At 70.0% G+C, this 57,671-nt stretch carries 49 protein-coding genes (1 of these 49 running past the window's edge); 20 read left to right on the forward strand and 29 right to left on the reverse strand.

Going from position 1 to position 57,671, the window contains the following annotated elements; genetic code table 11:
* Nucleotides 1-689: 689 nt before the first annotated feature.
* The 5 genes from tyrS to IEX49_RS07445 all read right to left on the reverse strand — a co-directional run bounded on the left by tyrS (nt 690) and on the right by IEX49_RS07445 (nt 7,966).
* Entirely contained in the window at nt 690-2,036 is a 1,347-nt protein-coding gene (tyrS, locus tag IEX49_RS07425; protein ID WP_229672383.1) for a tyrosine--tRNA ligase, read from the reverse strand.
* A gap of 83 nt (nt 2,037-2,119) precedes the next feature.
* Complete coding sequence (locus IEX49_RS07430) at nt 2,120-4,360, reverse strand: HelD family protein (RefSeq protein WP_188805831.1); 2,241 nt, start codon at nt 4,358-4,360, stop codon at nt 2,120-2,122.
* Between the two features lie 136 nt (nt 4,361-4,496).
* A complete protein-coding gene (locus IEX49_RS07435; protein ID WP_188805832.1) occupies nt 4,497-5,222 on the reverse strand; it encodes a DNA-3-methyladenine glycosylase in 726 nt (241 codons plus the stop codon).
* Nucleotides 5,222-6,625: an argininosuccinate lyase gene (gene argH / locus IEX49_RS07440; protein WP_188805833.1), complete on the reverse strand. Its 1,404-nt coding sequence runs from the start codon at nt 6,623-6,625 to the stop codon at nt 5,222-5,224. The genes IEX49_RS07435 and argH overlap by 1 nt, the downstream gene beginning before the upstream one ends.
* 93 nt (nt 6,626-6,718) lie before the next feature.
* Complete coding sequence (locus tag IEX49_RS07445) at nt 6,719-7,966, reverse strand: argininosuccinate synthase (protein ID WP_188805556.1); 1,248 nt, start codon at nt 7,964-7,966, stop codon at nt 6,719-6,721.
* Nucleotides 7,967-8,179: 213 nt separating this feature from the next.
* Between IEX49_RS07445 and IEX49_RS07450 the strand changes: the two genes are divergently transcribed.
* The 3 genes from IEX49_RS07450 to IEX49_RS07460 all read left to right on the forward strand — a co-directional run bounded on the left by IEX49_RS07450 (nt 8,180) and on the right by IEX49_RS07460 (nt 10,587).
* A complete protein-coding gene (locus IEX49_RS07450) occupies nt 8,180-8,638 on the forward strand; it encodes an ankyrin repeat domain-containing protein (protein ID WP_188805557.1) in 459 nt (152 codons plus the stop codon).
* Between the two features lie 242 nt (nt 8,639-8,880).
* Entirely contained in the window at nt 8,881-9,597 is a 717-nt protein-coding gene (gene rpf / locus IEX49_RS07455; RefSeq protein ID WP_188805558.1) for a resuscitation-promoting factor Rpf, read from the forward strand.
* A 225-nt stretch (nt 9,598-9,822) separates the two neighbouring features.
* Nucleotides 9,823-10,587, forward strand: coding sequence for a hypothetical protein (locus IEX49_RS07460; RefSeq protein ID WP_188805559.1), 765 nt, complete (start codon nt 9,823-9,825; stop codon nt 10,585-10,587).
* A gap of 30 nt (nt 10,588-10,617) precedes the next feature.
* On the opposite strand, the gene argR is transcribed toward IEX49_RS07460, so the two are convergent.
* Genes argR through argC form a run of 6 tightly spaced genes read right to left on the reverse strand, consistent with a single transcriptional unit; the run spans nt 10,618 to nt 16,688 of the window.
* A complete protein-coding gene (gene argR / locus IEX49_RS07465) occupies nt 10,618-11,115 on the reverse strand; it encodes an arginine repressor (RefSeq protein ID WP_188805560.1) in 498 nt (165 codons plus the stop codon).
* Nucleotides 11,112-12,149, reverse strand: a complete 1,038-nt coding sequence (gene argF / locus IEX49_RS07470; RefSeq protein ID WP_229672387.1) for an ornithine carbamoyltransferase — start codon at nt 12,147-12,149, stop codon at nt 11,112-11,114. Before argF ends, argR begins: the two co-directional genes overlap by 4 nt.
* On the reverse strand, nt 12,146-13,489 hold the full coding sequence (locus IEX49_RS07475; protein WP_229672464.1) for an acetylornithine transaminase: 1,344 nt from the start codon (nt 13,487-13,489) through the stop codon (nt 12,146-12,148). The genes argF and IEX49_RS07475 overlap by 4 nt, the downstream gene beginning before the upstream one ends.
* Nucleotides 13,490-13,498: 9 nt before the next feature.
* A complete protein-coding gene (gene argB / locus IEX49_RS07480; RefSeq protein ID WP_373286698.1) occupies nt 13,499-14,482 on the reverse strand; it encodes an acetylglutamate kinase in 984 nt (327 codons plus the stop codon).
* 8 nt (nt 14,483-14,490) lie between these two features.
* On the reverse strand, nt 14,491-15,651 hold the full coding sequence (gene argJ / locus IEX49_RS07485; protein ID WP_188805563.1) for a bifunctional glutamate N-acetyltransferase/amino-acid acetyltransferase ArgJ: 1,161 nt from the start codon (nt 15,649-15,651) through the stop codon (nt 14,491-14,493).
* Nucleotides 15,648-16,688 (reverse strand): N-acetyl-gamma-glutamyl-phosphate reductase, encoded by a 1,041-nt coding sequence (gene argC / locus IEX49_RS07490; RefSeq protein WP_188805564.1) that lies wholly within the window; start codon nt 16,686-16,688, stop codon nt 15,648-15,650. The genes argJ and argC overlap by 4 nt, the downstream gene beginning before the upstream one ends.
* Nucleotides 16,689-16,797: 109 nt before the next feature.
* Between argC and IEX49_RS07495 the strand changes: the two genes are divergently transcribed.
* From IEX49_RS07495 to IEX49_RS07505, 3 genes are all read left to right on the forward strand, one after another.
* Nucleotides 16,798-17,793, forward strand: a complete 996-nt coding sequence (locus IEX49_RS07495) for a quinone oxidoreductase family protein (RefSeq protein WP_188805565.1) — start codon at nt 16,798-16,800, stop codon at nt 17,791-17,793.
* Nucleotides 17,794-17,969: 176 nt separating this feature from the next.
* Complete coding sequence (locus tag IEX49_RS07500) at nt 17,970-22,118, forward strand: Pls/PosA family non-ribosomal peptide synthetase (RefSeq protein ID WP_188805566.1); 4,149 nt, start codon at nt 17,970-17,972, stop codon at nt 22,116-22,118.
* Entirely contained in the window at nt 22,115-23,677 is a 1,563-nt protein-coding gene (locus IEX49_RS07505) for a M1 family metallopeptidase (RefSeq protein WP_188805567.1), read from the forward strand. Before IEX49_RS07500 ends, IEX49_RS07505 begins: the two co-directional genes overlap by 4 nt.
* Here the strand turns inward: IEX49_RS07505 and IEX49_RS07510 are convergent.
* The 3 genes from IEX49_RS07510 to pheS all read right to left on the reverse strand — a co-directional run bounded on the left by IEX49_RS07510 (nt 23,669) and on the right by pheS (nt 28,169).
* The gene (locus IEX49_RS07510) at nt 23,669-24,391 is read right to left on the reverse strand and encodes a 4'-phosphopantetheinyl transferase family protein (RefSeq protein ID WP_188805568.1); all 723 of its coding nucleotides are present in this window, start codon (nt 24,389-24,391) and stop codon (nt 23,669-23,671) included. The two genes, IEX49_RS07505 and IEX49_RS07510, sit on opposite strands and share 9 nt — an antisense overlap.
* Nucleotides 24,392-24,452: 61 nt before the next feature.
* Nucleotides 24,453-27,092: a phenylalanine--tRNA ligase subunit beta gene (gene pheT, locus IEX49_RS07515; RefSeq protein ID WP_188805569.1), complete on the reverse strand. Its 2,640-nt coding sequence runs from the start codon at nt 27,090-27,092 to the stop codon at nt 24,453-24,455.
* Between the two features lie 6 nt (nt 27,093-27,098).
* Complete coding sequence (pheS, locus tag IEX49_RS07520; protein ID WP_188805570.1) at nt 27,099-28,169, reverse strand: phenylalanine--tRNA ligase subunit alpha; 1,071 nt, start codon at nt 28,167-28,169, stop codon at nt 27,099-27,101.
* Between the two features lie 173 nt (nt 28,170-28,342).
* On the opposite strand from pheS, the gene IEX49_RS07525 reads away from it, so the two are divergent.
* A complete protein-coding gene (locus tag IEX49_RS07525) occupies nt 28,343-28,759 on the forward strand; it encodes a hypothetical protein (RefSeq protein WP_188805571.1) in 417 nt (138 codons plus the stop codon).
* Between the two features lie 42 nt (nt 28,760-28,801).
* On the opposite strand, the gene IEX49_RS07530 is transcribed toward IEX49_RS07525, so the two are convergent.
* The 3 genes from IEX49_RS07530 to IEX49_RS07540 all read right to left on the reverse strand — a co-directional run bounded on the left by IEX49_RS07530 (nt 28,802) and on the right by IEX49_RS07540 (nt 32,779).
* Complete coding sequence (locus IEX49_RS07530; protein WP_188805572.1) at nt 28,802-29,791, reverse strand: LLM class flavin-dependent oxidoreductase; 990 nt, start codon at nt 29,789-29,791, stop codon at nt 28,802-28,804.
* A gap of 68 nt (nt 29,792-29,859) precedes the next feature.
* A complete protein-coding gene (locus IEX49_RS07535; RefSeq protein ID WP_188805573.1) occupies nt 29,860-31,761 on the reverse strand; it encodes a siderophore-interacting protein in 1,902 nt (633 codons plus the stop codon).
* Nucleotide 31,762: 1 nt separating this feature from the next.
* Complete coding sequence (locus IEX49_RS07540) at nt 31,763-32,779, reverse strand: ABC transporter substrate-binding protein (protein WP_188805574.1); 1,017 nt, start codon at nt 32,777-32,779, stop codon at nt 31,763-31,765.
* A gap of 210 nt (nt 32,780-32,989) precedes the next feature.
* Between IEX49_RS07540 and IEX49_RS07545 the strand changes: the two genes are divergently transcribed.
* The 5 genes from IEX49_RS07545 (at nt 32,990) to IEX49_RS07560 (ending at nt 37,952) form a co-directional block, all read left to right on the forward strand.
* Entirely contained in the window at nt 32,990-33,745 is a 756-nt protein-coding gene (locus IEX49_RS07545; protein ID WP_188805575.1) for a helix-turn-helix domain-containing protein, read from the forward strand.
* Complete coding sequence (locus IEX49_RS16805; protein ID WP_229672389.1) at nt 33,742-34,737, forward strand: iron chelate uptake ABC transporter family permease subunit; 996 nt, start codon at nt 33,742-33,744, stop codon at nt 34,735-34,737. Before IEX49_RS07545 ends, IEX49_RS16805 begins: the two co-directional genes overlap by 4 nt.
* Nucleotides 34,734-35,807: a FecCD family ABC transporter permease gene (locus tag IEX49_RS07550; RefSeq protein ID WP_229672391.1), complete on the forward strand. Its 1,074-nt coding sequence runs from the start codon at nt 34,734-34,736 to the stop codon at nt 35,805-35,807. The genes IEX49_RS16805 and IEX49_RS07550 overlap by 4 nt, the downstream gene beginning before the upstream one ends.
* The gene (locus IEX49_RS07555; protein WP_188805577.1) at nt 35,804-36,595 is read left to right on the forward strand and encodes an ABC transporter ATP-binding protein; all 792 of its coding nucleotides are present in this window, start codon (nt 35,804-35,806) and stop codon (nt 36,593-36,595) included. The genes IEX49_RS07550 and IEX49_RS07555 overlap by 4 nt, the downstream gene beginning before the upstream one ends.
* Before the next feature lie 193 nt (nt 36,596-36,788).
* Nucleotides 36,789-37,952, forward strand: coding sequence for an MFS transporter (locus IEX49_RS07560; protein ID WP_308421928.1), 1,164 nt, complete (start codon nt 36,789-36,791; stop codon nt 37,950-37,952).
* Here the strand turns inward: IEX49_RS07560 and pcp are convergent.
* Entirely contained in the window at nt 37,949-38,692 is a 744-nt protein-coding gene (pcp, locus tag IEX49_RS07565) for a pyroglutamyl-peptidase I (protein WP_188805578.1), read from the reverse strand. The genes IEX49_RS07560 and pcp overlap by 4 nt on opposite strands.
* A gap of 56 nt (nt 38,693-38,748) precedes the next feature.
* Here pcp and IEX49_RS07570 point away from each other — a divergent pair, with 56 nt between their 5' ends.
* Entirely contained in the window at nt 38,749-39,867 is a 1,119-nt protein-coding gene (locus IEX49_RS07570; RefSeq protein ID WP_188805579.1) for an Rv2578c family radical SAM protein, read from the forward strand.
* Nucleotides 39,868-39,871: 4 nt separating this feature from the next.
* Here IEX49_RS07570 and IEX49_RS07575 read toward each other — a convergent pair whose 3' ends face one another.
* Complete coding sequence (locus tag IEX49_RS07575) at nt 39,872-40,381, reverse strand: (deoxy)nucleoside triphosphate pyrophosphohydrolase (RefSeq protein ID WP_373286705.1); 510 nt, start codon at nt 40,379-40,381, stop codon at nt 39,872-39,874.
* A gap of 114 nt (nt 40,382-40,495) precedes the next feature.
* Here IEX49_RS07575 and IEX49_RS07580 point away from each other — a divergent pair, with 114 nt between their 5' ends.
* Nucleotides 40,496-41,746 (forward strand): MFS transporter, encoded by a 1,251-nt coding sequence (locus IEX49_RS07580; protein WP_188805581.1) that lies wholly within the window; start codon nt 40,496-40,498, stop codon nt 41,744-41,746.
* Between the two features lie 133 nt (nt 41,747-41,879).
* Nucleotides 41,880-42,155, forward strand: coding sequence for a GlsB/YeaQ/YmgE family stress response membrane protein (locus IEX49_RS07585; protein WP_188805582.1), 276 nt, complete (start codon nt 41,880-41,882; stop codon nt 42,153-42,155).
* A 118-nt stretch (nt 42,156-42,273) separates the two neighbouring features.
* On the opposite strand, the gene IEX49_RS07590 is transcribed toward IEX49_RS07585, so the two are convergent.
* From IEX49_RS07590 to infC, 4 genes are all read right to left on the reverse strand, one after another.
* Complete coding sequence (locus IEX49_RS07590) at nt 42,274-43,230, reverse strand: TrmH family RNA methyltransferase (RefSeq protein WP_188805583.1); 957 nt, start codon at nt 43,228-43,230, stop codon at nt 42,274-42,276.
* Nucleotides 43,231-43,286: 56 nt separating this feature from the next.
* Nucleotides 43,287-43,673: a 50S ribosomal protein L20 gene (rplT, locus tag IEX49_RS07595; protein WP_115931568.1), complete on the reverse strand. Its 387-nt coding sequence runs from the start codon at nt 43,671-43,673 to the stop codon at nt 43,287-43,289.
* Between the two features lie 88 nt (nt 43,674-43,761).
* Entirely contained in the window at nt 43,762-43,956 is a 195-nt protein-coding gene (gene rpmI / locus IEX49_RS07600; RefSeq protein ID WP_188805584.1) for a 50S ribosomal protein L35, read from the reverse strand.
* Nucleotides 43,957-44,082: 126 nt separating this feature from the next.
* Complete coding sequence (gene infC / locus IEX49_RS07605) at nt 44,083-45,096, reverse strand: translation initiation factor IF-3 (protein ID WP_229672393.1); 1,014 nt, start codon at nt 45,094-45,096, stop codon at nt 44,083-44,085.
* Between the two features lie 122 nt (nt 45,097-45,218).
* Here infC and IEX49_RS07610 point away from each other — a divergent pair, with 122 nt between their 5' ends.
* The gene (locus IEX49_RS07610) at nt 45,219-45,380 is read left to right on the forward strand and encodes a hypothetical protein (protein ID WP_188805585.1); all 162 of its coding nucleotides are present in this window, start codon (nt 45,219-45,221) and stop codon (nt 45,378-45,380) included.
* Between the two features lie 76 nt (nt 45,381-45,456).
* On the forward strand, nt 45,457-45,828 hold the full coding sequence (locus IEX49_RS07615) for a DUF1844 domain-containing protein (protein ID WP_159551538.1): 372 nt from the start codon (nt 45,457-45,459) through the stop codon (nt 45,826-45,828).
* A gap of 104 nt (nt 45,829-45,932) precedes the next feature.
* Here IEX49_RS07615 and IEX49_RS07620 read toward each other — a convergent pair whose 3' ends face one another.
* Entirely contained in the window at nt 45,933-46,364 is a 432-nt protein-coding gene (locus tag IEX49_RS07620) for a hypothetical protein (protein ID WP_188805586.1), read from the reverse strand.
* Between the two features lie 328 nt (nt 46,365-46,692).
* Here IEX49_RS07620 and IEX49_RS07625 point away from each other — a divergent pair, with 328 nt between their 5' ends.
* Nucleotides 46,693-46,941 (forward strand): WhiB family transcriptional regulator, encoded by a 249-nt coding sequence (locus IEX49_RS07625; protein WP_010144519.1) that lies wholly within the window; start codon nt 46,693-46,695, stop codon nt 46,939-46,941.
* A gap of 140 nt (nt 46,942-47,081) precedes the next feature.
* Here IEX49_RS07625 and IEX49_RS07630 read toward each other — a convergent pair whose 3' ends face one another.
* The 4 genes from IEX49_RS07630 to IEX49_RS07645 all read right to left on the reverse strand — a co-directional run bounded on the left by IEX49_RS07630 (nt 47,082) and on the right by IEX49_RS07645 (nt 56,026).
* Complete coding sequence (locus IEX49_RS07630; protein ID WP_188805587.1) at nt 47,082-48,686, reverse strand: sensor histidine kinase; 1,605 nt, start codon at nt 48,684-48,686, stop codon at nt 47,082-47,084.
* A gap of 9 nt (nt 48,687-48,695) precedes the next feature.
* Nucleotides 48,696-53,609, reverse strand: coding sequence for an NAD-glutamate dehydrogenase (locus tag IEX49_RS07635; protein ID WP_188805588.1), 4,914 nt, complete (start codon nt 53,607-53,609; stop codon nt 48,696-48,698).
* Between the two features lie 159 nt (nt 53,610-53,768).
* A complete protein-coding gene (locus IEX49_RS07640) occupies nt 53,769-55,379 on the reverse strand; it encodes a CpaE/TadZ family protein (RefSeq protein ID WP_229672395.1) in 1,611 nt (536 codons plus the stop codon).
* Nucleotides 55,380-55,387: 8 nt separating this feature from the next.
* The gene (locus IEX49_RS07645; protein WP_188805589.1) at nt 55,388-56,026 is read right to left on the reverse strand and encodes a flagellar biosynthesis protein FlgA; all 639 of its coding nucleotides are present in this window, start codon (nt 56,024-56,026) and stop codon (nt 55,388-55,390) included.
* 204 nt (nt 56,027-56,230) lie between these two features.
* Between IEX49_RS07645 and IEX49_RS07650 the strand changes: the two genes are divergently transcribed.
* On the forward strand, nt 56,231-56,461 hold the full coding sequence (locus tag IEX49_RS07650) for a helix-turn-helix domain-containing protein (protein WP_159551548.1): 231 nt from the start codon (nt 56,231-56,233) through the stop codon (nt 56,459-56,461).
* Here IEX49_RS07650 and IEX49_RS07655 read toward each other — a convergent pair.
* Entirely contained in the window at nt 56,443-57,006 is a 564-nt protein-coding gene (locus IEX49_RS07655) for a hypothetical protein (RefSeq protein ID WP_188805590.1), read from the reverse strand. The genes IEX49_RS07650 and IEX49_RS07655 overlap by 19 nt on opposite strands.
* Nucleotides 57,007-57,240: 234 nt before the next feature.
* On the opposite strand from IEX49_RS07655, the gene IEX49_RS07660 reads away from it, so the two are divergent.
* On the forward strand, nt 57,241-57,671 hold the 5' portion of the coding sequence (locus IEX49_RS07660) for a LysM peptidoglycan-binding domain-containing protein (RefSeq protein ID WP_188805591.1). It continues 349 nt past the right edge of the window; only the first 431 of its 780 coding nucleotides appear in the window; its start codon is at nt 57,241-57,243; its stop codon lies beyond the right edge, outside the window.

Genomic DNA, 57,671 nt, shown 5'->3' on the forward strand with positions numbered 1-57,671 from the left:
CATGGCAAAAAGTCACTGCAAACACACGGGGTGTGTCCCAGCAACCAATCAACCAATTCAAAAAATTGGCATCAACAAACTTGGCACACTATTGAGTTCTCAAACAACAGGTACGTAATAAATACTGACCAGATAAACCCAATTCTTTGGGCCGCTTTCCGGCTTTCCTCATCCGCGGTTCTCAACCTTATCCCTTCGATTTCATCCCGTCAAATCGGCGTTTCCGGCGATTTCTTCGAACCAAATCTCAGTTCTTCGGTTATATCCATCCAGGTGATCCATGACGGCCGCTCAGGGGCTCAATCACTTCTTCCTGCATGGCCCGTACTTCGTGCGGGACCTCGACGTTACACCTTGAAGGGCGCAGTAGTCTAGGCCTGCATTTCAGTTCGGGGTGGCCACCTGTTTTCCCGCTTTCGCGGCTGGCGACTTGAAGAACTATACACACGGAATCGCGTGGCCGCAAAATCCACCCCAGACGGCGCTCCACGGCCTCGGATGCCCGTGATTACGGGGTTTTTCCAAACCCGTGACTCGAAGTTCCATGGAGTTGTGAGGCAGGTCTCCCCCGGTGTCCCGGGCTGTGCCGAGACGGGACTGGCCGCTCCCCCGGTGAGGGAGCGGCCAGTCGGTGATGCACCATGCTGCGGGCCGGGAGCTGGCCCGTCGCGCGTCCGAGGCGCGGGTGGTCAGGCGGTCAGGTCCACCAGAGCCATGTTCTTCTTGCCGCGGCGCACCAGGAGGTACTTCCCGTGCAGGGCATCGTCCGTGCCAAAGGTGGCCTCCAGATCGGTGACCTTGACGTTGTTCACCGCGGCACCGCCGTCGTTGACCGTGCGACGTGCCTCCGAGTTGGAGGCGGACAAGCCGGTGGAGGTCAGCAGGTCCACGATGCCGACGGGGCCGTGCGTTCCCAGGCCCGCGGCCGCCGTCGGCAGCTCGGCGGTGGCCGCCGCGAGGGTGGGCTCGTCCACCGAGGCCAGATCCCCCTGGCCGAAGATCGCGGCCGAGGCGTCGATGACCTTGCGGGTGGCGTCCTCCCCGTGCACGAGGGAGGTGACCTCCCAGGCGAGAGTCTTCTGCGCCTCCCGCCGGAAGGGCTCCTCACGCACCTTGGCCTCGAGCGTCCCGATCTGCTCGCGGGTGAGGAAGGTGAAGACCTTCAGGCGGTCGATCACGTCCGCGTCTGCGGTGTTCAGCCAGAACTGGTAGAAGGTGTACGGCGAGCACATCCGGGCGTCCAGCCAGATGGCGTTGCCCTCCGACTTGCCGAACTTGGTCCCATCCGAATTGGTGATCAGCGGAGTGCCGATGGCGTGGGCTGCAACGCCCTCGACCTTGCGGATCAGGTCCGTCCCCGAGGTCAGGTTGCCCCACTGGTCCGAGCCACCCGTCTGCAGCAGGCAGCCGTAGTCGCGGTACAGGTTCAGGAAGTCCATCCCCTGCAGTACCTGGTAGGAGAATTCCGTGTAGGAGATCCCCTCGTCCGAGTTCAGGCGTTTGGCCACGGTCTCCTTCTTGACCATGGTGCCCACCCGGAAGTGCTTGCCCACGTCCCGCAGGAAGTCCAGGGCGCTCATCTGACCGGTCCAGTCCAGGTTGTTGACCATGCGCGCAGCGTTGTCCCCCTCGAAGGACAGGAAACGCTCGATCTGTCCGCGCAGGTACCCCACCCATTCGGTGACGGTGTCCCGGTCGTTCAGCACACGTTCGGCCGTCTGCCGCGGGTCGCCGATCAGGCCGGTGGAGCCGCCCACCAGTCCGAGGGGCTTGTGGCCGGCCAGCTGGAGCCGGCGCAGCAGCAGGATCTGCACCAGGTTACCCAGGTGCAGGGACGGGGCCGTCGGGTCGAAACCGCAGTAGTAGGTGACCGGCTCGCCGTCGAGCAACTCCTCCAGGGCCGCCTCGTCCGTGGAGACGTGGACGAGACCGCGCCACTGCAGTTCCTGCCAGAGGGTGGGGAAGGACGGGTCATTGGTCTGTCCGGCCAGGGCCGGGTTCACGGTGGGGGCACCGGTGGTGGACGTGCTGGTCACGGGGAGGGCCTCTCGGGGAGTGTCGATGCGTCAGGGTGAGCGGGTGCGTCGGTGGCGGTGGGGGCCCGACGCCGGCCCGGCGGCTAGTCCAGCCCGGCCGGCAGTTCGCCGGAGGCCAGGATCCGCAGGGTCTGGGTGGACCGGGTCATGGCCACATAGAGGTCGCCGACGATGCCGCCGGCCTCGGCCACGATCTGGGCCGGCTCGAGCAGCACGACCGCGTCGAATTCCAGGCCCTTGGCCTCGCCGGGGGTGGTGGCCACGATGTCCTGGCCCAGCCCCCCGCCGCCGGAGCCGACGCGATCGCCGTACTTGGCCCGCAGCAGGGTGGCGACCTGACCCTCGAGGGAGACCGGTGCGATCACGGCGAGCAGGCCGCCGTCGATCCGTTCCAGGTCTTCGGCGATGCCGGACAGCAGCGCGTCCTGACGGTCCTCCGGGGCCACCCGGGTGACTGCCGGTTCCCAGTCACCCTCTCGCACGGCCTGCGGGTTGGACACCGGCAGGCCGGCCTCCTGGGCCACGCGTGCGGCCAGCCGGGTGATCTTGGCCGGGGTGCGGTAGTTCACCGTCAGCTCCTCCAGGTGCCAGCGGTCCTGGACGAACGGCTCGAGGGCTTCGGCCCAGGAGGTCACGTTGGCCGCCGAGGAGGCCTGGGCGATGTCCCCGACGATGGTGAACGACTTCAGCGGACAGCGGCGCATGAGCAACCGCCACTGCATGGGCGAGAGTTCCTGTGACTCGTCGACCACCACGTGTCCGTAGGTCCAGGTCCGGTCCGTGGCGGCCCGCTCGGCGGCGGAGACATAGTGGTCCCCGGCCTGGTTGGCATCAGCGAGGCCTTCGGCGGAGACCACGCCATCCACCCCGAAGTCCTCGAGCATGGCGTGGACGTTCTCCAGGGTGGCCTCGGCGTTGGCCACGTCCCGTTGACGGTCGGCCTGCTGAGTGGCCTCGAGACGGCCGGCGCTGGCGTCCCACTCCCCCAGCAACTCGGCGGCCTCGTCCAGCAGCGGGACATCCGCCTCGGTCCAGGGCGCGTCGGCCGCACGCAGCAGGCGGCGGCGTTGCTTCGCCTTGAGGAACGGGGCGGCCATCTCCAGGTGTCCTGGTTTGGAGAACAGGTCAGAGAGGAGCTTCTCCGGAGTCAGCGGCATCCAGCACAGGTTCAGGGCGATGCGCACGTCCCGCGAGGTGCGGACGTCCTCGGAGAGGTAGGCGCGGTCGATGTTGTTGCCGGCTCCGGAGGACTTCTCCAGCTTGTCCTTCAGCTGGTCGGCCAGCTCGCGCACCATGATCTTGACGAACGTGGTGCGGGCCTCGTTGTGCGGCTTGCCCGTGGCCCGGGCTCGGTCGCGGGCCCGGCGGACCTGCTTCGGGCGGATGGTCAGGGTGGTCCCGCCGACGTCCACCCGGCGCGGCCCATCCGGCAGGCGCTGGCGGTTGGCCACGGCGTTGGCCACCACGTCGGCCATGAACAGCCGGCCCTTCACCTTCGCGACGCGCCGGTCCGTCTCGGGGACGGCCTTGATGCCGGGCATCAGCCGTCCGAGGGAGGACATGACCACACCGGTCTCACCGAGGGAGGGCAGCACACGGTCGATGTAGCGCATGAACGACTGCGACGGCCCCACGAGCAGCACGCCCGCCGTCTTCAGCCGTTCGCGGTGGGTGTAGAGCAGGTAGGCGGCGCGGTGCAGGGCCACGGCCGTCTTGCCGGTGCCGGGACCGCCCTGGACCACCAGCACTCCCTTGAGGGGTGAGCGGATGATGGCATCCTGTTCGGCCTGGATGGTGGCGACGATGTCACCCATCTGGCCGGTACGCCGAGCCGTGACGGCCGCCAGGAGGGCTCCTGCGCCGTGGTGGGTCGATTCATCGTCCAGCAGCGTGGCGTCCAGGACGTCGTCCTCGAGATCGGCCACGGTGCGACCGCGCAGCATCAGGTGGCGGCGGCGGCGCACCCCCAGCCGTTGATGGGCAGTGGCCTGGTAGAAGGCGCCGGCCTCCGGGGCCCGCCAGTCGACCATGAGCCTGACCTGGTCCTCGTCCGTCAGACCGATGCGCCCGATGTAGCGTTCGTCGCCTTCGTCCATGTCCAGCCGGCCGAACACCAGCCGGTCGTCGACGGCGTAGAGCTGGGCGAGGCGGTCCTCGTAGAGGGTGGCGAACGCATCACGCTCGGAGACGTTCTGCACCGAGCCCTGCGGGCCGTCCTTGCGGACTCGGGCCAGCTGACGTTCCTTCTCGGCACGCAGTTCGTCCAGGCGCTCATAGAGCCCGGCGACGTATTCGCGCTCATGCTCCAGTTCGGTCTGGTGGATCGGAACCACATCAGTCATGCCTTGCACACCTTAGGGCTATCGATGGCGCCCGAAGGGTCCGACGAATCCGCCAGAACCCCTGGGCACCTCGGAACGAGTGACCATCCATGGTACAGCCGTTGGGGTGAACACCATATTAATCCCGCGTCTCGTCCCGGCTCTCCCGACGGCGCCGGGGCTTGGCCGCCCGGTAGGGCGACACCGAAGGCTCGTCCGGCAGCCAGAAGCGCCACGGGTAGTCCGGTCCCCCACCCTCGCCGGAGACCCCGGTGCGTGGGCCGCTCATGGTCCCGGGCCGGCGTCGGGACCGCAGGCCGGACAACCAGATTCCGTCCGGCGCCGGCTGTTCCGAGGCCGGGTCCAGCACCTGACCGGGTGCCGGGCCGAGGAGCAGGGCTGAGCCGTCGTCGCCGGCCCCGATGCCCAGCGCCTGCGCCAGGCGGGCCGGGCCCGAGGCCAGCTGACGGACCTGCCTGGACGGATGGGGACGGCCAGCAGAGCCGGCCACGGCACCGGCACCACGGCGCGCGAGGGCGGTGTCCATCCCCGCGACCACCTCGCCGGCGCGCAGCAGCACGCCCGAGCTGGTTCCCTCCGGACCGCAGACGATGTTCACGCACCAGTGCATCCCGTAGGTGAAGTACACGTAGATGTGACCGACCGGCCCGAACATGGTGGCAGTGCGCGCGGTGCGCCCCCGGAAGCCGTGCGAGCCGGGGTCGCGGGATCCCTCGTAGGCCTCGACCTCCGTCAGGCGCACGCTGACCGCCGCTCCCTGACGGGCGACGGTCAGCGTGGAGCCCAACAGCAGTGGTGCCGCGTGCAGGCTCCCACGTTCCAGGGGCTCCAGGCCTCTCGGGATCACGGCAGGACCGAGGAGTCCCCGAAGGCGCGCAGCGGTTCCAGCCGGGACCGGAGCTCGGACAACTGCGCCGCGACGGCCACCGGGGCGGTGCCGCCCTGCGCGCTGCGGGAGTTGAGTGAACCCTCGGTGGACAGGACCGTGCGGACCTCCGGCGTCAGGGCCGGGGAGATGGCGGCATAGTCCTCGTCCGTGAGGTCCCACAGCTCCCCGCCCCGGGACTCGGCCAGCTTGACTGCCTCGCCGGACAGCTCGTGGGCCTCACGGAACGGCACGCCCTGGCGGACCAGCCATTCCGCGATGTCCGTGGCCAGGGCGAATCCCTGGGGCGCCAGCGCTGCCATCTTCTCCGTGTTGAAGGTCAGCGTCGCGATCATCCCGGAGACCGCGGGCAGCAACAGCTCCAGGGTGTCCGCGGCATCGAAGACCGGCTCCTTGTCCTCCTGCAGGTCACGGTTGTACGCCAGCGGCAGCCCCTTGAGGGTCGCCAGCAGACCGGTCAGGTTGCCGATCAGACGCCCTGACTTGCCGCGCGCCAGTTCGGCGACATCCGGGTTCTTCTTCTGCGGCATGATCGAGGAGCCCGTGGAGTAGGCATCGTCCAGAGTGACGAAACCGGCCTCCTTGGTGGCCCAGAAGATGATCTCCTCACTGATGCGGGACAGGTCCACGCCGACCATGGCACTCACCCAGGCGAACTCCGCGAAGACGTCCCGGGCGGCAGTGCCGTCGATCGAGTTCCAGGCCGCGGAGTCGAATCCGAGCTCGGTGGCGACCGCGTTCGGGTCGAGTCCGAGCGAAGACCCGGCCAGGGCGCCCGAACCGTAGGGCGACACCGCGGCACGGCGGTCCCAGTCCACGAAGCGCTCCACGTCCCGGGCCATCGACCAGGCATGGGCCAGGAGGTGATGGCTCAGCAGCACCGGTTGCGCATGCTGCAGGTGCGTCCGGCCGGGCATCGGCGCGTACGGGTGTGCCTCGGCCTGGGCCACCAGGGCGTCGATCGTCTCCACCAGGCGAGCGGCGATCACCCGGGCGTGGTCGCGCAGGAACATCCGGCCCAGCGTGGCGATCTGGTCGTTGCGGGACCGGCCGGCGCGGAGCTTGCCGCCCAACTCCGGTCCGGCCCGCTCGATGAGTCCACGCTCCAGGGAGCCGTGGACGTCCTCATCCGCCTCCGAGGCAACATAGGCGCCCGAGACCACATCGTCCTCCAGGCGGTCGAGGGCGGCCAGCATGCCGGTGAGTTCGACGTCGTCGAGCAGGCCGGCATCGTGCAGCACCCGGGCGTGGGCCCGGGACCCGGCGATGTCATACCGGGCCAGCCGCCAGTCGAAGTCGGTGGACTTACTCAACGCCGCCAGGGCATCGGCGGGGCCGCCGGCGAACCGGCCGCCCCACAGAGAGCCCTCGTTGGTGCCGTGGCGTTCCGCCGGCCCGGGCCGGCCTGCGGCCTCGGGATCCGCGTGCTTCTCCGACGCGTTCTCGGACACGGCTCAGCTCTCGTTCGAGAGCTGAGCGACGTCGGCCAGCGAGTCCACGTCACCGGCCACGCGCTCGTCACGTTCGGTGGCCACCTTCGAGGACAGGCCGAAGATGTCGATGAAGCCCCGGGCCGAGGACTGGTCGAAGGCATCGCCCTCGTCATAGGTGGCCAGGCTGAAGTCGTACAGGCCCGTGTCGGAGCGGCGTCCCTGCACGGTGGCGCGGCCGCCGTGCATCTCCATGCGGATGTCGCCGGAGACGTACTTCTGGGTCTCGTCCACGAAGGTGTCCAGGTTCTTCTTCAGCGGGGAGAACCACTGGCCGTCATAGACGATCTCGGTCCAGCGCTGGTCCACGGTCTTCTTGAAGCGGGCCTGCTCGCGTTCGAGGGTCACGTTCTCCAGCTCCCGGTGGGCGGTCATGAGCGCCATCGCGCCCGGGGCCTCGTAGATCTCGCGGGACTTGATGCCGACCAGGCGGTCCTCGACGATGTCGATGCGGCCAATGCCCTGGGCGCCGGCCCGGCGGTTCATCTCCTCGATGATCTGCAATGCGGAGAGCGAGCGGCCGTCCAGGGCGGTGGGCACGCCCTGGTCGAAGGTCACGGTGACGACATCCGGGGCCGGCGGGAAGGCCGGGTCATCCGAGTAGTCGTAGACGTCCTTGGTCGGACCGTTCCAGATGTCCTCGAGGAAACCGGTCTCCACGGCGCGGCCCCACACGTTCTGGTCGATCGAGAAGGGGTTCTTCTTCGTGGTGACGATCGGCAGCTCATGGCGCTCGGCATACTCGATGGCCTTGTCCCGGGTCAGGGCGAGGTCCCGGACGGGCGCGATGCACTTCAGGTCCGGGCCCAGGGTCTGGATGCCGACCTCGAAGCGCACCTGGTCATTGCCCTTGCCGGTGCAGCCGTGGGCCACGGTGGAGGCCCCGAACTGGCGGGCGGCCGCGACCAGGTGGCGGACGATGACCGGCCGGGAGATGGCCGAGACGAGGGGGTAGGCGTCCATGTACAGGCCGTTGGCCTTGAGCGTGGGCATGCAGTACTGCTCGGCGAACTCGTCCCGGGCATCCGCGACATAGGCTTCGACGGCACCGCAGTCCAGGGCACGCTGGCGGATGGTCTCCAGGTCCTCGCCGCCCTGGCCCACGTCCACGGCCACGGCGATCACCTCGGCACCCGTGGCCTCGCTGATCCATCCGATGGCCACTGACGTATCCAGTCCGCCCGAATAGGCCAAGACGATGCGCTCTGTCATTGCGTACTCCTTCTGTTGCCTGCGATAGTGCCGGCGTTGCCGCCTGCGATGGTGCCTGCCACGGGGCCGCGTACGGAACGGCCGGCCTGCTCTATGCAAGAGTCTACATATTTATGCAACGCATGCCGAACCACCGGTCAGCGCCGCGCGGACCGCCGCGTGCACCCCTCTACGTGTCCCCACGACACCGTGCCCTCACCGTAATCTGGTGCCATGACGAGCGATACCCCACACGCGAACCAGTCCGAAGACCAGCCGACAGCGAACGGCACCCCGGAGCTGACCGACGAGGAGCTGGAGTTCCTGAACTCCCTCTTCGATCTGGCCCGCGCCGGGGACGGCGACCGACTGCTACCCGTCCTCGACCAGGGCGTCCCCGTCGACCTGGCCAATCACAAGGGCGACACCCTGTTGATCCTCGCGACCTACAACAACCATCCGGCGCTGGTGACGGCTCTGATCGGGCGCGGCGCCGACGTGCACCGCCTCAATGGCCGGGGGCAATCCGCCCTGTCCTGTGCCGTCTTCGTCCAGAACGAGGAGTCGGTGCGGGCGCTCCTGGCCGCGGGCGCGGATCCGGACGAGGGCCCCGTGAGCGCCCGCGCGGCCGTCGACATGTTCGGGCTAGATTCGATGCGGGCACTTCTGGACGATCCCGAGCTCCGCACATGAGGGCAGGATGAGAATCCACCCCGAGCACCGCGGATAATTTGACGTTATCGTTCTGATGCATTTCACTGGACCTAGTCCTGCCTCGTGATCTTTTCGTGATCTGGCAGGAAGCCTGCGGGGTTCCCCCACCTGCACCGTCCCTTGGGAACCCCGTGCCGTGAAATCCATCGCGGACGGCGGACGGTGCTGCATGGACGGTCGGGGACGACCTGAGCAGTGGTGGGCCGACACCCCAAGAAACCATGCAGAAGACTTCCACTGCCTCCCAGTCCACCCGCCGCACCATCATCCGCCGCTCAGCCGCTGGCCTCGCCGGCGTCGCCGTGGCCGGTGCCGGCCTGACCGCCCTCTCCGCTCCCGCCACCGCCGCCCCGGCCTCCAGCTGGGACGCCCTGGCCCAGTGCGAGTCCGGCGGCAACTGGTCCATCAACACCGGCAACGGCTACTACGGTGGCCTGCAGTTCTCCCCGAGCTCGTGGAGCGCCGCCGGTGGCTCCGGCATGCCGCACCAGGCCTCCAAGGCCGAGCAGATCCGCGTGGCCGAGAACCTGCTCTCCATGCAGGGCTGGGGCGCCTGGCCCGCTTGCTCCGCCAAGCTGGGCCTCTACGGCAACGGCGGCAGCGCCGAGGTCACCACCCAGTCGGCCGAGACCTCCTCCCAGACTCAGGAGGCTGCTCCGAAGGCGCAGGCCGCACCCAAGGCCGAGAAGAAGCAAGCGGAGCCGAAGCAGCAGGCACCGCAGCAGCAGGCCCCGGTCCAGGAGGAGCGCGCCTCCGCCGTGTCCCCGGTCGAGAAGTCGGACGAGACCATCACCGTCCAGGCCGGCGACACCCTGTCCAAGCTGGCCGAGGCCCACGGGGTCGAGGGCGGCTGGGAGGCCCTGTACGCTGCCAACACGGACACCGTGGCTGACGCCAACCTGATCTTCGTCGGCCAGACCCTGCACCTGCCGGCCTGATCCTCACGGTTCAGTTCTGTAGCACCGGCTGACGGCACCGGACGGACCAATGGTCCGCACCGACTGCCAGCAGTGAAGCGAACGCGTTGGATGGGGAGTACTCCCCATCCAACGCGTTCTGCGTTGGTGCTGGACGCCGATAGGCTGGCCTCACCCGTGATCGTTTCGCCCTGTCGCACCCTGCGGCCGGACATCATCGGTTCAACAGTCTCGAGGGGGACATCTATGCCGACGAGCATTACCACCACCCGGCGCCAGCCGCTCCGCGCCCTGGGCATCACCGCACTGGGCGCCACTGCCGCCCTGGCCCTGGCCGGCTGCGCCGGCTCCGACGTTCCGGCACTGGAGGACGTGTGGCCCGAGGCCCACGCGTCGATCGAGGAAGCCACCTCCGTGGCCATCGACGGCAGCGTGAGCCAGGGCGGCCAGGACATGACCGTGGCCATCTCCGGTCAGATCGACGATTCCTCCTACTCCGGGAACGTGGCCATGGGGGAGGTCGCGGTCGAGATCCTCGGCAACGACGAGTACACCTACATGAAGCCGAACACCGCGTTCTACGAGGAGAACGGGGGCGGCGCCCAGCTGCAGGAGATGGTGGGTGACAAGTGGCTGGAGATGCCCGCAGAACAGGGCGGTTTCACCATGTCAACCCTGTGGGACGCCTTCACCGAGGACATCCCCTCGTCCGATGAGTTCAGCGATTCCGAGTACACCTCCGAGACCGTCGAGCTGAATGGCGAAGAGGTCTACAAGTACACCGGCAGCACCGAGGACTCCGACGATCCCGTGAGCCTCTACGTGTCCAAGGACAACAAGCTGGTCCGCGTCGAGGCCGAAGCAGCATCCTCCGACGACGAGTCCGCCTCCCCCTCGGCTTCTTCCGACTCCTCGTCCGGCGCCGGGACGATCGACTTCTCCGAGTGGGACGCCGTGGAGACGGTGGAGATGCCGGCCGAGGACACGATCTTCTCGGTCCCGGGCCTCTAAGTCCCGCCGGTTCGTCGAGACCGCGCGGGGCTACCCCGCGTACTCGAGGAACCGCCCGGCGACGGCGACTCCCCCGTCCGGCGCACGCGTCACGATCATGATCGTATCGTCCCCGGCAATCGTGCCGAGGATGTCCGGTTGGCGTGACTGGTCGATGACGCTGGCGAGGAACTGCGCCGCGCCGGGCGGGGTCCGGAGAATGACCAGGTTGGCGCTGGATTCAGCCGCCACCAGCAGGTCCCGGCACAGGCTGGACAGCCGGTGCTCCAGGGCCTCCGGAGCCCGCCGGGCGGCAAGCTCGCCCGGCACCGGCCCCTCCGGCGGAACCGAGTAGACCAGCTGTCCGCTGTCGGCGCGCACCCGGTAGGCGCCCAGCTCGACGAGATCGCGGGACAGCGTCCCTTGCGTCACCGAGACTCCCCGGGCGCTCAGTTCGGACAGCAGCTCGGCCTGGCTGTGCACCTCGGTGGCGGCGAGGACGTCCTTGATCGCCGCTTGACGTGCGGTCTTGGTGGCCGGAGCGCTCATCGGACGTCAGAACCGGCGATGGAGACACGTCCGTCACCGAGCGCAGCGCCGGTCGGTGTGGTGGCCGGCGCGGTGGCCAGACCGGAACGGTAGAGCAGCCAGGCCATCAGGGCCTTCTGGGCATGCAGGCGGTTCTCGGCCTCGTCGAACACCACTGACTGCGGTCCGTCGATGACCTCCGCCGAGACCTCGAGGCCCCGGTAGGCCGGGAGGCAGTGCAGGAACACCGCGTCCGGCGCGGCCTTCGCCATGGCCTGGGCGTCCACGGCGTAGTCACGGAACAGGGTCTGCCGGGCTTCCTTCTCCTCTTCCTGGCCCATGGAGATCCAGGTGTCGGTGACCACGACGTCGGCGCCGTCCAGTGCCTGCGCGGCATCGGTCGTGACCAGCACCGATCCCCCGGTCTCGGCGGCCCGGGCCTCGGCGGCCGCCACCACGGCGGCGTCCGGCAGGTACCCCGAGGGGCCCGTGACCCGCACGTGCATCCCCGCGGTCACGCCGGCCAGCAGGTACGAGTTGGCCATGTTGTTCGCGGCATCCCCGAGATAGGTCATGACCAAGCCCTCCGTGCGCCCCTTGTGCTCACGTACCGTCAACAGGTCCGCCAGCAGTTGGCAGGGGTGGTAGTCGTCCGAGAGGGCGTTGACCACGGGCACGGTGGCGTGCTCGGCCATCTCCTCCAGACCCGCTTGCGCGTACGTGCGCCAGACGATGACGGACACCATCCGGGACAGCACCTGGGCGGTGTCCGCGATGGACTCCTTGTGGCCCAGCTGAGCCTCACCGGGGTTGACGATCAGGGGCTGCCCTCCGAGGTCCGCGATGCCCGCGGCGAAGGACACCCGCGTCCGGGTGGAGGTCTTGTCGAAGAACACGATGCCGGTCTGCGGTCCGGCCAGGGGCCGGTGCAGGTAGCGGTCGGCCTTCATGGCCTGCGCCAGATCCAGGACCTCTGCCTGTTCGGCCGCGGTGAGGTCGGTGTCGACGAGGAAGTGCCGGAGGGGCGCCGAAGACGGCGTGGTGCTGGGGGTCATGCTCTGTTCTCCTGATCGTGCTGTGGCTGATGCGCCTGCAGGGCCGCGTCCAGGAGCGACGGGAGGTCGGCCACCAGGCGGTCGGCCTCCTCCTCTTCCAGGATCAGGGGCGGAGCCAGGCGCAGGGTGGAGGGTCCGGTGGCGTTGAGCAGGTACCCCGCCTCGAGACCGGCGCGGACCACGGCCGGTGCCAGGCCGCCGTCGGGCACCGGGGCCTGCATGCCGGAGGGCACGGTGATGTCCACGCCGATGAGCAGGCCGTACTGGCGCGCCGCGGTGACCCCGTCCACGGCGCCGAGCCCGCGCGCCAAGCGGGCGCCGAGGTCACGGACGTGCTCCAGCAGCCCGGTCTGGTCGATCGTGTCCAGCACCGCCATCCCGGCGGCGGTGGCCACGGGGTTGCCGCCGAAGGTGGTGCCGTGCTGACCGGCGGTGAGCAGGGCGGAGACCTGCGGACCGAAGCTGATCATGGCGCCGATCGGGACGCCACCGCCCAGCCCCTTGGCCAGCGTCATCGCGTCCGGCACCACCGGCGCATCCTGACCGGTGACGGCGGGGTTCTGGTGGGCGAACCACGTCCCCGTGCGGCCGGTACCGGACTGGACCTCGTCGAAGATCAGCAGCGCGCCGTGGCGGCGGGTGAGCTCCCGGGCGGCCTGCAGGTAGCCGGCCGGCCAGCCGTGCACGCCGGACTCGCCCTGCACGGGTTCGATGATGACGGCGGCCACGGTCTCATCGAGAGCGGCCTCGAGCGCGGACGCGTCACCGGCGGGGATGAACTCGATGCCCCCGGGCAGGGGTTCGAACGGCTCGCGGTAGGCAGGCTTCCAGGTCATGGCCAGGGCGCCGAGGGTGCGGCCGTGGAAACTGTGCTCCAGCGCCAGGACCCGGGTGCGGCGGCCGGAGGGATCCTCGCGGCCGTGGCGTCGGGCCAGCTTCAGGGCGGCCTCGTTGGCCTCGGATCCGGAGTTGGCGAAAAACACGGTGGAGCCCTCGGGGGCCTCGGCGAGGTCCAGGAGCCGTTCGGCCAGCGCGATCTGCGGGCCGGAGGTGAACAGGTTGGAGATGTGGCCCAGGGTCCCCAGCTGCTCGGTCACCGCCGCGACGAGGGCCGGGTGGGCGTGGCCCAGCGCGTTGACGGCGATCCCGCCGAGGAAGTCCGTGTACCGGCGGCCGTCGGCATCCCAGACGTGCACGCCCTCACCGCGGACCAGGACCCGGCTGGGGGCACCGAAGACTCCGGTCAGCGAGGAGGCATAGCGCCCGAGCAGTCCAGTCTGGGCGGGGGCGCCGGTTCCGGCGGCAGCGGTGGCGGAGGCGCCAGGGGTCGAATCGTTCATCATGTTCCCTCAGTCGGTGTGGTCATCGGGCAGAACCTGGGTCCCCACGCCCGCCGTGGTGAAGACCTCGAGCAGCATCGAGTGCGGCGCCCGGCCGTCCACGATGTGTGCCTGGGGCACGCCGCCGTCGACGGCCTGGAGGCAGGCGGCCATCTTGGGGATCATCCCGGCCTCGAGGCTGGGCAGCAGCTCGCGCAGCTCGCCGGCGGACAGGGAGGAGACCAGCGATGTCCGGTCCGGCCAGTGGGAGTACAGGCCCTCCACGTCCGTGAGGACCACGAGTTTCGAGGCACCGAGCGCCACGGCCAGGGCAGCAGCGGCGGTGTCCGCATTGACGTTCAGCACCTCCCCCGTGGCCCGGCCGCCGGCGCTGATCTCCGGGGCCACCGAGGACACGACGGGGATCCGCCCGTTCTCCACCAGGTCCCGGATGGCACCCGGGTTGACCTGGGTGACCTCGCCGACCAGCCCGAGGTCCACCGGCTCGCCGTCCACCTCGGTGCCGGTCCGCTGGGCCTGGAACAAGGCGGCATCCTCGCCGGACATCCCGACGGCGTAGGGCCCGTGTCCGTTGACCAGGCCCACGAGCTCCCGGCCGACCTGGCCGGTGAGCACCATGCGGACCACGTCCATGGCCTCGGCGGTGGTGACGCGCAGTCCCCCGGCAAACTCTGATTCGATGCCCAGCCGGTCCAGCATGGCGTTGATCTGCGGCCCGCCCCCGTGCACCACAACGGGATGGATGCCGCAGTGGTGGAGAAAGACGATGTCCTCGGCGAAGGCCCGGCGCAGCTCATCGGACACCATGGCGTTGCCGCCGTACTTGATCACCATGGTGGTGCCGGAGAAGCGCTTGATCCAGGGCAGGGCCTCCACCAGCACGGCCGCCTTGGCGGCAGCACCGTCGGGGAAACCCGGAACGCCGGTGTTCCCGGTGCCGGCGGTCGTCCCGGTGGTGTCAGTAGCACCGGTGGTGTCAGTCATCTCGCTCATGGTGGCTCTCAGCTCGAATACGCGGAGTTCTCATGCACGTAGTCGTGCGTGAGGTCATTGGTCCAGATGGTGGCGGTGGCCTGACCAGCGTGCAGGTCGATGACCACGCTCACCTCGCGCGGGGAGAGGTCCACGAGCTCGCGGTCCTCGCCCACCCCGGAGTCGCGGCAGACCTGGACTCCGTTGAAGTGCACATCGAGACGCTCGGCGTCGAACGGGGCCACCTCCTCCGGAACCGTGCCGACGGCGGAGATGACGCGACCCCAGTTCGGGTCCTGGCCGAACACGGCGGCTTTGAACAGGTTGGACCGGGACACGGCGCGGGCCACCGCCTCGGCGGCCTCCTCGGTGCTCGCGTTGACGACCTGGATGGAGATCTCGTGGGCGGCACCCTCGGCGTCGGAGATCAGTTGCCGCGCCAGGTCCGCGCAGACCGTGCGCAGGCCCGCCTGGAACTCCGCAGCGTCCGGCCGGGTCCCGCTCGCCCCGGAGGCGAGCAGTGCCACGGTGTCGTTCGTGGACATGCAGCCATCGGAATCCGTGCGGTTGAACGTGGTCCGGACCGCCTCGGTCAAGGCCGAATCCAGCTCGGCGGAGTCCACTGCAGCGTCGGTGGTGATGACGCACAGCATGGTCGCCATGCCCGGCGCGAGCATGCCGGCTCCCTTGGCCATGCCCCCGATCACGTACCCGGGGCCACGGTGGACCGCGGTCTTGGGCACCGTGTCCGTGGTCATGATGGCCTCGGCCGCGTCAGCGCCACCGTCGGCTCCCAGTGCTCCCGCAGCGGCGGTCACGCCTGGGATCAACCGGTCCATCGGCTGGGGCTGCCCGATCAGGCCGGTGGAGCAGACGAGCACGTCCCCGGCGGAGATCCCGAGCTGTCCGGCGGCATGCTCCGCGGTGGCATGCGTGTCCTGGAACCCCTGGTGGCCGGTGGCGGCATTGGCCCCGCCCGAGTTCAGCACCACGGCATCCACCCGCCCGTCCGCGATCACCTGGCGCGACCAGACCACGGGGGCAGCAGCCACCCGGTTGGACGTGAAGACGGCGGCCGCGTGGCGGTCCGGCCCGTCGTTCACGACGACGGCCACGTCCGGTTTCCCGGTCGACTTCAGTCCGGCGGCCACACCGGCGGCGCGGAAACCCTGGGCTGTGGTGACGCTCATGGTGCGATCCCCTGTTGGGTCAGGCCCGTCTCCTCGGCCAGACCGAGAGCGAGGTTCATGGATTGGATGGCGCCGCCAGCGGTCCCCTTGGTCAGGTTGTCCAGGGCAGCGGTGATGATGACGCGGCCGGCGTGCGCGTCCACGGCCAGCTGCATGACCACGTGGTTGGAGCCCAGCACGGACTGGGTGGTCGGCCACTGCCCCTCAGGCAGCAGGTGCACGAACCGTTCCTTCCCGTAGGCCTGCTCCCAGGCGCCACGGACCTCGGCGGAGTCCACGCCGGGCTTCAGGCGGGCCGTGGCGGTGGCCAGGATGCCGCGGGGCATCGGCGCCAGCGTCGGGGTGAAGGACACCGTGACGGGCTCCCCCGCCGCCTGCGTGAGCCCCTGCTCGATCTCGGGGGTGTGCCGGTGCCCGCCCCCCACGCCATAGGGGCTCATGGAGCCCATGGCCTCGCTGCCCAGCAGGTGCGGCTTGAGGGACTTGCCCGCCCCGGAGGTCCCCGAGGCAGCCACGATCACGACGTCCTCCGGTGCAAGGACCCCGGCGGTGAAACCGGGGGCGAGGGCGAGCAGACACGTGGTCGGATAGCAGCCTGGGACGGCGATCCGCGACGCCCCGGCGATCTCCGCCCGCTGCCCGGGCAGCTCGGGCAGGCCGTAGGGCCAGGTCCCAGCGTGGTCGGAGCCGTAGAACCTCTCCCAGGCCTGCGGTGACTGCAGGCGGTGGTCCGCGCCGGCGTCGATCACGAGGGTCCCCGGCGAGAGCAGCTCGAGTTCAGCGGCGATGGCACCACTGGCACCGTGCGGCAGGGCCAGGAAGACGACGTCATGGCCGGCCAGCACCTCAGCCGTGGTCTCCTGCAGGACGCGATCGGCCAGGGTATGCAGATGAGGCTGGAGGGCACCCAGACGCTCCCCGGCGTTCGAGTGGGCCGTGATGGCCCCGATCTCCACTTCCGGGTGGGAGAGGAGGAGGCGCAGGACTTCTCCTCCGGCATATCCGCTGGCGCCGGAGACGGCAACTGTGAGACTCATGCGCCCATGCTAGGTGAAATATGCAGTGTTGCCAATATTTATGCAGAGTTGGGCTGCCGTACACGCATCACCGCCCCATAGGCCGCCGGGCGCGACTACGGTAGGCACCATGACCGAGACTCCCCTCCCCAGCACCCAGCATGCCATTCGCGTCCACGCCTCCGGGGGGCCCGAGGCACTGCAGTGGACGGAGGTCCCCGTCCCTTCGCCGGGCCCCGGAGAGGTCCTGGTCAGGACGGCGGCCGCGGGCCTGAACTTCATTGAGACCTACCAGCGCTCGGGCGTGTACCGGATGTCCCACCCGTTCACACCCGGCTCCGAGGGATCGGGGACAGTGGTCGCCCTCGGCCCCGAGGCCGACGGTGCGTCCGCGGCGGTCGGCGATGTGGTCGCCACGGCGGCAGGTTCCGGGACCTACGCCGAATACTTCACCGCCCCGGTGGACCAGTTGCTGCCGGTGCCGAGCGGAGTGGACCCGGCGGAGGCCGCGGCCATCCCCCTTCAGGGCATGACTGCCCACTACCTGTGCCGGTCCACCGTGGAGGTCCAGCCGGGCCAGACAGTCCTCGTCCATGCCGGTGCCGGAGGCGTGGGCCTGCTGCTGACCCAGCTGTGCGTGTCCCACGGCGCCACCGTCATCACCACGGCCTCCACCGAGGAGAAGAAGGCACTCTCCCGCGCGGCGGGCGCCAGCCACGTCCTCGACTACTCGGGGTTTGCCGACGCCGTGCGGGACCTCACCGGTGGACGCGGCGTTGACGCCGTGTTCGACGGGGTCGGCCGGGACACATTCGACGAGTCCCTGGCCTCCCTGCGGATCCGTGGAACCCTGGCCCTCTTCGGTGGCGCCTCGGGGCCGGTGCCCCCGCTGGACCCCCAGCGCCTCAACTCCGCCGGCTCGGTGTTCCTCACCCGCCCCACCCTGGTGCACCACACCTTGACCGCCGAGGAGACCCGGTGGCGGGCCCAGGAACTGTTCTCCGCCCTCGACGCCGGCACCCTCGACTTCCGGATCGGAGCGACGTACCCCCTGGCCGAGGCAGGCCGGGCGCACGGGGACCTCGAATCCCGCCGCACCACAGGAAAGTCCCTGCTGCTGCCGTAGATCAGCCGGCGGCCGGGACACCGGCCGTGCGCATCGTCAGGCGGCCGCCAGTCGGCGACATCTCCGGACCGAGGGACAGGAATCACGATAAGATGACAGGCATTCTTTTTTCGATCCGCACTTTTATCCCGTTTCGATCCCGTTGAACCTGAGTCGGAAGTAGGCCGAACGCCACCGTGTCCCCGTATGTGCCCCAGTTGCCCTCCGCTGAGAAGGCCCCTCCGGTCCGGACCCTGGTCCGTCTGCTGGAGGCCACCGCCCAGCAGCATCCCGAGGCGCCGGCCCTGGACGACGGAGAGACCGTCCTGTCCTACGCGGAGCTGCTGGACGAGGTGAAGGTAACAGGCCGAGCCCTGCACAGTGCCGGCCTCGGCGCCGGGGACCGGATCGGCATCCGCATCCCGTCCGGAACGGTGGAGCTCTACGTCTCCATCCTGGCCACCCTGTACATCGGTGCCGCCTACGTCCCGGTGGACGCGGACGACCCGGACGAAAGGGCCCGGCTGGTGTTCTCCGAGGCCAAGGTGGCCGCCATCCTCTCCGGTCAGGGCCGGGTGCAGACGTCCTCGAAGCGGCCCAAGCCGTTCCCCAGCCCCCGTCCACCCGGGCCGGAGGACGATGCCTGGATCATCTTCACCTCCGGGTCCACCGGCACGCCCAAGGGCGTGGCCGTCACCCACCGCAACGCCGCGGCCTTCGTGGACGCTGAGGCGCGCATCTTCCTCCAGGACGACCCTCTCGGCCCGGGCGACCGTGTTCTGGCCGGGCTCTCCGTGGCATTTGATGCCTCCTGCGAGGAGATGTGGCTGGCCTGGCGCCATGGTGCCTGCCTCGTCCCCGCCCCGCGCTCCCTGGTCCGCTCCGGCATGGACCTCGGCCCCTGGCTCGTCTCCCGTTCCATCAACGTGGTGTCCACGGTGCCGACGCTGGCCGCCCTGTGGCCCCCGGAGGCCCTGGAGAACGTGCGGCTGCTGATCTTCGGCGGTGAGGCCTGCCCGCCGGACCTGGCCGCCCGCCTGGCCGAGGACGACCGTGAGCTCTGGAACACCTATGGGCCCACCGAGGCCACCGTGGTGGCCTGCGCAGCCCCCATGGACGGCACCGGGCCGGTAAGCATCGGCCTGCCCCTGGACGGCTGGGACCTGGCCATCGTGGACCCGGCCACGGGGATCCCCGTGGCCGAGGGCGAGACCGGCGAGCTCATCATCGGCGGGGTCGGCCTGGCCCGCTATCTCGACCCGGCCAAGGACGCAGAGAAGTATGCCCCGATGAAGTCCCTCGGGTGGGAGCGCGCCTACCGTTCCGGGGACCTCGTCGTCTGGGACCCGGAGGGCCTGTTGTTCGTGGGCCGCGCCGACGAACAGGTCAAGCTCGGTGGCCGCCGCATCGAACTCGGAGAGATCGATGCGGCCCTCCAGGCCCTGCCGGGCGTCGCCGGCGGGGCCGCCGCAGTCCAGACGACCACAGCCGGAACCCAACTGCTCATCGGCTACCTGGCGGTGCCGGCGTCGACGACGGAACACGGGGAACCCGACTTGAAGGCCTTCCGCCGGATCCTCGAGAAGGAACTGCCCGGAGCACTGGTCCCCCGTCTGGTCACGGTGCAGACCCTGCCCACCAAGACCTCCGGCAAGGTGGATCGCAAGGCCCTGCCGTGGCCGTTGCCAGGCCAGGCCGGACAGGGCTCCGGCCACGGCGGCTCCGGCCCCAACTCCGACCTCCCCATGGATCCCGAGTCCCCCGGCGGCTGGGTACTGTCCCAGTGGTCCGACGTGCTCGGCGTGGCCCCGGAGGACCTGGACACCGACTTCTTCACCTCCGGCGGCGGCTCCCTGGCGGCTGCACAGCTGGTGTCCCGCCTGCGCACCCGTTACCCCTCCGTCACCGTGCGGGACATCTACGCCCACCCCCGTGCCGGCGCTCTGCTGGAGGCCGTGACCGGCAACGACGGCCGGCCGGCCGAACCGGCCGAGCCCGTGGAACCGCGTCCCGTGGTGCGCACCGCACGCAAGGCCCAGGTCTTCCAGACGCTGATGGGCATCCCCCTGGTCATCCTCGTGGCCCTGCGCTGGGTCGTCTACCTGGCCGCCGGGTCCAAACTGGCCGCGGCCTGGGGCGTCCTGCCCGGGGCACCAACCGTCTCCTGGTGGTGGGTGCTGGCCGGCTGGCTGCTCTTCGTCTCCCCGCCGGGGCGCATGGCGATCTCCGTGGTGGCGGCCCGGCTGCTGCTGCGCGGGATCCAACCCGGCTCCTACCCCCGATCCGGCAAGGTCCATCTCCGCCTGTGGCTGGCGCAGCACATCTCCGACCTCGTGGACCCGGTGTCCCTGGGCGGCGCCCTGTGGGTCCCCACCTACGCCCGGTTGCTCGGTGCCCGGATCGGCAAGCACGTGGACCTGCACTCGGTCCCGCCCATCACGGGGCTGTTGGACCTCGGTTCCGGCACCTCCATCGAGCCCGAGGTCGACCTGTCCGGTTACTGGATCGACGGTGACGTGGTGCACGTCGGCGCCATCACTGCCGGCGAGGACGCCGTGGTCGGTTCCCGTTCCACGCTGATGCCCGGCGCCGTCATCGGCACCGGGACCGTCATCCAGCCCGGCTCCACGGTGACCGGGAAGACCAAGGACGGCCTCGAGTACGCCGGTTCCCCCGCCCAGCGCCTCGGCAAGGCCAAGTACGACGGCCCGAACATCGACCCGCCGCGGGCCACCGGCTGGCTCGTGCTGTCCACCATCGGTTCCGGCGTCCTGGCCCTGTTGCCGGTGGCCGCGGCGTTGACAGCTGCCCTGGTGGGCCTGTGGTCACTGGCCTGGTGGCCGGACTGGCAGTCCGGCGGGGCCGGCGCGGCCCCGGAGACCGCACTCGGCTCCGCCTGGCGGCTGTTGGCCGCCAGCCCCCTGATCGCCGCCGTGTGGTTCGGTGCGAACATGCTCTTCACCGTGGTGTCCGTGCGGCTGCTGTCCCTCGGCGTCGCCGAGGGCTACCACGCCGTCCGCTCCCGCATCGGCTGGCAGCTGTGGGCCACGGAACGCGTCCTGGACACCGCCCGTGACCTGCTCTTCCCGCTGTATGCCTCCCGGTTCACCCCGGTGTGGCTGCGCTGGCTGGGGGCCGAGGTCGGCGCCAACGTGGAGGCGTCCACCGTCATCCTGCAGCCGGCCCTGACCCAGATCGGCGATGGCGCCTTCCTGGCCGATGACACCATGATCGGCTCCTACGAGCTGCAGCGTGGCTGGATGTACGTGGGCCAGGCGAAGGTCGGCAAGAAGTCCTTCGTCGGCAACTCCGGCATGGTCGCCGCCGGGCGCAAGCTCTCCAAGAACGCCCTCGTGGCCGTGCTGTCCGCCACCCCGAAGAAGACCAAGGCCGGCTCCTCGTGGCTGGGCTCCCCGCCCGTGCGCCTGCGCCGGACCGAGGTCGAGGCCGACGACGCCCTGACCTATGATCCGCCGGCGCGGCTCAAGCTGGTGCGCAGCGCCTGGGAGTCCCTGCGCCTGCTGGCCGTCTGGTGCTCCGTGGTCATTGCCGTGGCCGTGGTGGTCGCCCTCGACGGACTCGCCCAGCTGGGCGGCGGGGCCGCAGACGGGGCCGGGCCCGGAGGCTGGTGGCTCGCCATCGTGCTCGGCGGAGTGGTGCTCATGGCCGCCGGCGCGTTGGCGGCCGGCTCCTCCGTCCTGGCCAAGAGGGTCCTCGTCGGCCGGATCAAGGCCGGCGAGCACCCCCTTTGGAGCTCCTTCATCTGGCGCAACGAGGTGGTGGACAACTTCATCGAGGTGGTCTCCGCCCCGTGGTTCGGGCGGATCGCCTCCGGCACGCCCTCCCTCGTCTGGTGGCTGCGCGCCCTCGGAGCCCGGATCGGCCACGGCGTGTGGTGCGAGTCCTACTGGCTGCCCGAGGCCGACCTGGTGACCCTGGGCGACTCCTCGACCGTGAACAGGGGCTGTGTGGTCCAGACCCACCTGTTCCATGACCGCGTCATGTCCCTGGACACCGTGCAGCTGGGCGAGGGTTCGACCCTCGGTCCCAACTCGGTGATCCTGCCTGCGGCCTCCATCGACGACGGCGCCACGGTGGGCGCCGGATCGCTCATCATGCGCGGTGAGATGGTCCCGGGCCACTCCTGGTGGACCGGCAACCCGGTGGCCCCGTGGAAGGGGCCGAAGGTGAAGGGCCGCGCTGCGGCCATCACTAGACTGGAACGGCTCGAGGAGAAGGCCGAGAAGGCAGCCGAGAGGGCCGCCGCAAGGCGAGCCGCCGAACGAGACGCCGAGACAACAGCCGCGACTGCGGCCGAAGACCCTGAGGAGCACAGCCGCCCGTGAGTGTGGAAACCCCGGTTCTGCCCGATCCGTACATCCCTGGATCGGGGACGCCGGACTTCACGGTGGGCCACTACGACCTGCAGCTGGAGGTCAAGCTGGCCGCCAACCGGATCGCCGGGAAGGCCCGCCTCGACGGGACCGTCCTGCGGCCGGCCAAGCGGATCGAGCTCGATCTGCATGAGCTCTCGGTCAGCAAGGTCACCGCTGCCTCGGAGGGCCGTACCGTGAAGGTCGCCAAGTCCGCTGCGCGCCGAGGCCGGCTGGTCGTCGACCTGGCCACCAGGCTCGACGCCGGTGCTCCCCTGACCCTCGAGGTCACCTACGCAGGGGTGCCGAAGATGCTGGACGGGCCATGGGGTGAGATCGGCTGGGAAGAACTGGACGACGGGGTGCTGGTGGCGGGCCAGCCCAATGGCGCGGCCACCTGGTTCCCGTGCGTGGACCACCCGTCCGTGAAGTCCACCTACCACTTCACCGTGGCCACGGATGCCGGATACCTGCCGGTCTGCAACGGCCTGCCCACCGGTCACCGCCGCCGGTCCTCCCGTGAGGAGTGGACCTGGGAGCTGCGTGACCCGGCCCCCACCTACCTGGTCACCCTGCAGATCGGCCGGTACCAGCTGGTCGCCGTGCCGGAACACCCCACGGGGCGCCACCGCGCCACCGGCCCCTTCCGGCAGCGGGTGCGGGGCCTGGTGCAGGACCTGCTGCCGGGCACGGACGGGGACTGGCGTCCCGGTCATGCCCCGGAGAGCGGAGACGGCCAGGAGGACCAGGGCCGGTACGAGGACGAGGGCCAGCGCGAGGGCGAGGGCCACGACGAGATGGGCCTTGCGGGCGTGGCCGACCACGAGCCGGCTCCCGTGTTCCTGGCAGTATCCCCGGCCCTGCAGGACCGCGCCCTGGAGGCCCTGGGGCGGCAGACCGAGATGATGGCGTGCTTCAGCTGGCACTTCGGTCCCTACCCCTTCGACCGGTACACGGCCGTGGTGACGGACGACGTGCTGGAGATCCCGCTGGAGGCGGCGTCCCTGTCCATCTTCGGGGCCAATCACCTGACGGGTTCCTGGGCCGCCGAGCGGCTGGTGGCCCACGAGCTGGCGCACCAGTGGTTCGGCAACGCGCTGACCCTGCGACGATGGCAGGACATCTGGTTGCACGAGGGGTTCGCCTGCTACAGCGAATGGCTGTGGGGTGCGGAGTCGGGGCATGGCACGCTGACCTCGCTGGCCCGCACCGCCTGGCGAGGACTGGCGCTGAAGGCCAAGGACCTAGTGGTGGCGGACCCGGGGCCCGAGCTGATGTTCGACGACCGCATCTACAAACGCGGGGCCCTGACCCTGTTCGCCCTCAACCGGGCTGTGGGCGACGAGGTGTTCACGGAGCTGATCCGCTCCTGGGTGGCAGAGCACCGGCACTCCTCCGTGGACACGGGGATGTTCCTGGACCACGCCGACCGCCAGGCCGAGGCGGCCGGTCACCCGGCCGGTCATGCACGTGCGGTCATGCGGCCCTGGCTGTGCGAGTCCGCACTGCCGGCCTTCCCCACGTCACGCTGACGCCGCGCGAGTTCCTTCGGACCCTGGCCCGGCCGGCGGCAGGAGCACGACGGCGCCGAGCAGGTGCTCGGGGGCATGGCCGCCTGGCCAGTCGCGGTCTGGGACGATGACGGAACCGGGCCGGTCCGGCACCGCCAGCTCCAGGGTCCCGGGCACCGTGACCGCCACGTCTGCCGGGTCGCCGGTGAATCCGGTGCCCTGGGCTTTGACGAGGGCTTCCTTGGCGCACCACAGCTGGCCGTGGGTGCCCGGGCGGACGTGATCCTCCAGGGCACCGAGCAGCCGCTCCTCCTCCGCGGAGAAGCCGACGCCGGCCAGTTCGGAGGGTGCGGCAAACGCCGCGGACCCTGCCTGCTCGAGATCGACCCCGATCCGCCAGCCCGCCGCCGTGTCCGACGCCCCGAGCCAGGCGGTGGCGAGCCAGCCTCCGGCCCGGCTGAAGCTCACGGCCGGCAGTGGCGCGGCCAGGTCCCCCGGTGCAAGCGCGTCCGGGCCCCGCCGGCGCCGGGCCAACCGGCTGTGTCGCAGCTCCGGCTGGCCGTGGTCCTCGGACCCGCACTGGGGACAGCGATGGGTGACCTCGAAGGTCCCCGGCCGGTGCCCCAGGGACACCGCAAGGAAGTCGAGGGCCTCACGGCGCTGGTCACCGGTCCGGGGACCGGTGACCACCACGTGCCATCCCGGGCCCGACGCCGGCCCGTCACCTGTGCCCATGGTCCCTGCTTTCCCTGCCTGCCCTGCTGGCGGTGTCCCCGACCTCGTGGCCGAATACACGCTAGCGCTGGACGGCTCCGTGGCGCCGGGCGGCCAGCTCGGTGGCGGCCGTGCGGGCCGCGGAGGCCTCGTCCGCGGTCAGGGTCCGGTCCGGGGCACGGAAGCGCAGCGAGAAGGCCAGTGACTGGTGGCCGTCCTCCACGCCCTGCCCGGAGTAGACGTCGAAGAGCCTGATGTCCTCGAGCAGCTCCCCCGCTCCCTCACGCAGGGTCTCCAGGACGTCTCCCGCCACCACGTCGTCCGCGACCACGAGGGCCACGTCCTGGCTGGTCAGCGGGAAGGTGGATATCGGCCGGGCCACCACCACGTCCTCCGCTGCGGCGATCAGGGCGTCCAGGTCGAGCTCCATGGCCACGGTGCGGGCGGGCAGGTCCGCGTCCTCGAGCCAAGACGGCAACAGTTCCCCGGCCACGCCGATGACGGTTCCGTCGGCATCGGTGGCACCATCCGAACCCGCAGGACCGGCCAACCGCAGCTCGGCCGTGCGTCCCGGGTGGAAGGCCTGATGGGATCCCTGGGCGACCCGCAGGTCCACGCCGAGGATCGCTGCGGCGTCCAGGGCGGCACCGAGGGCGTCCTGCCAGTCGTACGTACCGGGTTGGTGGCCGGCACCGGGTGCGGAGTCGTGCCCCGTGAGGACGGCGGCCAGGTGCCGCGGCTGGTCAGGGATGCCGGCCTCCAGGTCCGCCAGCACCTCGTCCGCGGGGCGGGCGCCCAGTGGCGGGATCGTGGCCGAGCCCAACTGCTCACCAGGCAGGAAGACCAGCCCGGACTCGTAGAGGGCCAGGTCCCGGAAACCGCGGGAGTGGTTGCGGCGGGCGATGTCCAGCAGCCCGGGCAGCAGGGAGGTGCGCAGGTACCCGAACTCGGCGGAGATCGGATTGGCCAGGTGCACCATCCTCTGCGCTGCGCCCTCGTCCGCGGTGGCGGAGCCGAAGAAGCGGTTCTGCGCCTCGGACACGAAGGGGTAGGCCAGCACCTCGGTCAGACCGGCGTCGGCCAGTCCCTGGACCACCCGGCGCCGGGCCGCCTGTTCCCGGGTCAGCCCGCGCCCCGGAGGGGCCACCGGGAGGGTGGACGGGATCTGGTCGTACCCGATCAGGCGGGCGATCTCCTCAACCAGGTCGTCCCGGATCTCCAGGTCGTGGCGCCAGGTGGGGGCGGTGACGGTGAAGACCGTCCCCGCCGGGCCGGCGTCGGGATGTCCTGCACACGGTGCCGTGCCGCGCTCGACCGTGGCACCCAGATCCCGCAGGGTGGTCTCGATCTGGTCCTCGGTGTACTCGATGCCCATGCGGGCCCCCGGGTAGGAGGCCGGCAGCTCGATGACGCTCGGCTCCGGACGGGTGCCCACCTCGGTGATCCCCGCGTCAGCGGTGCCGCCGGCCAGCTCGACGAGCAGCTGGACGGCGCGCTCGGCCGCCTCGTCCGCGATCTCCCAGTCCACGCCGCGCTCGTTGCGCTTGGAGGCCTCGGAGGGCAGGCGATGCCGGCGGCGGGTCCGCCCCATGGACACGGGGTCGAAGTGGGCGGACTCGATGACGATCGTGGTGGTGGACTCGGACACCTCGGTCTCGCCGCCGCCCATGACGCCGGCCAGGCCGATCGGTCCACGGTCGTCGGTGATGAGCAGGTCCTCGGCGGAGAGTGTCCGTGACTTGCCGTCCAGGGTGGTCAGCGTCTCTCCCTCGGCGGCACGGCGGACCACGATTGGGCCCTGCAGCTTCGCCGCGTCATAGAAGTGCAGTGGCTGCCCGAGTTCCCACATGACGTAGTTGGAGATGTCCACGGCCAGGGAGATGGACCGCATGCCGGCCAGGCGCAGGCGCTGGGCCATCCATGGCGGGGTAGGACGGTTCGGGTCGATGCCGGTGACGGTGCGGGTCACGAAGCGGTCGCAGCCGGGGACGCCGTAGATGGGGCGCTCGTCCTCCAGGCGCACGGGGTGGCCCTGGCCGTTCGGCTCGGGGGCCGTGACCAGGGAGGCCGGATCGGTGAAGGGCAGCCCGGTGGCGTGCGCGTACTCGCGGCCCACGCCGCGGATGGAGAAGGCATAGCTGCGGTCCGCGGTCACGTTGATCTCGGCGGCCTCGTCCCGCAGGTGCAGGAGGTCGTACACGTCCGTGCCGGGCTCAGGGTCGTTGCCGTTCTCGGGCGAGAAGCCGAGGGAGGACAGCACGATGATGCCGTCGTGGTCCTCACCCAGGCCGAGCTCGCGCGCCGAGGCGATCATCCCGGCGGAGAGGTGGCCATAGGTCTGGCGCGGGGTGATGCGGAAGTCACCGGGGAGCACGGCGCCGGGCAGGGTGACGACGACCTTGTCCCCCACCTGGAAGTTGTGGGCGCCGCAGACGATGCCCTGCACTCCGGAGGGGTCGATGCCCTCGCCGGACAGGGTCTGCTCCTGGCCTTCGGGCACCACGCGGACCTGGCACCAGTTGATGGTCTTGCCGTTCTTCTGCGGCTCGGGGACCATCTCCAGGACCTCGCCGACCACGAGGGGGCCGGAGAGCTCGTCCAGGGGACGGTGGACGTCCTCCTCCTCGAAGCCGACCCTCACGAGGTCGGCCATGACGTCCTCGGCGGTCGCGTCCGCCGGGACCGGGACATATTCACGAAGCCATGACAGCGGGATGCGCACGGGTGATCAGATCTCCATTCCGAAGTGCTGGGAGAAGCGGACGTCGCCCTCGATCATGTCTCGCATGTCGAGGACCTCATTACGGAACATCAGGGTGCGTTCCACGCCCATGCCGAAGGCGAACCCGGAGTAGATCTCCGGGTCCAGCCCGGCGGCACGCAGCACGTTCGGGTGCACCATGCCGCAGCCGCCCCATTCGATCCACTGCGGACCGCCCTTGGCGCCGGGGTGCCAGATGTCCATCTCCGCGCTGGGCTCGGTGAAGGGGAAGAAGTTGGAGCGCAGCCGGATCGTGGCCTCGGGCCCGAACATCTGACGGGCGAAGTACTCCAGCGTGCCGCGCAGGTCCGCCATGGTCAGGCCCTTGTCCACGGCCAGACCCTCGAACTGGTGGAAGACCGGGGTGTGGGTGGCGTCCAGCTCATCGGTACGGAAGGTCCGGCCGGGCGAGAGCACGTACACGGGGACGCCACGCTCGAGCATGGCGCGCATCTGCACGGGCGAGGTCTGCGTCCGCAGCAGGAGGTGGGATTCGGCAGGGTCCACGAAGAAGGTGTCCTGCATCTCGCGGGCCGGGTGGTCCGGCTTGAAGTTCAGCGCATCGAAGTTGTACCACTCCGACTCGAGCTCGGGCCCCTCGGCGATCTCCCAGCCCATGCCGATGAAGATGTCCGAGACGCGCTCCTGCAGCACGGACAGCGGGTGCCGGGCACCCACGCGCCGGCGGCGCACAGCCGTGGTGACGTCCACGGTCTCCTCGACGAGCATGCGGGCGGCGTGCTCGGCCTCGAGGACTTCGGTGCGGGCCGCGAGCGCCCGTTCCATGGACTTGCGGGCCCCGCCCATGAGCTTGCCGGCCACGGCCTTCTGGTCCTTGGCCAGCTTGCCGATCCCCCGGTTCGCCAGCGTCAGCGGCGCCTTCTCTCCCGTGTGGGCCAGTCGGGCCGCCTTGAGCTCATCGAGGTCGGCGGCGGCGGCGAAGGCCTCCAGGGCCTGCTCGACGGCGGCATGCACCGCGGTCTCGTCGGCCGGGGAGATCTCCGGCCCGTTGGCGTCCGACTGGGGGGTTTCCGTCATGGTGGGCAACGACCTTCATGTCCTGAGGTTGCGAATGTAGAAAAACGTAGCTTTGCGGTTCTGACTTTGGGTGTGGCCACCCGCACCCGGCGGAAGGCCTTGGCCAGTCTAATGGCCGGAGAGCCGGCACGGCGTACCGACGACGTCTCGACCTGTCCGGGCAGAATGGGCCCATGCCCCTCCGCCTGCGGTTTCGCCAGCTGTGGAATGTCGCGAACCTGACCACGCCCCTGGGGCTGGTCCTGGCCTTAGCTGCGGGCTGCCGGGTCCAGCATGGCCCGGACGGCCTGATCCTTGCCTTCGGCTACCGGTGGGCCTTTCCCGACGGCGGCGCCTTCACCGTCGGCAACATGGTCCTGTTCCGGCCCCACACCGCTCCGACCGCCCGGCTGCTGGAGCACGAGTCCCGGCATGCCACCCAGTACGCGTGGTGCCTGGGGCTGCCGTTCCTGGTGCTGTACTTCACCGCGGCCGGCTGGTCCTTGCTGCGTACCGGGGATCCGGCCTCGCGGAATCCCTTCGAGCGCCAGGCCGGCCTGGTGACCGGCGGCTACCGCGAGCGCCCGGTCCGGTGGCCACGGCGGCGGTAGAGGGTTAGTCGGCCGGAGCTTGTCCGCCGTGTCCTGTGGGACTCAGAGCCAGGTTTCGGCCAGCAGTTCCAGGGAGCGGTCCCGCACGGCAGGATCAAAGGCATAGGTGACGGTAATGAGCTCATCGGCGCCGGTACGTTCCACGAATTCCTCCAGCTGGGCCTTCACCGTCGAGGGGGCGCCAACGGCCTTGATCCGCAGCATGGGGTTGCCCTCTCCGCCAGGACCGGAAAGGGTGTCCGGGTCCACGGGCGGCTGGAGCCTGCGGCGCTGCCCGCGCTGGATGTCGAGGAACATCTGCTCGATCACCGTGTGTTCCCGTGTTGCCTCCTGGTCGGTGGCGGCCACCATCACGTTGATGCCCGCCATCACGTAGGGCTCGTCGATCTGCGCGGTGGGTGCATCGGCCGTGAAGGAGTCCCGGTACACCTGGATGGCCTGATCGAGCTGGTCGGGGGCGAAATGCGAGGCCAGGGAGAACGGTAGGCCCAGCTGGCCGGCGATGGACGCTCCGTTGACGGTCGATCCAAGGACCCAGATGGGCACCTCGGTCCCAGCGGACACGGCGGACATGATGGGCACGCTGTGGGCGGTTCCGGTCTCGCTGAACCAGCCCTGCAGATCGTAGATGCTCTGGGCAAAGGCCTGCGGCTCGGCCGAGGATCGGCTCAAGGCCTGGGCGGTCATCATGTCCGTTCCCGGAGCACGCCCCAGACCCAGGTCGATCCGGTCCCCATGGATGTTGGCCAGGGTCCCATACTGTTCGGCCACCATCAGCGGGGCATGGTTGGGCAGCATGACTCCCCCGGAGCCCAGGCGAATCCGTTCAGTGACCGATGCGGCCTGGGAAATCAGCAGTGCGGTGGCACTCGACGCCAGATTGGGGGTGTTGTGGTGCTCCGCGAACCAGATCCGGTGAAAGCCCAGCTGATCAGCGATGCGGGCCGAATCCATCGAGGCGGCGATACCGTCCCGGGCAGTGGATCCCTCGGAGATGGAGACCAGATCAAGAATGCTCAGGGGCACAGACAATTGTCGTCGTTCCTCACGTTGGCAGAAGCAGGTGCGTACGTCAGGGACAACCACCGCTGACGGACTTTCTATTCCACGGAAGCCGCCTCTGACATGATCCGATCGGGTGAGACGGGTGAGTCCGAGCCGGCCGTGAAGAACAAGGCCTCGATACCCCAGCCCAGGGGCAGCACCCGGTCCAGGCTCCACCCGGAGCCGGCAGCCAGGGCGACGATGGCCTGCCCGCGGTGCGCGATTCCGGTGCCGGCCAGGGACAGCAGGGCGTGTTCGCGGGCGTGCGCATCCAGCCCGTCCGGGCGCGAGGCCTCCACCAGGACGAGTGACCGGGCAGTCTGGTGCGCCCGCCGCAGGAAATCGCCGGCTTCGGCCTCGGTGCGGTAGGCCAGGGCGAGGCCACCGACGAGCACGTCCGCCGGCACCGGAGGGCCGGTCACCGTCAGGGCACCGAACCGCACGGCGTCCTTGCCGGCCAGTTCGGCCCGCAGGACCTCCAGGCCCGCCCCATCCTCGTGGACGGTCAAGGCCGGGTGGGCGTCGCGCCGGACCAGGGCGCGGACGACGGCGGCCGCTCCCGGACCGCTGATGCCGGCGGTCTCCACGGTGTCCCAGACCGGGTCCTCCACCGCGACGTCGAGCAGGTAGTCCAGGATGTCACCCTCCGCCACGAGCTCGGCGTAGCTATCCCGGCCGGCCAGGGCGCCGGCCCACAGGCTGGCTCCGTGCCGCCGAGACCACGCCGACGCCCCGGTGCCCGGATCGCGCAGCGCCGGGACGAGCTGATCGAGGGCCAGGGCCAGTTCTGACTCCAGCCCGGTCAGGTCGCCCTGCAGGTGATCGTCCACCAGGAGTTCCTCGCCCAGCGGACCCAGGTCGAGGGCGGAGCCGTCCCCCGTCAGGATGCCACTGTCCACCAGGACTGCCGTCAGCGGCCCCAGGGGCTCCTCGGGGACGCCGAGGAGCCCGGCGAGCCTGCCCCGCGAGGCGCCGGGATGGTCCGCGACGGCCTCGATCAGGCCCAGTTGCAGGGCGGCCCGGGCAGCGAACCAGGCCACCGGCGGTTCCAGCGACTGCGCCGCGGGCGCGCCCTGGCCGGACTCCGTGTCCTTCGGGGCCGGTGCCGAGCTTTCCGCGGGAGGCGGCCCGGCCGGCGTCGTCTGCGGGGTGTCAGCATGCCAGTATCCGGTGATGTTCAGATGGGACTTGGGCATGCCCAGGTCCCGTTGGAGGTACCGGCGCAGGGGGATCAGGGCGCGGCTTTCGGCGGCGGCCCAGACGTAGCCGCTCCCCTGGCCCGCACCGGGCGGAAGGTCGAGGCCGCGGACAGCGGGGGCGAGCAGGCCGGCGGCGGCAGCCGCATCCTCGGACCCCACCCATTCGAGCCGGTCCTCCGGGCCGAGATTCAGCTCCTGCCGTGCCTCGTCGGCGGCGACGGCGACCACGATGTAGGCGGGAATCCGCACGGGCCGTTCGTCCAGGAAGCGGCCGATGGCGGGCAGCGCCGTCTCGTCTCCGGCGAGCACGATCCAGTCGAGGCCCTGAGGAAGGACGGTGGAGGACTTCGGTCCCACGAACCAGAGGTCATCGCCCGGTTGCGCGTCACGCGCCCAGCTGGCGGCGGGACCGTGGCCGTGCAGCACGAAGTCGAGGTCCACCTCCCGCCTGACGAGATCCACGCGGCGGGGCGTGTAGTCCCGGCCCTGGCGCGTGGCCGACGCGCCCCACTCGATGCCGCCGGGCACCTGCTCGGGCAGGGCGGAGGCGATGTCCCCATCCGAGGCGAAGATCAGCTTGACGTGGTCGTCGAAGGTGGGCGACGCGAAGCCCGGACGGTCCAGGCCGCCGACCGTGAAGGCGCCGAGCTGGTCACCGGTCAGCGTGACCCGCCGCATCCGCGGGGTGACCTCGGAGGTCCGCAGAACCTGCACCCGGCGGACGGTGAGCGGATGGGAGATGAACTCGTGCTGGGCCATCTCAGCCGTACAGCTCCTCGATCTGGTCCAGCAACGCCAGGGCCTCGTCATAGTCACCGCGGATCGACCAGTACGGCAATTCCTGGGCCTGGTTGTCCTGGAACGCCGGCAGGGCGGCGTAGACCGGGTTCTCGCGGAGGTCCTCCACCGAGGTGGTCTCGGCATTGAAGCCGGCGATGAACAGGGTCTCCTGGGTCATGACCTGGCCGACCTTCTCCGTGGAGAGCTCGAACATGTCGCCGCCCGGGCCGTAGACCTCGAAGCCGCCGTCCGCGAAGACCGGGGCCACCTCGAAGCCAAGGTCGGCGAAGGTGGTGGGCAGGCCGACGTCCTCGACCAGGCCGTAGGGGGTGCCGTCGGCCGTCAGGGAGAGGAACGCGACCTCGCCTTCGGGCGGGGTGATGGCCTCGCGCACCTCCGTCTCTCGCTCCTCGTAGGCCTGGACGTGCTCCTCGTAGAGGTCACCCTTGCCGAAGGCCCCGGCAAGGAAGGAGAACTGGTCCTGCCAGGAGGTCAGCTCACGGCCCACGAGCAGGGTCGGGGCGATCGCCGAGAGGTCCTCATAGGCCTCCTCGGCCTGGAACAGCGGGAAGCCGATGCCGCCGCCGATGATCAGGTCCGGTTCGAGGGTGAGGATCGCCTCCAGGTCGAAGCCGTCGGCGCTCCAGGGCAGGTAGACGGTGCCGTCGTCCTCCGCCTCTTCGGCCCAGAACTCCGAGTGCTCGCCCTCGGCCTCCGTGTCCTCCGGGATGGTCGCGGTCACGGGGATGTCCAGGTCGTAGAGGTATCCGGCCAGGGCGTAGTTCAGCACCACCACCGTCTGGGGATCCTGCGGGACCTCCACGGTGCCGTAGTCGGTCTCCACGGAGACCGGACCGGCGGCCTGCGCGGTGCTGGAGCTGACCCCGGCCGGGGAGCCCGAGGCGTCTCCGGCCTCGCCAGCGCCCCCGCATCCCGCCAGGGACAGGGCAGCCAGGACGGCAACAGCAGTGCGGGTGTAGCGGACGGTGGTTTTCATCGGACCTCTTCGGGGATTGGTACAGTAGCCGCACGCAATCCTAAGGCAAGCCTTACCTAATACAGAGGGGTTTGTGTGACGATTCGGACGCGGTGCTCGCCCCAACAGACATCTGCCCGGCCACGGCCGGAGCGAGGTGATTCGCTGGGCAGGTTGCCGCGGCCTCACGCCGCCCGCCCACCGCACCGTCTTACCTGGAGGTCCGTCCCCATGACGTCATGGGAATCCGTAGTGCCGGAACACGCCATCCGGTTCGTGGGCCATCCCACCCACGAACATCCGGAACCACATCTGGTCTTCGTGGTCACGGGCCAGGCCCTGCTCGTGGCCGACGGCCGCGACCTGCTGCTGCACCGCCACGAGGCGGCCTGGCTGGCGCCCGGCGTCCCCCACGCCGTGGAGACCCGCTCCGGCGGCATGGTTCTGGGCCCGCTGCTGGAACCCGGGTGCTCCCCGCCCGAGCGGATCCGCGCGCTCGGAGTCGTCCCGGATCTGGTGGAGCTCCTGACCACCGTCCTCGTGGCGGCTCCTTCGTCAGCGGACCATGTGGCGCCGTTCCGTTCCGCGATCGGTGCCCTGCTGCGGGCGCAGGCACTCGACTACTTCCCCCTGGTCCACCCGCGCCACCCGGTGGCGGCGGCGGTGGCCCGGGAGGCCGCCGCCACCCAGCGGACCCTGGACCAGCTGGCCGCGCAGCACCGCATCAGCCAGCGGCAATTGTTACGGATCTTCGTGGAGGAGACCGGACTGCCCTTCCATCAGTGGCGGGTGCGCGCTCGGCTCAACCCGGCCGTGGCCCACCTGCTGATCGGTGGTGGCATCCCGGCCGCGGCCATGATCGCCGGCTTTGGGACCCGCACCGGGTTCCTCCGGGCCCTGGCCCGGGAGACCGGGGTCCCGATGGCCGAGCTCACGGCCTGTCCTGACGTGGCCCTGCGTGCCGGGGCCGTCCCCGTGGCCTCGTGACCGTTCGCCGCACGGCGGGCCTCGTGCTGGCCGCGGCCCTGTTGGCCGCGTGCGCGCTGGCCAGCCTCGCGGTCGGGGCGGCGATGCTGCCCCCGGACGTGGTCTGGACGGCCCTGACCGCCAACGACGGCTCCGCCTCCCACGTCACGGTGTCTGAGGCGAGGGTCGGCCGCACCCTGCTCGGCATCACCGTCGGCGCAGCCCTCGGCGTCTCCGGTGCGCTCATCCAGGCCCTGACCCGGAATCCCCTGGCCGATCCCGGCATCCTTGGCGTCAACGCCGGCGCCGGATTCGCCGTGGCCCTGGCGGTCGCCTTCTTCGGGGTCACTCGCATCAGCGAGTACCTGCCCTTCGCCTTCCTGGGGGCGATCGCGGCCACGGTGGCGGTCTACCTCGTGGCCGGCGGCCTGCGCGGAACCCCGACGCCGGTCCGCATCACCCTGGTGGGCGTCGCTCTGGGTGCAGTCCTGATGGGGGTCTCCCGCACCCTGGCCCTGCTCAACGCCGAGACCTTCGACCGGATGCGGTTCTGGAGTGCCGGCACCATCGCGGACCGCCCGCCGGGAACGCTGGAGGCCATCCTGCCGTTCATCCTCGTGGGTCTGGTGCTCGCCGCACTCTGCGCCACACCGCTGAACGCGGTGGCCCTGGGTGACGACCTGGCCCGCACCGTGGGGGCGCGCCTCGGATGGGCCCGGGCCGGCGTCGTGCTCTCGGTGACCCTGCTGTGCGGTGCCGCCACGGCAGCCAGCGGCGTCATCGCCTTCGTGGGGCTGATGGTGCCACACGCGGTCCGCTGGATCACCGGCCCCGACTGGCGGTGGATCCTCGCCTATTCGGCCCTCCTGGCTCCGGCTCTGGTCCTCGCCTCCGACGTGGTGGGGCGCCTGGTGCTCATGCCCGCCGAACTCCAGGTCAGCATCGTCACCGCCCTGCTGGGCGCCCCGATGCTGATCCTGCTGGTCCGCCGCACCCGGGCGACGGCGCTGTGAGAGGACTGCAGGCCCGGGCCGGGACACCGAAGGGCACCCTGACGATCCGCCGCGGCCGGTTCAGCGCACGCACCTCGGTCCGGTCCGTGACCACCATCGCAGTCATCTCCGCCGGGGTCGTGGCACTCATGGTCTGGGCCACCACCCTGGGCAGCTACGCGATCAGCCCCGCCGAACTGTGGGGTCTGGTCGAGGGGACAGCGCCGCAGCGAGTCCACACCGTGGTGGTCGAATGGCGGCTGCCGCGCATCGTCGCCGCCGTGGTCTTCGGCATCGCACTGGGGATCAGCGGTGCCGTCTTCCAGTCGCTCACCCGGAACCCGCTGGGCAGCCCGGACATCATCGGATTCGCCTCCGGGGCGTACACCGGCGTGGTCGTCACCCTGCTGCTGGGCGCCACTGGCTACGCGGCCAGGGGCGCCGGGGCCCTGATCGGCGGACTGCTCACCGCGCTCGCCGTCTATCTGCTGGCCTTCCGCCGGGGCATCCAGGGATTCCGCCTGATCATCATCGGCATCGCCCTGAGTGCCTTCCTCGACGGCATCAACACGTGGTTCACGGCCAAGGTGGACGTGGACCTGGCCCTCCATGCCGCTGTCTGGGGTGCTGGCAGCCTCGGAGCGGTGAACTGGACCTCCGTGGGCATCGGGTCCGCGGTACTGGCCGTCCTCCTCGTGGCGGCCCCGGAGGCCCAACGCCGGATGCGGCGGCTCGAGCTCGGTGACGACGCGGCGGCCGCCCTGGGTGTGCCCGTGGAACCCACCAAGCTGGCCCTGATCCTGATCGGGGTGGCCGCCACGGCTCTGGTGACCGCCGCGGCGGGACCCATCGCCTTCATCGCCCTCGCCGCACCGCAGATCGCCCGCCGCCTCACCGGCCAGGGCGCCTCCGTGGACCTCGCCGGCTCAGCCGCTGTGGGCGCTGCCCTGCTGCTCGGGGCGGACCTCATCGCCTTGCACGCCGTCCCCGGGGTCCCGCTGCCCACGGGGGCCGTGACCATCTGCATCGGTGGCGGGTACCTGGTCTGGCTGCTCGTGCGCGAGAGCCGCCGTGAAAGGAGTACAGCATGAGCCGGTTGTCCGCCGAGGGACTCACCGCCGGGTACGACGACAGGACGGTCCTGTCCGGGCTCGACCTGCAGATCCCGGACGGGGAACTCACGGTCATCGTCGGCCCCAACGCCTGCGGCAAGTCCACGCTCCTGCGGTCGATGGCCCGATTGCTGCAGCCCGCCTCGGGACGCATCGTGCTGGACGGCCAGGACATCCGGCGGTGGCCCACCAAGGAGGTGGCCCGCCGGGTGGGACTGCTGCCCCAGTCGTCGGTGGCACCCGAGGGGATCACCGTGGCGGACCTGGTGGCCCGGGGCCGCTATCCGCACCAGTCCCTGCTGTCCGGCTGGTCCACCGAGGACGAGCGGGCCGTCAATGAGGCGATGACGGCCACCGACATCACCTCGTTGGCCGCACGGCACGTGGACGAGCTCTCCGGCGGCCAGCGCCAGCGCGTCTGGATCGCCATGGTCCTGGCGCAGCAGACCCCGCTGATCCTGCTGGATGAACCGACCACCTTCCTCGACATCGCCCACCAGCTCGAGGTGCTGGACCTGGTCGCGGCCCTGCGCTCCGAGGGCCGCACCGTGGTGGCGGTGCTGCACGAGATCAACATGGCCGCCCGCTACGCCACGCATCTGATCGCCATGCGCTCCGGGGCGGTGGTGGCCCAGGGGCCACCGGCGGACATCCTGACGGAGGGACTGGTGCACGAGGTCTTCGGGGTGCGGGCCCGCATCATCCCCGATCCGGACACCGGACACCCGGTCGTCCTGCCCCGCTCCCCCACCCCCGGAGCGCCCTGACGGTGCCGGGGGACGGGTCAGGGGCCTCGGCCGGTCTCCGCACGCGCTCGCTAGGATCAGGGGTGGCCCCCACCGGCCCACACACCCTTCCAACCGAGGAGTCAACTCGCGCCGCCCTCCTGTCACCAGCCCGATCCTGCCGTGGATCATCGTCGGCATCGTCATCCTCGCCCTCAACCTCCGAGCGCCGATCATCGCTCCCACCGCGATCCTCGGGCAGATCCAGGGCGATACCGGACTGAACGCCGTCGGAGCCGGACTGCTGACCGGACTGCCGATCCTGCTCTTCGCCCTGGCGACCCCCTTGGCCACCCGGACCATCGGCCGGTGGGGTTCCGAGGCCACGGTGTTCGCCTGCCTGGCGGGGGTGCTGGCCGGCACCCTGCTGCGCTCGGCTGGGCCAGCGTGGATGGTCCTGGCCGGCACCGTGGTGATCGGCCTGTCGCTGACCCTGGGGAACATCGTGGTGCCGGTCATCATCCGCCGGGAGGTCCCCTGGGACCGGGTCTCCCTGGCGACGGGACTGTATTCGGCCGGCATGAACGTGGGTTCCATGGCCACCCTGCTCGGCACCGGCCCCCTGGCTGCCGCCGTCGGCTGGCGCTGGGCCCTCGCGCTCTGGGGCGTGCTCGCCGTCGTCGGGATGACCTATTGGCTGGCCCTGGTCCGGCGGCGCCTGCGGGAGGCCCCCGGCGGGCAGTCGAACTCCTCCGAGAGTGGCCCGGTGTCCGGACAGAAGGCGCCGACAGCCCGGAGCGCCGGTGGCCGGCCGGTGCCGCAGTTCCGCCGTGTCATGTGGCTGCTGGTCATCGCCTTCAGCGGCCAGTCGGCCGGCTACTTCACCACCACCACCTGGCTGCCCACGATCCTGGCTGACTCCCAGGGTCTGGACACGGCGGGGTCCGGTGCCACGGCGTCCCTGTTCCAGGTCGCCGCCATCGTGGGCGCCCTCGGTGTTCCGCTCCTGGCGGCCCGGACGAGGCCCTGGGTCCCCATGGCCGTGGTCGCCGTCCTGTGGCTGTCCCTGCCGCTCGGCCTGCTGCTGGCACCCGACGCGTACACGCTCTGGTCTCTCACCGGCGGAGTGGCGCAGGGCGGCGGTTTCACGGCCATCTTCTCGATCATCGCCCGGATGGCCGGCAACGATTCCGAGGCCGCCTCCGGCTCAGCCTTCGTCCAGACGGGCGGCTACCTGGCCGCCACGATCGCCCCGCCGTTCGCCGGCTGGCTGCACACCACCACCGAGGGCTGGACGGCACCGGTCCTGCTGGTCCTCGCCGCCACCCTCGCCTTCACCATCGCCGGGCTGCTGGCCGCCCGGGCCTCGGTGCAGCGGCCCTCCGCCGAGGCCGGCTAGTACAGCGAGCCATCGGGCTCGTCGAGGTCCGACGCCGGCCGGGCCGCTTCCAGCGCGGCGATCACGAGCGCCTCGGCCAGCTGGGTCCCCGGCAGGGTCGGCCACGGTTCCGGACGAGCCCTGTCATCGGCGTGCTCGCTCACCCCTGCTGTTCTGCGCGGCGCGTTCTCGTCCCACGGCACGTGGATGAACCCGGCGGTTCGCACGGAACTGGTTTCGGCCCGGGCCATCAGCGCGTAGAAGAGGTGGTTGCAGACGAAGCTGCCCGCGCTCAGGGACAGCTCGGCCGGGATCGCGGCCTCGCGCAGCGCGGCGAAGATGCGCTTGACCGGCAGGGTGGAGAAATAGGCGGCGGGGCCGGCCTCGTCCACGGCCTGTCCTGCCGGCTGGGCCCCGGCGTTGTCCGGGATGCGGGCATCCTGGAGGTTGACGGCCACGCGCTCCACGGCCACCCGCGTCCGGCCGCCGGCTAGGCCGCAGGCGATGACGGTCCCGGGGCGGTGCTCGGCCAGTGCCCGTTCCAGGGCCTCGGTGGATCCGGCGAAGGAACAGGGCAGCCTCACGGCGACCGCATCGAAGCCGCGGTCCCGGAGTCGACGGGCCGCCTCCTGCGCCGCGGGCCAGGAGGGATTGTGTCCATCCCCTGCGAAGGGCTCGAAGCCGGTGAGCAGAAGGGGTGACAGGAGGGGTGAGAGGCCAGGGGCGTGGTGGGCTGTGATGGCGGGGCCGGTACCGGTCATGGCTTCAGCGTAGCGCCCCCTTGCACCACCGTTAGTACATGTGTTCTAATCAAGTCATGCGATGGGAAGCGCAGACTCTGCAGGCCGGGGACGGGATCGAGCAGGGCGACGGCGGCACTCCAGCCGCACCGGCCGCCCTGCTCCCGCTCTCCGGCCTGCAGCGTTCCATCACCACGCCGGAGTTCGCGGACACCACCTTCCACGAGGTCGTGGCCAAGTCGGCCCTGAACAAGGTCCCGGACTCCTCCCCCATGCCCTTCCGCTGGACCGTCAATCCCTACCGGGGCTGCACCCATGCGTGCCGGTACTGCTACGCGCGCAACACCCACGAGTATCTGGACTTCAACGCGGGCACCGATTTCGATCAGCAGATCGTCGTCAAGGTGAACACCCCCGAGATCCTCCGGCGGGAGTTGGCACGCCCCAGCTGGAACCGCGAGCTGGTGGCCCTGGGCACCAACACGGACCCCTATCAGCGGGCGGAGGGCCGGTACCGCCTCATGCCCGGCATCATCACGGCCCTGGCGGATGCGGGCACCCCCTTCTCCATCCTGACCAAGGGCACCCTCCTGGGACGGGACCTGGACCTGCTGGCCTCGGCTTCGCGCCAGGTGCCGGTGCAGGTCTCCGTCTCCCTGGCCATGCTGGACGCGGGCCTCGCCCACCGGGTCGAACCGGGCACCCCCACACCGGCGGCACGGCTCAAGCTCATCGAGAAGCTGTCCTCGGCCGGTGCCCAGGTCACGGTCATGGCCATGCCCCTGCTGCCATGGCTCACGGATTCCGACCGCCAGTTGGAGGACCTCATGACCGCGTTGGCCGGCGCCGGCGCCCAGTCCGTGCTGGCCGGGGCCCTGCACCTGCGGCCCGGGGCGCGGCAGTGGTATCTGCAGTGGATCGAGGAGGACCACCCGGACCTACTGGACGGATACCGTCAGCTCTACGGCCGCAGCTCCTACGCCCCCGCCTCCTACCGCAAGGCCCTCGGCCGGCGGGCCTCCGCCGCAGCCCGGCGTCACGGCCTGAACCACGAGGGAGCCCACCGCATCACCCGGCCGGACGGGGACGGACCGAGCCCGGCGGCCCATCGCCCCGGCGCGGATGACCACCGGGCCGCGGCCGGGACCACGGTCCCTGCCCAGCCGGTTCCCGCCCCTCAGCTGGCCCTGTTCTAGAGTCTCAGCCCCCGGGGCGCACGAGCTCCACCAGTGCGTCCACGATGGGCCGGTCCGCCGGGATCCAGTCCAGTTCCTGCAGCGCGGCCCGGTCGAGGGCGCGCCACTCGAGCCGGTCGTGGTCCTCCAGCGGCTGGGGGTCGCCCTCGACGATCTCCGCGGTGAACACCCGCATCCTGGCCCCGTTGCCCAACAGCCATCCCTCCGGATGGTCGGCGGCCACCTCCCGGTCCAGCCGGATGTGGACCCCGAGCTCCTCGCGCACCTCCCGGACCAGCGCGGCGCGGGGGTCCTCCCCCGGCTCCACCTTGCCGCCCGGGAACTCCCAGAGGCCCGCCAGGACCTCCGGTGCACTCCGCCGGGCGGCCAGCACCACCGTCGGGGCCGCCACCTCGTCCACCACGGCAGCTCCCACGACCGGCCGGGGAGTGCCGGATTCCGGGCGGAAGGCCACTCGCGGGCCGACGTTCGGGTCCTCCACGTGGAGGGGCACGGCCGGGGTTCCCGGGGTGATGTCACTCATCCCCCGAGCCTACCTACCCTGCCCCGGCGCTTTGCGGGCGATCCCCGCCGGTGGGGATCGCCCGCAAAGCGCGCCGTGGGAGCGTGGGGACCGTAGTCTGGATCAGTGCCGAACACCGCTGCCGACGATCTCTCCTCCCCCTCACCAGCCACGTCATCTGACTCATCTTCCTCACCTGCTGCCCGGCGCTCCGACACGCCTGGCCGCCGCGCCATCCTGCCGGGCATCCTCGCGCTCGCCCTCGGCGGCTTCGCGATCGGCACCACGGAGTTCGCCATCATGGGTCTCCTCCCCGAGGCAGTCGCAGATCTGGGCGTCGACCTGCCCGCCGGCGGCATCCTCATCTCCGCCTATGCCCTTGGCGTAGTCATCGGAGCGCCGCTGCTCGCGGCCGGTATGGCCCGGATCGACCGGCGTACCTCCGCCCTGTGGCTGATGGCACTGTTCGTCATCGGCCACGCCGCCAGTCTGCTCGCCCCGGACTTCGCCACCATGCTCGTGGCCCGGTTCATCTCCGGTCTGCCCCACGGCGCCTACTTCTCGGCCGCTGCCCTGGCGGCCGCCCACCTGGCCGGACCGGCCCGCCGCGGCCAGGCCATCGCCTGGGTCATGGCGGGACTGTCCGTCGCGAACCTCATCGGCGTTCCGTTGGCCACCTGGTTGGGACAGAACTCCGGATGGCGGTGGATGTTCATCGTCACGGGGCTCTTCGGCTCCGCCACCGTGGCCGCTGTGGCGTGGCTGGTCCCCCGCGTCCCGGCTCCTCCCGGGGCCTCCGTGCGCAGTGAGCTCACGGCCCTGAGATCTCCGGCGCTCTGGCGGGCGATCGTGGTCGGCATCATCGGCTTCGCGGGCATGTTCGCCCTCTACACCTACATCGCCCCCGTCTTCACGGACGTCGGTGGAATGGCCCCGCAGCTGGTGCCGGTCATCATGGCCCTCTACGGGGTCGGCATGGTGGTCGGCACCCTGATCGGCGGCACCCTGTCCGACCGCTCGGCGCGGCGAACCCTGCAGTTGATGCTCGCCATCGTGTCGGTGGCGCTGGCCTGCTTCAGCCTCACCGCTGAATGGTGGATCCTCTCGCTGGTGCCGCTGCTGGCCGCCGCCATGGCCGCCTCGGCCCTGGTCCCGTCCCTGCAGGTCCTGCTCGTGGATGCGGCACCGCAGGCACCCCAATTGTCCGGAGCACTCAACCATTCGGCCCTCAACCTGGCCAATGCCATGGGTGCCTGGGTGGGTGCCGCCGTGATCCAGGCCGGTCTCGGCCTGCAGGTGCCGGCGGGCGCCGGAGCGGCCCTGGCCGGCGTCGGGCTCCTGTTGTCCCTGATCCTGCTCCGGTCCCGCAACTCCTGAAATTTCCGGCCCGGCTTGCTATGTTGTGCGCAGGCGCGGTTCCTGACCGTCCACCAACCGTGGACTGGGAGCGCGCCGTGGACGGACACTTTCCGTATCCGTACTGCTTCACGAGCACGAAGGGGTAGACAACATGAGCATCATCAGCTGGATCATCATGGGCCTCGTAGCAGGTGCCATCGCCCGGCTCATCCTTCCGGGCAAGCAGGGAGGTGGCTGGCTCGGCGCCCTCATCACCGGCATCATCGGCGCCATCTTGGGTGGCTGGATCGGTGGCGCCCTGTTCAACCTCGACCTCAACGAAGGCTTCTTCGACTTCTGGACCTGGGTCTTTGCCATCATCGGCGGCGTCATCGTTGCTTTCATCTGGCAGGCCATCACCGGCCGGCGAGACCGCACGACGGCCTGATCACCCGGGTAACCCAACCAACCTCCATCCCTGATCGCGAAGGGCACCCCCTGAAACAGGGGGTGCCCTTCGTCTTCTCGTGGTGGTGTCTGCGGCCGTGATTCCCGCCCGGACCACCTCAGGCCGAGGCGCCGTTGGGCGCGTGCTGCGCCATGGCCGAGGCGTAGAGGCAGACCGTGGCGGCCGTGGCCACGTTGAGTGATTCGGCCCGCCCGTACAGCGGGACCGCCACCCGCTCGGCGGCCAGGGCCAGCTCATTGGCGGACAGCCCTTGGGCCTCGTTGCCGAACAACCAGGCCGTCGGACCGGCCAGCAGGCCGGACGGCGGCCGGTCCAGTACCACGGACCCGTAGCCGTCCGCTGCCAGTACCGCCAGGCCGCGGTCGCGAAGCATGCCCACTGCGGTGGCAGCCTCCACCCCGGTCACGACCGGTACGTGGAACAGCGATCCGGCCGTGGAGCGCACCACCTTGGGGTTGAACACGTCCACGGAACCGGCCGTCAGCACCACCGCGCCGGCCCCTGAGGCATCGGCCGCCCGCAGGATGGTCCCCGCGTTGCCGGGGTCCTGGACTCGGCACAGGACGGCGGCCAGCCGTGGTTCCGGAAGGGCAGCGAGGACGGTGGCGGCGCCGGTGTCCGGGATGTGACAGACAGTGATGATGCCCTGCCCGGTGACGGCATCGGCCAGGGCGTCCAGGACCTCGTCGGTCACCCACCGCACCATCACGTTCCGATCGGCGGCACGGCGGACCAGTTCCGCCAGCTCCGGGTCACGGTCTGCCACTCGAGTGGAGAGGTAGACGGATTCCACGACCCGGCCCGGAATCCACTGGGTGTAGCCGTCCAGACCAGCCAGCTGACGATCGGCGGCCTGGACAGGGCCGGCATCGTGGTCGGGACGAGGGCCCAGCATCCCCAGGTGAGCCCGCAGCGCCTCCCGGGAGGATTGTGGCCCCTCGGCCAGGAACAAGCCGTCCCGGGAACGCGACGAGCGCCCCGCCAGGCGTGCGACCTTCCTGACCCGGTCGGCCCGGGGGTTGGTCATCACGTCCTGGTCGGGGCGCTCGTTCATGGTGTTCCGAGTTCAGTGGCGGCCCTGAGGCCGCCACCGTCACCGGGTGCGCGTACTTACTTCGCGACTGCCGGGGCGTTGACGTCAGCCGGCAGGGCTGCGCGGGAGGCCGTCACCAGGGCGGCGAACGCGGCAGAGTCGGACACGGCCAGCTCGGCGAGCATGCGGCGGTCCACCTCGATGCCGGCCAGCTTGAGGCCCTGCATGAAGCGGTTGTAGGTCATGCCGTTGGCGCGGGAGGCCGCGTTGATACGGGTGATCCACAGCCGGCGGAAGTCGCCCTTGCGCTTCTTGCGGTGCTGGTAGTTGTAGACATACGAGTGCAGCAGCTGTTCCTTGGCCTTGCGGTAAAGGCGGGAACGCTGTCCGCGGTAACCGGCCGCGCGGTCCAAGACCACCCGGCGCTTCTTGTGGGCGTTGACTGCCCGCTTCACACGTGCCACGTGCGTACTCCTTCGAATCGATGCCCACCGCGTTCTTCGTCAGTCGCGGCGGCTAGCTGTGTGCGGCCGCGAGGGCCACGGGGAAATGTCAGATGCCCAGCATCCGCTTGATGGTCTTGACGTTGGCCTTGGAGACCAACTCATCGGAGGCCAGACGGCGGGTCAGCGTGGAGGGCTTGTGCTCCAAGTAGTGGCGGCGGTTGGCCTGCTGACGCATCAGCTTGCCGGAACCGGTCACGCGGAAGCGCTTCTTGGCTCCGCTGTGGGTCTTCATCTTCGGCATGGCTGCCGTTCTCCTTCATGTTGGCTGTCCGCCCGTCGGGCGGACAGTGCTACGTGGACCCTCCCGGAGGTGGGGCCGATCTGGTCCGTACCGACCTGGAGCCGGTGACGAAAGGGTGGTGCTGGTCTACTTGCTTCCGCCCGGCTTGGGGCCGGGCCTCGGCGTTGCACCGGGCTTGGGTGCCGCAGACGGCTTCGGCATGGCCGGCTTGGGAGCCGGTGCCGGCTTCGCGGCAGGCTTGGCCGCCGCAGGCTTGGGTGCCGCGGCAGGCTTGGCCGCCGCGGGCTTCGGTGCGGCAGCAGGCTTGGCGGCAGCAGGCCTCGCGGTCGCCGGCTTGGCGGCCGGAGCTGCCTTGACCGGAGCCGGCTTGTCTGCCGGAGCCTCCTTGGCCGGGGCAGTCTGCGGGGCCTTCTGGTCTGCAGGCTTCTCGGCCGGCTTCTCCACCGGGGCCTTCGGAGCGTCCACGGCCGGAGCCTCGGTACCGGCCTGGGCCAGCTTCTTCAGCTCTTCCGGCATGGCATCCGACATCGTGCTGGACAGCGGTGCCGAGGAAGTATCCTCGGCGACCTTCTGCTTCGCCTCGCGGGCCGCCACGTCTCGACGGGAACCGACGCGTTCCTGCCTCGGCTCCTGGTGCTTGCGCGCCTCGGCACGGGCCTCCGACTTGTTCTTCAGCGGACCGATGACCATGACCATGTTGCGGCCGTCCTGGCGCGGGCTCGACTCGACCATGCCGACATCGGCCACGTCCTCGGCGAACTTCTGGAGCAGGCGGATGCCCAGCTCGGGGCGCTGCTGCTCACGCCCACGGAACTGGATCATGGCCTTGACCTTGTCCCCAGCGGTGAGGAACTTGCGGGCATGACCGGTCTTGGTCTCGTAGTCGTGCTTGTCGATCTTCAGGCGGAAGCGGACTTCCTTGAGGATCGTGTTGGTCTGGTTCTTCCGGGCCTCACGGGCCTTGACAGCGGCCTCGTACTTCCACTTGCCGAAGTCCATGAGCTTGCAGACCGGCGGCTTGGCCGTGGGGGCCACTTCAACGAGGTCCAGATCGGCCTCGGCGGCTAGACGCAACGCATCCTCGATGCGCACAATTCCCACCTGTTCGCCCTGGGGGCCGACCAGGCGCACCTCGGGCACGCGGATCCGTTCGTTGATTCTTGGCTCGCTAATCTTGCAACTCCTGTTTCTGGACGCTGTGGATGCGGAGCCGCCATCCCGGTGCGGCTCCCTGCGCAGATCCGGAGACAACTAAGGCCTCCGTGCTCAACGCAGACGGAGGCCTGGCCGACGGACGTATCCGCCGACCCATCGGCCGACTGGTCCCCTTCCGGGGCCGTCCGACCGGTGACCCGGCAACTCGGTCCGCCGAGGCGGACATCCTGCTGACGCGGGTGGGAGATGGCCTCCACTTCGATGACTGATCTCGTCACCCATCTCACATCCGTACTGCAGTGGAATGGGACACGGGACCAGTTGGTCTGTGACAAGCTTACCAGCATGAATGACGAACAGCAGAATCCCTCCCCCTCGGACGATCCCGTCAACGATCGGGTGCGGGAGATCCACGAGGTCCCGGCCGTGGAACTCATCAACACCGCCGCCGTGCACCTCATGACCGCCTCTGCGGTGAAGGTCGGTCTGGCTGACACGCCGAACGCCGAGGAACTGATCGACCTGGACGAGGCGCGCAAGCTGATCACCGCGCTGGCCGGCCTGGTCACGTCCGCCGCCCCGGAGATCGGCAGCCAGCACGCCGGCCCCTTGCGTGACGGACTGCGTTCGCTGCAGCTGGCGTTCCGCGAGGCCTCGCCCTTCCCGGACGCCCCCGGCAAGGGTCCGGGCGAGAAGTACACCGGTGCCGTGAACTGACCTGCACCCCGGCCGCACCAACGGCCCCCTCGTGAACAGACCCCCGGGCCCGGCCCCGTCCTCGGACGGTGCCGGGCCCGCATGTTTCGGCCCGGAGCCGCCCTTCAGCGGTGGAGGCCCGCCAGGTGCTCTGCGACCTGGCGGCTGAACATCAAGAACAGGATCCCGGCGGCCGGCACCAGGAAGAGCAGCCCGGTCGCCACGTTCCCGGCCGAGAAGAAGCTGACGGACAGGATCACGGCGAACAGCTCGATCACCACCACGGCGGCCCGGACCCAGGCCCTGCCGGCCCACAGGCTCAGACCCGCAGCACCGATCCAGATTCCCGCGGCCGCGACGAGGACCACCAGGAAGATCTGCGCGCCCAGGTTCAGCACGCCGCTGCCGATCTCGAGGGCGAACACCACGGCGACACCGAGGACCGCGAGGGCTTGAAGGAGCAACAGCACGGTCAGCGCCACCACCGACGGCGCCCGGTGCGCGCGTTCGGGAGGGGTGGATGACCGGGGGTTGGCCTGGTGTTCTGGCGTGGGCACGGCATCCGGCTTTCTGTTGCTCTGCGGGCTGATGGCCGCACCCTTGACAGTGGTGACGGCGGGCCGGAATAGTCTACGGCACCCGTTCCGCGCTGTGATCAACATCGCATGATAACCGCAAGTTAACCTGCTGGGCCTCTTGTTTACTCGTAATCGACATGAAAAGATATTTCACGAAGTTCAGCGGGGGTCGTCGCAACGGCCCTTTTTTGCTGCCATCGACAGGATGCTGCAGATCAACCCCCGCTTGAGGACTACCGTCCGATGACCCGAGACAGTATTGCCGGGGCCACCCGTGTGCCCGGCAGCGAAGGAGTGAACGATCAGCATGGATTGGCGTAGCCGGGCAGCGTGCCTGGACAAGGACCCGGAACTTTTCTTCCCGGTGGGGAACACGGGTCCGGCCCTGCTCCAGATCGAAGAGGCCAAGGCTGTCTGCCGCACCTGTGAAGTGGTCGACACGTGCCTGCAGTGGGCCATCGAGTCCGGACAGGACTCCGGCGTCTGGGGCGGCATGAGCGAGGATGAGCGCCGCGCCCTCAAGCGCCGGGCCGCCCGCGCCCGTCGCGCCTCCTAGTACGGAGGCCAGACCGGGAACCTCCCACACCACAGCCACGTCACAGGCCCTGACCCCGTGGGGTCGGGGCCTGTGACGTGTCCCGTCAAGACTCTTGGCACTCCATCAATGAGTCAAGACTCTTGGCACTCCATCAGTGATCAGTGCTCCGGGACCGGTGCCTGGATGACGACCTCGGTGCCGCCGGACTCCAGCGCCGTCCAGTCGATGGTGCCCCGCAGATCCCCCGCCACCAGCGTGCGGACGATGTGCAGGCCGAGTCCGGGGCTCTGCCCCGGTGCCGGAACGACGCCGGCCGACTCGCCTCGGGCGTTCCGGGGACCGCCTCCGGTGCCCGTCTCCAGACCGCCGGCGTCCCGCCCGGGTGCGCTGCCGCCGTCGGGCACCTGTTCATGGCTTCCCGCACCCTCCATTCCGCTGTCCCAGAGGCGGACCTCCAGTCGCTCGCCGGAGGGCGTCTGCGTCCGGCGAGCCGAGAGACCCACGTGGCCACCGTCCGGCCCGATCCCGTGCTCCACCGCGTTCATGGCGAGTTCATTGATCACCAGGGCCAAGGGGGTGGCCAGGTCGGAGGGCAGCTGGCCGAAACCGCCTCGGAACTCCGTGCTGACCTCCCGGCCATCACCGGCCACCTCCACGGCGAGCCGGAACTGGCGCCCCAGCAGGGAGTCCATGTCCACCTGTTGCTCGAGACCCCGGGACAGCGTCTCGTGGACCAGGGCGATGGTGTCCACCCGGCGCATGGCCTGCTCCAGACCCTTCTTCGCCTCGTCTGAGTGCATCCGCCGCGACTGCATCCGCAGCAGGGACCCCACGGTCTGGAGATTGTTCTTCACGCGGTGGTGGATCTCCCGGATGGTGGCGTCCTTGCCGATGAGCTGCTGCTCCCGCCGGCGCAGCTCCGTGACGTCTCGCAGGAGTACCAGCGCCCCGAAACGTCCGGCGTCATCGCGCAGCGGCACCGTGTGCAGGGTGAGGTTGACCGAGCGGACGTCCAGCTCGGCGCGGGCCGCGGCCTTGCCCGTCAGGACCAACGGCAGGGACTCGTCCACGGGCCGGCGTTCATCCTGCAGGTCCGTGACGATCCTCGCCAGGGACCGTCCCTCCAGGGGCTCGGTCTCCCCCAGCCGGCGGAAGGCCGAGACGGCGTTCGGCGTCGCGAAGTCCACCAGCCCCTCGGCCGTCAGGCGCAGGACACCGTCCCCGACCCGAGGCGAACCCCGGTGAGAGACGCTGACAGGGTCGTCCGTCTCCGGCCACTGGCCGCGGGACAGCATGGTCAGCAGCTGCGTGGCGCTCTCCCGGTAGACCAGTTCGAGCCGGGACGGCGTGCGCTGGCCCGTGAGGTTCTGGTGGACCGTGACCACCCCGATGCTCCGGTGGTGGCGGACCACGGGCCACACCGCCACCCGCATGGAGCTGTCCGGACCGTGCACCGAGGGCGCCGTGGCCGTCGGCTCCCCGGTGATCCAGGCCTGGTCCACCAGCGACTTCAGGTCGGTCCGGACCCGGCTGCCCACGATGTCCCGGTGCAGGGAGGTCTGTGAGGTGAAGGGCCGGGCCTGGGCCAGGGCCACGAACCCGCGTCCGGTGGCCTCCGAGCCCGCGACCGGGTACCACAGCACCAGGTCCGCGAAGTCCAGATCCGCGATGAGCTGCCACTCACCGACCACCATGTGCAGCCAGTCGACATCGCCCTCCGCCAGGTCGGGGTTGTCGTGGAGGGGGTCGGTGAACAAGGCCATGGAACAGTTCTACTGGGCTGTCACCGATCGCAGTTGGCGCAACGCCACGGAGAGCGAGGCCAGATCGTCCGAGCCCGACTCGCGGATCTCCTCGAGGAAGCGCTCGGCCCGCTCCAGCCGGGTGGTGTTCTCCTCCTCCCAGGCCTCGACCAGGTGGGCTCCGTCGTCCGCGTCCGCCTCGGTCCCGCCGGCCAGGACGTCGGTGGTGACGTTGACGATCAGAGCGTACAGATCATCCCTCAAGGCGGCTCGGGCCAGCGCCTTCCAGCGGCCACTGCGGGGCAGGTCCGTGATCAGGTTGAGCATCTCCTCGGCATCGAACCGATCGTAGAGACGGAAGTAGACGTCTGCCACCTGCCGCGGTGCCCGTCCGGTCTGCCGGGCCAGGCGGACCACGTCCAACAGGCCGAAGGACTCGAACAGGACGGACCGCCGGCTGGCCAGGTCTGAGGGTAGGCCGGCCTTCAGGGAGGCGTCCCGCCATTCGGCGAAGCGCTCGGCGTCCTGGCCCTGCATCAGCTGGGGCAGGTCCTCGACGAGGGCCTGAAGGGGGGTGGCATAGTACTCCACGACCGCGCCGATACCCTCGCCCTCGGCCCGGTGGTTGACGAGCCATCGCACCGCCCGATCGAGAAGTCTGCGGGCATCGAGGTAGACGCGGGCCTTGACCTCGCCGTCCACGCTGGCCGGCAGCGCCCGGATCGACTCGAAGTAGTCGCCGTAGCCGTAGATCTCCTTCATCGCCGAGTAGGCGGCGACCACGGTCGCGGCATCCGCCCCCGTCTCCTCCATGGCCCGGAACACGAACGTGGTGCCGCCGGTGTTGACCACGTCGTTGGCCACGACGGTGGCGATGATCTCCCGGCGCAGCGGATGCTGCTGGATCTGCTCGGCATACCGGTCCCGCAGTGCCGAGGGGAAGTAGGCGTCGAGGGTCCGGCCATACCAGGGATCGTCCGGCAGAGCTGAGTCCAGCAACTGATCGGACAGATTCGTCTTCGCGTAGGCCACCAGCACCGCCAGCTCGGGCGTGGCCAGGGACTGGCCCTGCTCGAGGCGTTCGCCCAGCTCGTCGTCACCGGGCAGGTCCTCCAGCTCACGGTCCAGGTCCGCGTGCTCGACCAGCCACTGGATGTGCCGTTCGAAGCTCGGCAACCATTCGGACACCTTCTGCGAATCGTTGCGCAACAGGGTGTTCTGGTCGACGTTCGTCTTCAGGACCAGCTCGGCGACCTCATCCGTCATGGACTCCAGCAGACCGGACCGGTCCTCTGCGTCCAACGCGCCGGTCGAGACCAACTGGTCCACCATGATCTTGATGTTGACCTCGTGGTCGGAACAGTCCACGCCGGCCGAATTGTCGATCGCGTCCGTGTTGAGCAGCACCCCGGACAGGCCGGCCTCGATCCTGCCTCGCTGGGTGAACCCGAGGTTGCCGCCCTCCCCCACGACGGCCGCCCGCAACTCACTGCCGTTGATGCGGATCGCATTGTTGGCCCGGTCCCCGACCTCTGCGTGGACCTCTGACTCGCCCTTGACGTAGGTGCCGATGCCACCGTTGTACAGCAGGTCCACGGGAGCTTTCAGTACGGCCTGAAGCAATTGGTTGGGCCTCATCTCGGTAGTGCTCGACGGCAGGTCGAGCAGTTCCCCGACCTGGGGGCTCACCGGGACCGACTTGGCGTTGCGGTCATACACGCCACCACCCTCGCTGAGCAGCGACGCATCATAATCGGACCACGAGGACCGGGGCAGGTCGAACAACCGCTGGCGCTCGGCGAAGGACACGGCCGGGTCCGGATTCGGATCCAGGAAGATGTGCAGGTGGTTGAAGGCGGCCACCAGCCGGATGTGCTCGGACAGCAGCATGCCGTTGCCGAACACATCGCCGGACATGTCCCCGATCCCCACCACGGTGAAGTCCTCGGCTTGGGTGTCCCGGCCGAGGGACGCGAAGTGGCTCTTGACCGATTCCCACGCGCCCCGGGCGGTGATGCCCATCGCCTTGTGGTCATAGCCCACCGAACCGCCGGAGGCGAACGCGTCGCCCAGCCAGTGGCCGTACTCGGCGGAGATGGCGTTGGCGGTGTCGGAGAAGGACGCCGTGCCCTTGTCCGCCGCCACCACGAGGTAGGCGTCGTCCTCGTCATAGCGCACGATCCGCTCCCGGGTGGAGAAGACCATCTCGGTTCCGTCGGTGCTGCGCGACTGCTGGTCGGTGATGTCCAGCAATCCGCGGATGAAGGTCCGGTAGGCCTCCCGGCCCGCCTCCACCCAGGCACCGCGGTCCACGGCCGGGTCCGGCAGGCGCTTGGCGAAGAATCCGCCTTTGGCCCCGGTGGGGACGATGACCGCGTTCTTGACCTGCTGTGCCTTGACGAGTCCAAGGACCTCGGTGCGGAAATCCTCCCGGCGGTCCGACCAGCGCAACCCGCCGCGCGCGATGGGACCGAACCGCAGGTGCACGCCTTCGACCTCCGGGTCGTACACCCAGATCTCCCGCGCGGGCCGGGGCTGCGGGGCGAAGTCGATCTCCGAGGTCGCGATCTTGAAGCTCAGGCGCCGATGCCCTTGGAAGAAGTTGGTGCGCTGGGTGGCCTGCATGACGGTCAGGAAGCCTCGCAGCACGCGTTCGGCGTCCAGGGTGGCGACGTCCTCCAGCGCCTCATCGGCCTGCTCACGGACCTGCTCCAGGCTCTGGCGCCGGGTCTCGCCGGCATCCGGGCCATCGTCGTCTGTGGCCGAGGGGGCCGTGGGATCGAAGCGGGTGAAGAAGTAGTCGACCAGGGCCCGCGTCACGGCCTCGTGGGCCAGGAGCGCGTCCGCCATGAAGTCGAAGGAGTTCTGCATCCCAAGCAGCCGCAGGTACTTCGCGTAGGCGCGCAGCACACTCACGGTCCGGGAGTCCAGGCCGTGGGCGAGAACGAGGCGATCCAGGGCGTCGGACTCGGAGACGCCGGTGGTGGCGGCGACGACCGCGTCCTCGAGCAGCCCGGCTGTGGCCTCGGATTCGGTGCCCACCGGGTAGCCCAGCCCGAAGTCGTAGAGGTAGAACTTCCGCCCGTCTGCTGGTTCCACCTCGAAGGGCCGCTCATCCAGCACGGACAGGCCGAGGTTGTGCAGCACGGGCAGGATCTCGGTGAGCGTGCGTGGCCGGTCCGAATAGACCTTCATCCGCCCGATCGTGAGGTCCGTGACCCGTTCCTCGGCGATCCGTGATCGCTCGTCCTGGTGCTCGGGGACGACGTGCACCACGGGCGCACCGTCCCCCGGAAGCCCGTTGAACCGGCCGATGTCCTCGAGGGCGTTGTCGATCTCGTAGGCCACCCGGTAGGCGGGTGGAAAGGCCTCGTCCCACAATCGGGCGGCGTCCACGCCGGAATCGGCGCCGAACGCCTCGACCGCCTGTTCGTCCACCCCCTCCTTCCAGGATCGGACGGCCCGGACCAGCCGGTCCTCGAGGTCCTTGGCGTCCACCGGTGCGGCGCGTTCACGTTCGCGCGGCAGCCGGATGCGGAAGTACAGGCGTGCCAGCACCGACTCGGTGAGCCTGACCTGGAAGTCCAGGGATTCCCCGCCCAGGGCTTCGAGGAGCACGTTCTGGATACGGCCGCGAACATCCGTGTTGTAGCGGTCGCGGGGCAGGAAGACGAGGGCGTTCATGAAACGGCCGTAGGTGTCCGGGCGCAGGAACAGCCTGGTGCGGCGGCGTTCCTGCAGCTGCAGGATCTGCCGGCAGGTCTCCCACAATTCGTCCACGCCCACCTGGAACAGTTCGTCACGCGGGTAGGTCTCAAGGATCTGCTGGAGTTCGGCTCCGGAGTGGGAGTCCCGAGGGAAACCGGACCGGTGCAGCACCTCCGCTGCCTTCTCCCGCACCAGCGGGATGTCCTCGAGGGACACCGAGTACGCCTTGGGATCCCACAATCCCACGAACCGGCGTTCTCCCGTGACCTTGCCGTCACGGTCGTAGGTCTTCACGGCCACATAGTCCATGTAGGCGGAACGCTGCACCCGGGAGCGCGAGTTCGCCTTGGTGATGATCAGCGGGATGGGGCGCTCGATCTGATTGCGGCCGGCGATGGACAGGGGTGCCGGCGGCGTGGTGGGCCGTCGGCGCAGGATGCCCAGGCCGGTGTCCTCCACCGGGACCAGCACCTGGCCGTTGTCCCCGCTGTGCAGCACGTACTCGCGGTAGCCGGTGAATGTGAAGTGGCCGTCCTCCATCCAGTTGAGCAGCTCACTGCTCTCGCGCACGCCCTGCACGTTAGCCGGGGCATCGTGCGTCAGGGTGCGGGCAGCGGTGAAGGCGGCCGCGCGCATGCGGTCAGCATCGGCGATGGCGGCGCGCACGTCCGCCAATGCCTGGCCGAGTCCCTTCTCGAGCCGGGCGGCCTCCTCATCGTCCAGCGGGCCGACGGTCTGCACGCCGATCCAGGACTCGACCCCGGCGCGTGCACCGTCACCGGCGACCAGGGGGCCGAGGTCGGCGAGCGCTGCCGTGGTGTCACCGCTGGCGGTGCCCTGCTGGGTCGGGACGCGATGGACTGCGGTCAGCTGCCCGGTGTCCTTGGCCCGATGGGTGATCACGGTCGGATGGGCGACCATGCGGATGGCGTGCCCCTGGCGGGTCAGCTCACTCGTGACGGAGTCCACGAGGTAGGGCATGTCCGCATGCACGATCTGGACGAAGCCGTGGGGCCGGCTGGGGGTGACCCTCACGACCGCTTCGTTGGTGCCACGGCCGGCCGCCATCTCCACGTGCGTGGCGACGAGCCTCTCACGTGTTGGTGGGTCCAGCTCGGCCAGGTCCGCCTCCGAGACGTGCTCGAAGTACGCGCGGGCCAGGTGGTCGAGACCGCTGGGGGCATCCGGGGTGCCGGCGGCCTGCTGATCGGTCCACAAAGGGGTTGACGACGACATCTGGGGGGTGTCCTCTTCCATCGCTGCAGCTGTACCAGAGGCACCGGGCCTGGGCCGGGTGCAACCGGATGAGTGGAACGTCCTTGGTCCACTAGGGCGAGCCTAACGGCCCGCAGGTCAAAGCGTGAACGACGTGCCCGCTGCAGAGCGGCGCGAGGCTCAGCTGCGCCGCAGCACCGTCTGCAGCCGCTGTCCGACGGTGGCCGTGGCGGATCCCGTCTGGACGCTTCCGGCGGCCGTACCGGCCAGCCGGGCCACGGAGCGGCGCAGAGCCGACTTCGGTGCGGCCTCGGCCAGCACCTGCCCGCCGAACAGCGCACGGTCCAAGGCCCGGCGGTCCCAGGGTAGGAACCCTCCGACGGTCCACGAACCGCCGAACCGGTCAAGGACACCGGTGATCTGCGATTGCGGGGCCACGCCCGAAGCCTCCGGCCGGACCTGGTTGACGACCACCTCGACCCGGCTTCGCTCCACGGTGTCCACGTGCAGGCCCAACTCGTCCAGGCCGTGGATGAGCCGGGGTAACCCCACCGGGTCGCCGGTGCCGACGGCCAGGATACGGTCCGCGGCAGCCAACCCGGCCAACGTGGCCGCGTTGCGCTGTGGAGCGGGGATATCGAAACTCAGTTCCTCGTCCTCCTCCAGGCAAAACCCACAGTCCAGGACGACCTCGTCCCAGCCGGCTGCGGCGGCCGACAGCACGTCGTCCAGGGCGGCGCGGCGCAGTTCCGGCCACCGGTCCGCACGGGTCAGGCCCGTGAGCACCTGCAGGGTGGTCCCGGCCACGCGCGTCCGGAGCGCTGCTCGTCCGATTCCCTCCGGGGAGATCCCTCCCTGGTCGGCGGTCCGGCACGCCTGGGCGATGCCCGCGGACTCGTCCAGCAGGCCCAGGTGGATGCCCGCGGAGGCCGCATAGGTGTCCAGGTCGATCAGCAGGGTCCGGCGCCCGGAGAGGGCCAGCTCCACCGCCAAGTTGACTGCCACCGTGGTGCGGCCCGGGCTCCCAGCGGGGCCCCAGACGGCGGTCACCCGGGGCGGTGCCGTTGGTTCGGTGGCCAGTTCCCCGGGGACCAGGGGCTCCGGCTCGCCGCCCCGAGCGGACGGGGCTTCCGTGGCCGGCTCGCCACCGTGGTCCGGCACCAGGACGCCTGGCACGGCCGGGTCGGCGCTCTCCCGCTCTGCGCCATCCGGTTCTGCGCCGTCCCGGCCGGTGTCAGCGCCCGTGACGGAGACGGACAGGACCTGGGCATGATCGGCTTCCGAGCCGGGGACGAGCACCTGGTCTTCGGCCGGGCGACCCGGCGTCGTCACGTGCTCGGGCCCGGTCAGATCCCCAGCGCCGTTCTGGGCGGCACGGCGGCCGCGGCCGCGCGCCCCGGGTTCGGCCATGGCGCGCGGGCGTTGCTGATCCTGCGAGGCCGCGTCGGCCAACAGTGTGGCCAGTTCCTCCGGGTCCAGATCCGGGGAGGCCACCGGCACACCGAGTCCGGAGAGGCGGTCGCGTTCAGCGGCCACCTCGCTGAGCGCCACCACCGCAGCGGTCCGGGAACTCCCACCTCCGGCATTCAGGGAATCCATGAACGTCAGGGTGAGTTGATCGGTGTCACCAACCACGAGCACGACGTCAGCCAGACCCGTGCGTGCCATCGCGATCAGTTCGGCGAGGCTCTCGCAGCGGCGGATCACCGTGACGGGTCCACGCAGTCGCTCGAGTCCGGAGACATGGTCGAAGCCGGGCATGATGGTGGTGGCCACCGAGACCTTGCGCACGTGCACTCCTACTGTCCGGCGAGCGACGGCACCACGCTGATGCGCGCGCCATTGCCCTTGGCGTCCAGGACCTGTGGCAGTTGCTCCGGACCCACCAGGATCTGCACGTTCATCCCGCCCGTGGAGCCGAACGTTCCGGTGGCCTCCGTGATCTCGGCAAGTTCGGCCGATGGGGCGACCAGTTCCGGTTCACTGAAACCCTGGTTGCCGTCCTTGGCAGCGATCCACACATCCACCCGGGCTCCGGGGGCCGTGCCCTCGGGCAGCGGGTCGGCCACCGTCAGGGACACTGCCTGCCGGGACTGCGGGTCCACCATGGCCACGGCACCGGCCGGAAGCAATTCGCCCTGGCGCACCGTACCCACCACCGCGCGGTTCCCGGGGAACGGTTCGTCTGCACGGAGATAGTCGTCGGCCGCGTCGCCCAACCGGGCCTGCACCACCGTCAGTTGGTCGGTCTCGACCACGTTGCCCGGAACCAGGTCCTGCCCGGCGGCCCAATAGCCCTCCGAGCGGTCCAGTGACTGCACCAGTGCCACGATGCCGGCCACCGACAACAGCACCAGCAGGAGCCCGGCCAGCAGCCGGGGATCCTTCCACCCCGGCCGCGTGAGCCGAGGAGCCTCCGCCGTGTTCGTCCCCTCCACGGGCGTCCTCCCTCTCCGGTCCGGCAGCCCATTCGCCGCCGACATCCCAGACCACCTTATCCAAGGCCGGCGACGCCCATGTCAGGGTGTGGACAACACGGGGCGAATCGAGAGCACAGGGCTGCTGCTGTGGACAACCTCTGCACGGAAGGTGACCGTGGAAGAATGGAGGTGACCGATGCCCGCTTTCGATTCGGAGGACACATGCCGCGCTTCCTGACCCTGACCGATGTGGCCGAGGAGCTCCAGGTCTCCATGGCGCAGGCCCGCGCCCTCGTGCGCAGTGGGGAGCTGCCGGCCATCCAGATCGGCGGTCGTGGCCAGTGGCGGGTGGAGCAGGTCAAGCTCGACGAGTACATCGAGGACCTCTACGTACAACAGGCCGCCAAGGCCGAGGCCCGGAAGGCCGGTGCACCTCAGACCGAGGACGCCTGAGCCGAACGCACCAGGTGGACGGCGTCGAAGGGGATCACCCGGAGCCCTCGGACGTTGCGCCCGCGCCGCTGTTCGTCCCGCGGGTGGACCGCCAGGTCGAGGTGGTCCAGCCCCACCCGGTCGATGGTCCCCTCCCCGAGCAGCCGCCCGTCCCGGCCGGCGACCACGAGAGCCACGCGGGTCCGGGACAACGACCGGTACAGGGAGCCGATGCCCAGCCGTCGCCGCCCGGTGGATGGTTCCCGGGCCACCACAGCCAGGGGGCTGTCGATAGCCGCCACGGCGGCGAGATTCACCACCAGGCTCCCGCTCTGGTCCGTCCCACCGATCCAGGTGGACCCCACTGTGGAGAGGGTCAACTCCAGCCGCTGACCGTCCGTCAGCACGAGCGCCAGCGGCGACCCCACCGCACCGCGCAACCGATCAATGAGGGTGATCGCGGATCGCTCGCCGCGTGTCATCTCGGCCGCTTCGGCCTCCGTGTCCTGCCAGTGCCCCTGGGCCAGTTGGGCCTCTAGATCGGCAAACAGCCCGTCCCATCTCATCTCCCCAGCCTAGACGGGGGATCCGGCCTGACCCGCCTCAAAGCGTGAACGGGCCATCGTGGGGACGGCCCGGGATCAGACGTGGCCAACGGCTCCTGTGTCACCAAATTGCATCAAACGTCATCAAACATCCGTCACATCATCCTCTTGACATCGTTGACGAACTATTGTTGCCTTAGTCCATCGAAGGAGAACGGCGGGCGTCCGGCGCCCGCGTGGCTGAAGGGGCACAACGTGAGTGCATCGTCTGAGAACCGCCGACCGGCACTCCGGGGTGAGGATCTGGTCCTGACCCTGCTGTGCACCGTGGCCGGGCCATTGCTGTGGTGGTTCGGCTCCACCGGGCTGGGAGGGGCCGCGCCGAGCGCGGGTCTGCCCCTCGTCGAGCGACTGGTGGCCTCCCTGTGTGCCGGAGCGGGCGCCGTCGTCGCCGCATGGTGGTTCCTGGCCGTGCTGGGCACTGCCCTGGTGGCTCTGGGTCACCGAACCAGGTCACTCCGTCTCATCCGCTGCGGCATCACCCTCTCCCCCGCGTTCCTCCGCCGGGTGGCGGCGTCAGCCCTGGGCGTCAACCTGCTGCTGGCGCCGGGAGCCTGGGCCGCGCCGGGTTCCGCCGTCGAGCCACTTCCGGCGGCTCAAGACTCCGCTGCCCGGGCGGTCTCGGT

Source organism: Citricoccus zhacaiensis (assembly GCF_014645315.1).
Taxonomy (GTDB): domain Bacteria; phylum Actinomycetota; class Actinomycetes; order Actinomycetales; family Micrococcaceae; genus Citricoccus; species Citricoccus zhacaiensis.

Bases quoted from the DNA above. Each gene is read 5' to 3' on its own strand.
- IEX49_RS07570 (WP_188805579.1), top strand. From the start codon at position 38,749: ATGCGATGGGAAGCGCAGACTCTGCAGGCCGGGGACGGGATCGAGCAG.
- rpf (WP_188805558.1), top strand. From the start codon at position 8,881: ATGCAGAAGACTTCCACTGCCTCCCAGTCCACCCGCCGCACCATCATC.
- IEX49_RS07650 (WP_159551548.1), top strand. From the start codon at position 56,231: ATGCCGCGCTTCCTGACCCTGACCGATGTGGCCGAGGAGCTCCAGGTC.
- IEX49_RS07625 (WP_010144519.1), top strand. From the start codon at position 46,693: ATGGATTGGCGTAGCCGGGCAGCGTGCCTGGACAAGGACCCGGAACTT.
- IEX49_RS07545 (WP_188805575.1), top strand. From the start codon at position 32,990: ATGACGTCATGGGAATCCGTAGTGCCGGAACACGCCATCCGGTTCGTG.
- argF (WP_229672387.1), bottom strand. From the start codon at position 12,149: ATGACCCCCAGCACCACGCCGTCTTCGGCGCCCCTCCGGCACTTCCTC.
- IEX49_RS07590 (WP_188805583.1), bottom strand. From the start codon at position 43,230: ATGAACGAGCGCCCCGACCAGGACGTGATGACCAACCCCCGGGCCGAC.
- IEX49_RS07460 (WP_188805559.1), top strand. From the start codon at position 9,823: ATGCCGACGAGCATTACCACCACCCGGCGCCAGCCGCTCCGCGCCCTG.
- pheS (WP_188805570.1), bottom strand. From the start codon at position 28,169: ATGACGGAAACCCCCCAGTCGGACGCCAACGGGCCGGAGATCTCCCCG.
- IEX49_RS07475 (WP_229672464.1), bottom strand. From the start codon at position 13,489: ATGAACGATTCGACCCCTGGCGCCTCCGCCACCGCTGCCGCCGGAACC.
- IEX49_RS07525 (WP_188805571.1), top strand. From the start codon at position 28,343: ATGCCCCTCCGCCTGCGGTTTCGCCAGCTGTGGAATGTCGCGAACCTG.
- IEX49_RS07635 (WP_188805588.1), bottom strand. From the start codon at position 53,609: ATGTCGTCGTCAACCCCTTTGTGGACCGATCAGCAGGCCGCCGGCACC.
- pcp (WP_188805578.1), bottom strand. From the start codon at position 38,692: ATGACCGGTACCGGCCCCGCCATCACAGCCCACCACGCCCCTGGCCTC.
- IEX49_RS07615 (WP_159551538.1), top strand. From the start codon at position 45,457: ATGAATGACGAACAGCAGAATCCCTCCCCCTCGGACGATCCCGTCAAC.
- IEX49_RS07630 (WP_188805587.1), bottom strand. From the start codon at position 48,686: ATGGCCTTGTTCACCGACCCCCTCCACGACAACCCCGACCTGGCGGAG.
- argB (WP_373286698.1), bottom strand. From the start codon at position 14,482: ATGAGCGAGATGACTGACACCACCGGTGCTACTGACACCACCGGGACG.
- argJ (WP_188805563.1), bottom strand. From the start codon at position 15,651: ATGAGCGTCACCACAGCCCAGGGTTTCCGCGCCGCCGGTGTGGCCGCC.
- IEX49_RS07535 (WP_188805573.1), bottom strand. From the start codon at position 31,761: ATGGCCCAGCACGAGTTCATCTCCCATCCGCTCACCGTCCGCCGGGTG.
- argR (WP_188805560.1), bottom strand. From the start codon at position 11,115: ATGAGCGCTCCGGCCACCAAGACCGCACGTCAAGCGGCGATCAAGGAC.
- IEX49_RS07450 (WP_188805557.1), top strand. From the start codon at position 8,180: ATGACGAGCGATACCCCACACGCGAACCAGTCCGAAGACCAGCCGACA.
- IEX49_RS07585 (WP_188805582.1), top strand. From the start codon at position 41,880: ATGAGCATCATCAGCTGGATCATCATGGGCCTCGTAGCAGGTGCCATC.
- rpmI (WP_188805584.1), bottom strand. From the start codon at position 43,956: ATGCCGAAGATGAAGACCCACAGCGGAGCCAAGAAGCGCTTCCGCGTG.
- IEX49_RS07540 (WP_188805574.1), bottom strand. From the start codon at position 32,779: ATGAAAACCACCGTCCGCTACACCCGCACTGCTGTTGCCGTCCTGGCT.
- IEX49_RS07655 (WP_188805590.1), bottom strand. From the start codon at position 57,006: ATGAGATGGGACGGGCTGTTTGCCGATCTAGAGGCCCAACTGGCCCAG.
- IEX49_RS07495 (WP_188805565.1), top strand. From the start codon at position 16,798: ATGACCGAGACTCCCCTCCCCAGCACCCAGCATGCCATTCGCGTCCAC.
- IEX49_RS07445 (WP_188805556.1), bottom strand. From the start codon at position 7,966: ATGACAGAGCGCATCGTCTTGGCCTATTCGGGCGGACTGGATACGTCA.
- argC (WP_188805564.1), bottom strand. From the start codon at position 16,688: ATGAGTCTCACAGTTGCCGTCTCCGGCGCCAGCGGATATGCCGGAGGA.
- IEX49_RS07510 (WP_188805568.1), bottom strand. From the start codon at position 24,391: ATGGGCACAGGTGACGGGCCGGCGTCGGGCCCGGGATGGCACGTGGTG.
- IEX49_RS07555 (WP_188805577.1), top strand. From the start codon at position 35,804: ATGAGCCGGTTGTCCGCCGAGGGACTCACCGCCGGGTACGACGACAGG.